The organism is Mesorhizobium sp. B2-3-6 (genome assembly GCF_006442305.1).
Lineage (GTDB): Bacteria > Pseudomonadota > Alphaproteobacteria > Rhizobiales > Rhizobiaceae > Mesorhizobium.
On record NZ_VFVW01000005.1, the window covers coordinates 172376 to 228438 of the forward strand.

Genomic DNA, 56063 nt, shown 5'->3' on the forward strand with positions numbered 1-56063 from the left:
CCATCAGCCGCTGCAGCTTCATCTCACCGGTGTTGGGGTTGATGTCGGCGCGGATGTTGGTCTCCTGGCCATAACGCGAGCGTGCCGCCTTCTGGATCGCATCAGCCATGGCGGCGATGACGATCGACTTGTCGATCGACTTTTCACGCGCGACCGCATCGGCAATCTGCAGCAGTTCAAGTCTGTTGGCGCTTACAACCATGTTTTTTCTCCCGAGCCTGTTGCCGGCCCCTGGGGCCTGGCAGCTCAATCAACTTTCCTGTTCGTGTTCTTCCGTAGCGCCCGGTTCCGTACCCTCCGGTACGTCGTCGTCCGGTTCGCCGCGGCGTTTCTTGGCTTCCTTGCGCGCCCTGTTGTCCTTCGACAACGCATCACGGATGAGGTCGTCGGTCAGGATCAGCCGGGCTTCGGCAATGGCGTCGTAGGGCACGCGCACTGTCGGCTCCTCACCGTAGGCCGCCTTGTCGCGCTCGATCAGCACATCGTTCTCACCGGCTTCGGCGATCTTGCCCTTGAAGCGCTTGCGATCCGCGACAACGACCGATGTTTCCATCTTCACCAGATGACCGGTCCAGGTCACGAAATCCGATTTGCGCACCAACGGCCGGTCGATGCCGGGCGATGAGACTTCGAGATGATACGCCTTCTCGATGGGATCGTCGACGTCGAGCGCCGGCGACACCGCACGGCTCACCTCTTCGCAATCCTCGACGGTCATGGTGCCGTCCTCGCGCTCAGCCATGATCTGCAGCGTCAGCCCGTTCTGGCCGGACAGATGCACGCGTACAAGGCGAAAGCCGATGCCGCGCAGCACCGGCTGGACGATCAGCGCGATGCGCGCATCGATGCCGCTTTCGCGGATGATGCGATCGTCGCTCTCGCTTGCCGTTGACGTCATTCGATTCCTGTCGATCATTCTCTAGCCGTCGGCAGGTAATAAAAAAGAGCGGGACCGGGTGGACCCACTCTTCGTCATACCGACCAAGAATTTGAGGCTGATATAAACGATCCGCCCCGGTGTTTCAAGCCCGCCGTCCCAACTGAGCGCATGTCCGGTGCATTGGGCTTGCGCCAGGTGCATGCCATCCATGCGGCAACGGCCCTTGTTGGTCCTCAAGCCGCGCTCCTATCTATGTTGCATTGCACAAAACGATAGCGATAGCGCGTCACCGCACGCGAAAGGACATGACAATGAACAGCCGCAAGGTTTTTTCCGCCATAGGCGATCTCTTCACCACATTCGGCAGCGCCGTAGCCGCGTCGCGGGCGGTGGAAGCCAGCCGCAAGCCGCACGCCCAGGATCTGCGCAGGCTCGGCATGGATCCGACGGCTTTCGACAAGATCGGCCGTTTCTGAACTCCGGCCAACGGGCGACATTCGATTTCTGTGTCCCCGCAACAATTGAAGATCGCCCCCCTCACGAAGGGCGCCTGGATCCTGATGCCCAATCCCGATGCCTGGGACCTGATGCCTAGGTCCTGATGAAGGTAAGATAGGCCGGCCGCCTGCCCTCGCGGACGGCTTTCGCCTCGTAGCGGGTGCCTGGCCAGCCATCGTAGGGGCGATGCCAGTCGACGGCCTCTGCAGCCTGCCAGGCGAAACCGCCATGCGCGCGGCAATGCAGCAGGGTCCAGTTCACATAGGTGTCGATGTCGGAAGCGAAACGGAATTCGCCGCCACGCTTCACAACGCGTGCGAAACGCTCGAGATTGACCGGGCTGACGAAACGGCGCTTCCAGTGCTTCTTCTTCGGCCACGGATCGGGATAGAGCAGGTCGATGCCATCGAGCGAGGCCTGCGGCAGCCAGTCGAGCAGCCGCGTGGCGTCGTCGTCGTAGACCCTGAGGTTGGCCAGCGGCTTTTCCCGCACCGCCATCATCATCTTGGCCATGCCGTTGACGAAGGGCTCGACACCGATAAAGCCGGTCATCGGCGCTTCGGTCGCGCGATGCAGGAGATGCTCGCCGCCGCCAAAGCCGATTTCGAGGCGAACGGCGGAAACATCGGCTTCGAACAGAGCCCGCAGATCCGACGGCGCCTCGGTCGTCAGATCGAGCCGATAGGCGTCGAGGCCGCTTTCCAGCGCCGCCGCCTGCTGCGGGCGAACCGGCTTGCCGCGCCGACGGCCGAAGAAGGCTTCTGTCGCGCGGCTTGGCCTGTCCCCGGAACTCATCGGCTGATCAAGGTCCTGTCGCCGCCCTCAGGCAGCGACAGCATCCTTGAGCGCCTTGGCGAGATCGGTCTTTTCCCAGGAAAAAGATCCGTCGCGGCCGGCCTTGCGGCCGAAATGACCGTAGGACGAGGTCTTGGCGTAGATCGGCTTGTTGAGGTCGAGGTGGCGGCGGATGCCGGACGGCGACAGGTCCATCACAGTGCGCAGCGCCTCCTCGAGCCTTGCCTCGTCGACCTTGCCGGTGCCGTGCAGGTCGACATAGACCGACAAGGGCTGGGCGACGCCGATGGCGTAGGAAAGCTGGATGGTGCAGCGGTCGGCAAGTTTCGCCGCCACAACGTTCTTGGCCAGGTAGCGCGCCGCATAAGCGGCCGAACGGTCGACCTTGGTGGTGTCCTTGCCCGAGAAAGCGCCGCCGCCATGGGGTGCGGCGCCGCCATAGGTGTCGACGATGATCTTGCGGCCGGTCAGCCCGGCGTCGCCATCAGGCCCGCCGATAACGAACTTGCCGGTCGGATTGATGTACCACATGCAATCGTCGGCGATCTTGAGGTCACCCAATGCCTCGCGGATATAGGGCTCGACGACCTTGCGCACCTTCTTGGAATCCCAGCTCGCATCGAGGTGCTGGGTCGACAGCACGATCTGCGTCGCTTCGGCGGCCTTGCCGTCGATATAGCGGACGGTGACCTGGCTCTTGGCGTCCGGCCCGAGCTTGCCGGCATCGCCGTTGTTCTGGTGGCGGGCGGCGGCCAGGAGTTCGAGGATCTTGTGGCTGTAGTAGATCGGTGCCGGCATCAGGTCCGGCGTCTCGCGGCAGGCATAGCCAAACATGATGCCCTGGTCGCCGGCACCCTCCTCGCCCTGGCGGTCGGAGGCATTGTCGACGCCTTGGCCGATGTCGGGCGACTGGCCATGCAACAGAACGTCGATCTTGGCCTTTTTCCAGTGGAAGCCGGCCTGCTCATAGCCGATCTCGCGGATCGCCTTGCGGGCGACCGACTTGAACTTCGCCGGGTTGACGACCGGATGGCCGGCGGCATCCCTCAGGATGTTGCCTTCCTTGTCCTTCTTCAGCAGCGTCTCGGGAACGCGCACCTCGCCGGCGATGACGACGCGGTTGGTGGTCGCCAGCGTCTCGCAGGCGACGCGGACTTTCCACGGGTCCATGCCCGTCTTCTTGGCCTCACGGTAGACCAGGTCGACGATCTCGTCGGATATCCGGTCACAAACTTTGTCGGGATGGCCCTCGGCAACGGATTCCGAGGTAAAGAAGTAGTTCTGCCGCGTCACGGGTGTCCCCTCTTGAAAAAACGATCGGCAGGCTGCCGATTTGGCGCGCCACGTGTTAGCGGGGCGAAGCGCCGCTCGTCAAGCGGTGCCGCCCTTCTGGCATGAATGTCGATGTCGATATTTTGTACCACCAGCGGCCGAAATGCCGCCGGTCGAGTCCTGTTGCGGATCAGTCGGAATCTTCGGACGCCAGCGACTTCACCAGGTCTATGATCCTGCGACGCACCTTGACGTCGGCGATCTTGACGAAGGCCCGGTTGAGTTGAAGGCCCTCCGGGCTGCCGCAGAATTCCACGGCGAAAGCCATCGAAGCATCCTCCGCGAAACCGCGGCCGGCCGGGCTCTCCTGGCCCGGCGCATCCTCGAAAAAGAAGGCGACAGGCACGCCGAGTATGGATGCTATCGCCTGCAGGCGGCTTGCGCCGACCCGGTTGGTGCCCTTTTCATATTTCTGTATCTGCTGAAATGTGATGCCGAGGTTCTCGCCTAGTTTTTCCTGGCTCATTCCCAACATATTGCGGCGAAGCCGGATGCGACTTCCAACATGGATGTCGATCGGATTCGGTTTCTTCTTGTTATCTTCTGTCATTTTTTCCTCGCCGAATTTTTTCGGCTTTGTGATTTTTTTCCTACCCAAACAAAGCCGGAGGCGACTGCCCCAACAGAACGATCCACCGGCTTCGAGAAATTTTCAGGCGTTACAGTATGAGTTTCTAATGTGTCGACTGTCAATTCACCCGTAGCCTTTGCCTTACATTGAACAGGACGGCAGCCAGGGCAAACAGCAACATGATCAGCATTCCGTTAATGCGCAGCTGGCCGGCGGACACGACAGCTTGCCGCGAGATTGGCACACGGACGTCGATGGCCCCGCGCGCGTCGATCGCCAGCGCATCGACGATGCGCCCCCGTGGGTCGACAACCGCCGAGATGCCGTTGTTGGCCGCACGCAACAAGGGCAACCCGTTCTCCACCGCGCGAATCTGAGCCTGCCTGAAATGCTGATAGGGACCCGGCGTATCGCCGAACCACGCATCGTTGGTAACGTTGACAATAAGCTGCGCTGACGTTGCGTCAACCGCCACCAGTTCGGGAAAGATCACTTCGTAACAGATGAAGGGCAAGGCGCGGACGCCATCCGGCAGCGTGATCGCATGCCGCTCATTGCCTGCCGTGAAGGTCACCGGGCCAGCGACCAGTTGTTCGATGCCGAAACGATCGAGCAGGTCGGCGAAAGGCAGGTATTCGCCGAACGGCACCAGATGGACCTTGTCGACGGCGTCAGCGATTTCGCCCTTGTCGTTGATCGCCACCACGGAGTTGTAGTAGCGGCTGCCGGCACCGGCCGCCGCACCGCCTTCCTCGCGCACGACGCCGGCGATCAGCATCTGGCCGGCGTCCAGCATGTCGCCCAGTGCGGTCAAAGCGTCCGGCCGCTCGGTGAGGAGGAATGGGACCGAGGTTTCGGGCCACAGGATCAGTTGCGGCTTTTCATGGCCGGGGTCCGGCGCCTTGGCCGACAGGCCTATCAAGGTGGCGAAGATACGGTCGCGCACCGAGGCGTCCCACTTTTCCGAAAGGTCGACGGCCGGCTGGACGATGCGCACATCGATCGTGCGGGCCTCAGGCGCGGCCGGAGCGTTGAGCCTGAGATAGCCGAAGCCGGCATGAGCGGCGACGAGCACGACAAGCAGCGCGACGCCAAGACGAAGATGCGTGCGCGCCGCCAGCAGCGCCGGCAGCGAGAAGACGAACACGGCGAGCACGTTCATGCCGACCATCCCGGTGACCGAGACGCTCTGCATCAGCAGGGGCACCGGCATCGCCGCGTAGCCGATCGCGTTCCAGGGAAAGCCGGTGAACAGGAAGCCGCGCAGCCACTCGGCCAGCCCGAAGGCGGCGGCCAGGGCCGCGATGCGGCCGATGTCGTTGCTCCACAGGAGCCGGGCGACCATGGCCGCAAAGCCGTAGAAGAAGGCCAATGCAAAGGGGATGCCGACCACCGCGAAGGGCAGCGCCCAGGCGAAACTGTCGGCCTCTACAAGCAGGGCCGAGCCGATCCACCACAGGCCGGCGAGGAAATAGCCGAAGCCGAACCACCAGCCGACGGCAAAGGCCGGCCGCAGCCGCGCAAACAGGCTGCCCGAGGCCTCACCGGTCGCCCCGTCGAGCAGCCAGACCAGCAGCGGAAACGAAATGAAACAAGCGGCAAAGAAATCGTACGGCGCCTGGCCGAGCACCGCCAGGGCGCCCGCGAGGAACGCCACGAGCGCACGCCGCCAACCCCAAAACAGAATTATCCGGCCGGCCAGGCGGTTCATGCATTGTTCCGAGTCGTGCGAATCACGGCAGCAGATTTATCAGGCCGCGGCCTGCGCTCCAAACTTCGGGTGGTCTGCCGTGAAACCCACTCACCACTGCTGGAGCGCATCGCGTTTGAACTGATCAGACGACGCGCCTTAGGTCTTTGTTTTTGTGCATGTCCTCCTCCCAAAACCGAAGTTACTTAGGGCGACATGGATCAGCGGTGCCACCCTTCTATGCGCACGTCGCCGAGCCGTTCGGCCTCTTCCAGCGGAACGGAGCGGATGGTCTGGGTGAAGGTCCAGACATGGCCCTCGGGATCGCGCGCCCGATACTGGCGCTCGCCGTAGAACTGGTCCGCCGGCTCCTGGATTATACCGGCACCCGCCGTCCGCGCCTGCTCGCAATGTGCATCAATGCCGTCTTTCAGCCTGACATAGACCGACTGCGTGTTCTTGCCCGAGACCGAGGCCGGGCTGGCGACGTAGTCGCTCCATTCGGAATCGACAATGATGTAGCAGTCGCCGAACCGCATCTCGGAATGGACGAGCTTGCCGTCGGCATCGCTGACCACCATGCTGCGCTCGAAGCCGAAAGCTGCCTCCAGCCAATCCAGCGCGGCCCGCGGATCCCTGTAGAACACGCCGGATCCCAAGGCGGCGTGCTTGAAGGGGTCTTCGGTCATCCGCAGGCGCTTAAGCCTGCTCGGTGCGCGCCGCGGCGCGGCGGCGACGTTCGCCCTTCTGGTTCTGCACGATGCGCACGCGCTTGACGCGGCGCGGATCGGCGTCGAGCACATGGAACTCGAAGCCAGGGATGGCCTGCACCACCTCGCCGCGCGCCGGCACCCGGCCAAGCGTGTTGAAGATCATGCCGCCGATGGTGTCGACATACTCGCCATGTTCGCCGGCGGCGAAATCCCCGCCGATCATCTTGGCAACCTCGTCGATCTCGGCCTTGCCGTCGACGACGAACACGCCTTCACCGGTCTGGGTGATCATCGGCTCGTCGTCGTCGTGCTCGTCCTCGATGTCGCCGACCACCATCTCGACGATGTCCTCGAGCGAGACAAGCCCGTCGGTGCCGCCATACTCGTCGATGACCAGCGCCATCTGCGTGCGGGTCGTCTGCATGCGGCCCATCAGATCGGAGGCCAGCATGGACGGGGGCACGAACAGCACCGGCCGGATCAGGTTCAGTTCGCCTATGGTGCGCGAGAGGTCGACCTGGGTGAGGTCGAGAACCGTGGCGGCGGGTGTCTTCCTGGTCGCCCGGCCTTTCCTGACGCGCGCAATCTTGGTGATATGGGCCAGCACGTCGCGGATATGGACCATGCCGCGCGGGTCGTCGAGCGTCTCGGCATAGACCGGCATGCGGGAATGGCCGGACTGCTCGAACATGCCAAGCAGATCGCCAAGCGTGGTCGTGATCTCGACCGCCTCGATGTCGGCGCGCGGCACCATGACGTCCTCGACGCGCACCTCGCGCAGCCGCAGGATGTTGTTGAGCATGGCGCGTTCGCCCGGCGAAAAGGATTCGACATCGCTCGTCGTCTCGGCGAGCGCGCCGGCGATCTCCTCGCGCAGGCTGGTTCCGTTGCGTTGCCTGAACAGGCCCAGAACACGGTTGAACAGGGAAGGCCCCGCAGGTGACGGCTCACTGGCGACGCTGCCGGTGCTGGCAACACCAGGGGTAACGGTACTCGGACTTGATCCCTCTTCCGACGTATCGGAAGCCTTGGTCGCACTGCCGGCGTCGGGGCGGACGGCAGTTTCAGGTTTGTCGTTCATCTTCGTCCGTCAATTGGTGTTTTGTAGTTACGCGTAGGGATCGGGAATGGCAAGTCTGGCGAGCGCGGCGCGCTCGACGGCCTCCATCTCCTCGGCCTCGGCATCGGTCTCGTGATCATGGCCCATGAGATGCAGCAGGCCGTGGATGACGAGATGGGAAATATGGTTCTCCAGCGGCTTGTCTTCCAGTCCCGCCTCGCGCGCCACCGTCTCCGCGGCCAGCACGATATCGCCGAGCATCGGCGGCAGGGGACCGCCCTTGGGGAAAGGAAAAGCCGGAAAAGACAAAACGTTGGTCGGCTTGTCCTTGCCGCGCCAGCCGGCATTGAGCGCCTGGACATGGGCATCGTCGGAAAAAACGACGCTGAGTTCGGAATGGCCCGTGGGGCCCGTCTCGGCGAATGCAGCGGCGGCGGCGGCGCCGACCAGCCGGACAAGCTCGGCTTCGTCCGGCCAATGCCCGGCCTCGACCGTCAGATCGATGTCGACGGGCAGCGGCGGAGCCGGCCCGTTCGGCGTTTCGGGCTCAACCATGAGGTCGCTCGATCAAATCAGCCTTCGGTCCCCAGACCGCGGGCGAGCTTGCCGTCACGGTCGTAGGCCTTGACGATCTCGGCGACCAGCGGATGCCTGACGACGTCGCCTTCATTGAAGCGGACCGTCACCATGCCGGTCACACCATCGAGGATCCGGAGCGCCTCGACAAGGCCGGACTTGGTGTTCTGCGGTAGGTCGATCTGCGTCGGGTCGCCGGTGACGATCATGCGCGAATTTTCACCCAGACGAGTGAGGAACATCTTCATCTGCATCGGCGTGGTGTTCTGCGCCTCGTCGAGGATGACGGCGGCGTGTGCCAGCGTGCGGCCGCGCATGAAGGCGAGCGGTGCGATCTCGATCACCTCGGCGGCGATGGCGCGTTCTACCTTGTCGGCCGGCATCATGTCGTAGAGCGCGTCGTAGAGCGGCCGCAGATAGGGATCGACCTTCTCCTTCATGTCGCCGGGCAGGAAGCCCAGCCGCTCGCCGGCCTCGACGGCAGGCCGCGACAGCACGATGCGCTCGACCATGCCGCGTTCGAGCAGCATCGCCGCATGCGCCACCGCCAGATAGGTCTTGCCGGTACCGGCCGGGCCGATGCCGAACACCAGTTCCGACCGCTCCAGCGCCCGCATATAGGCGTCCTGCGTGAGCGAACGGGCGTAGATCGTCTTCTTGCGCGTCGAGATCTGGGCGGCGGAAACCTTGCCCTTGCGCTCCAGCGTCGGCAGTGTGAGCTGGTCATCGGCGGCGACCGCCATGCGCACGGCGCCGTCGACATCGGACTGGCCGATATCCACCCCCTTCTGGAGGATGCCGTAGAGGTTGTCCAACGCGCGGCGGGCCTGCTCGGCGGCGGAAGCCGACCCCTTGATGGTCAGCTGGTTGCCGCGCGAGCGGATGTCGACGCCCAGTTTCTGCTCGAGCCGGGCGAGGTTCTCGTCGAACTGGCCGTAGAGGGCGCTGGCAAGCTTGTTGTTGTCGAAAGTCAGTACGATGTGCGCCATGTCAGAAGCCCCAGATGCCGGTACCGGGGGCAGGTTCTTCAGCTCCGCTGCGCTCAACCGTCTCTCCTCATCTGCCGAGGTCATCAGACCAATTCGGCGAACAGGCTATTGTAACCCGTCTTCGTGATTCGCACCTGGATAATGTCACCGATTTCGCCGGCCTTTTCATCAACAATAACGGGCTGAAGCCAAGGTGAGCGTCCGACCTTCTGGCCGGCCTGGCGACCTGGCTTCTCGATCAGCGTATCTATGGTGCGGCCGACGAGACTCAAGCCGAAATCCTGCTGCTGCTTCAAAAGCAGCGCCTGGAGCCGCTGCAAACGCTCGTCCTTGACCGCTTCCGGCACATGGCCGGCCATCTCGGCGCCCGGCGTGCCGGGGCGCGGCGAATATTTGAACGAAAAGGCCGAGGCGTAGTTCACCTGGCGCACCAGCTCCATCGTCGCCTCGAAATCCGTCTCGGTCTCGCCGGGGAAACCGACGATGAAATCGCCCGACAGCGCGATATCGGGCCGCACGGCGCGGATGCGGTCGAGCAGCGCCAGATAATCAACCGCCGTGTGCCTGCGGTTCATCGCCTTCAGGATGCGGTCGGACCCGGATTGCACCGGCAGATGCAGATACGGCATCAGTGCCGGCAGGTCGCGATGGGCCGCTATCAGCTCGTCGTCCATGTCGCGCGGGTGGCTCGTGGTGTAGCGCAGGCGCGCCAGCCCGGGAATTTCGGCCAGACTGAACAGAAGGCGGCCAAGGCCCCATTCCTCGCCGTTTTCGCCCTGCCCATGCCACGCATTGACGTTCTGGCCAAGCAGCGTCACCTCGCGCACCCCGGCTTCCGCCAGGCGCTCGGCTTCGGCGACGATCTGTGCCACCGGCCGCGACACTTCGGCCCCCCTGGTGTAGGGCACGACGCAGAAGGTACAGAACTTGTCGCAGCCCTCCTGGACGGTGAGAAAGGCGGTGACGCCGCGCTTGATCACCTCGGCGCGCTTCGGCTGCGGCAAGTGCTCGAACTTGTCCTCGATGGCGTAGTCGGTCTCGACGATCTTCTCGCCGCCGCGCACCCTGGCCAGTACGTCCGGCAGCCGGTGATAGGTCTGCGGGCCGATGACCAGGTCCACGGCGGGCGAGCGGCGGATGATCTCGGCCCCTTCGGCCTGCGCCACGCAACCGGCGACGCCGATTAGCAATTCGCGGCCGGCGGCGGCGCGTTCGGCCTTCATCTCGCGAATGCGACCGAGCTCGGAATACACCTTTTCAGCCGCTTTTTCCCTGATATGGCAGGTGTTTAGCAGCACCAGATCGGCTTCGCCGATGGTCTGCGTCGCCGTGTAGCCGTCGGCGGCCAGCGCATCTGTCATGCGCTGTGAATCATAGACGTTCATCTGGCAGCCATAAGTCTTGACGAAGACCTTTTTCGCCGCCGCGGAAATCACTGCCTGCTCTCCAGCCGCAGTCCCGATGTCGTCGCTTTCAACCGTGTTCAAGTCCATCCGGCGGCTTCTAACGCCTTTCCGCGACAAAAAACAGACGATTCTGCCTGGGGGCCTTCGGGATTCAGCGGCTCGGGCGCGGCGCGGCCAGTGCCGCCTGCATCATTTCGCGCACGCGGCTTTCCATCAGCTTGGCCGTTTCCTTCCGGTTCGACCCCTTGGCGAAGGCAATCGGTTCGCCGAAATGCACCTCGACATCGAGCGCGCCTTCCGCCATCAGCACTTTGAGATGCGGCATCAGGTCCTCGTCGCCGATCCACGCCGCGATCGGCCGGTGCCGGCGGCCGAGCGGCACGCCATGCAACCGGGTATAGGCGATCGCTACCGGCTGGATGAAGACCTGCTCCGCCGCGCCCTCCGAAATCGCCATCGAGGCGGCACCGAACAGCGTGCTCTTGAAGGGCAGGACGATGTTGCCGTCGCCCGTCGAGCCCTCGGCAAACAGCACCATGGCATCGCCCTTGGCCATGCGGTTGGCGATCTCGCTCGCCTGGTCGCCGGACGAGCGCTTGCGCTCACGCTCGATGAAGACGGTGCGCTGCAGCTTCGACAGCATGCCGATCAGCGGCCAGCCTTCCATGTCGGCCCTGGCGATGAACTTCACATCGGCAAAAGAACCCAGCACCATGATGTCGGTCCAGGAGATGTGATTTGAGGCAATCAACAAGGGGCGGCGGTCGGACATCGTGCCGTTTACATGGATGCGCATGCCGAGCGCCCTGACGATCAGCCTGTGCCAGATCTTGAGGATGAAGGTTTCCGGCCACCAGCCGGTCTTCATCGACAGGACCTGCAAAGGCACCAGGATCAGCGAACCGGCGACGACCAGCCCTATCGCCAGGAAAATCCTGATTTTTCCGATCATCGCTCCACCCCGAAACCCTGGCTAGCGAAGATCGCGGCGCATGACAAGCGCGCCGGTCGGGCCATGCTCGGGCGACCTGTAATAGTTGGGGCGCTTGCCGACCTCGCGGAACCCGAGACGCCTGTAGAGGGCGATCGCGGCGACATTGGTCTCGTCGACCTCAAGGAAGAGCGCTTCGGCGCGTTGCGCGTGCAGTTCGCGCAGCACCGCATCCATCAACTGCCAGCCGAGCCCCTGGCGGCGATGCGACCGCGCCACTGCAACGGTCAGGATCTCGCCCTCGCCGGCCGCCAGCCGGGCCAGCACGAAGCCGACCGGCGGCTTGGCGCCGTGCCCGGTTTCGCGCGCGGCATAGCCGAACACGGTGTCCTGTTCGAGCAAGGCCGCGAACTCGCCATCGGTCCAGGGGCGGACGAAGTCCTCGCGGTGCAGCAGCGAGACCGCCGGACTGTCGGTGGTCCTGAGCGGTTCGAGCGCGTAATCGCGGCGGCGCGGCTGGAGAAAAGGTATGCGCATTATTTCCCTTGCCTGGAAAGTATGAACCCGGCCTGCGGCTTGGCGTCGGCGCCGCGCAGATAAAGAGGTTTCGGCCTCTCGCCCTCGCCCTTGGCGGCCGCCAGGCGGGCGTAAGTGAGAATGTCCGCGGTCGCCGTCTCGGGTCCGATGTCGAAGGCGCGTCCGGCGGATGCCGCGATCCGCGTCGCGGCGGTTCCGGCGAGCACCGAAGACCGCTCGTTCGCCATGGCCACGGCATCCGCCAGCGTGACCACGGCCGGACCGTAAGTCAAAACCGACATTTCATCATAGAGAGCGGCATGGATCTCCTCGCGGCCGGCATCGAGCGCGGCCAGCACGGCGCGGCCGGGAAATGCCCCTGCCGTCTCGGCCGCCAGCGCCTCGAGCGTCGTCACGCCGATTGCAGGCACCTTGAGCGCCAGCGCCAGGCCACGCGCCGTGGAAACCCCGACGCGCAGGCCGGTGAAGGAACCGGGGCCGACGGAGACGGCGATGGCGCCAAGGCCGGCATAGGCGGTTGCGCCGGCCTTCAGCGCCTCGGCGATGACTGCCATCAGATGCTCGGCATGGCCCTTGCCTAGATCGAGCACCGCGCGGCCGAGTTCCTGCCTCGCCCCGGCATCATAGACGCAGGCGGCGCAGAGGTTGGCGGCACAGTCGATGGCGAGCACTTTCATGAAACGACCGGTTCGAAAAACAATTCCCTGTGCCTGCCACAGCGCGCCACCGCAAGGGGATAGCGCATAATTTGTTAAGCGGCTTCGTTCCGCCGCAGCGGGAACGGTGTCTATGCGGCAGGCGCTATGCGCAGCATGTGGTTGTCCCAGACATAGTCCGGTTCGGACCGTGTCGCGCCATTGCCCTCGACGATTTCGCCGGCTCCGGTGGTAGCCATGAAACCCGTCCCGTCGGGCGCCACGCCGCAGACCTCGACCAGTGCGCTTGACGAGACGAGCCGCCCGCTCGCCGCATCGATCACCACAAGCGAATTGCCTTCCGGCGAAGAGACGGCAATGGTGCCGGCAACCGGATTGGCGGCGACGGAACCGATATAGTTGCGGAAGCTGGACAGGACATCCCGCGGCATGTCGAGGAGCTGCAAATCCTTGCCACGCGCCGCGCGGCCGACCAGCAGCGGACGGTCGGTGCCGGGTCCCCGGTACTGGCAGCCGAACCAGACGGTGCCGGTCTGGTCGGTGTCCATGTGGCGGATCGACAACTGGTGCAGCGCCGCCGGCAATTCGTGCTTCTCGACCAGATCGCCGGTGACACGGTCGATGAGTACATAGGATGGCTTCATGGTGGCGATGTTGAGCTCGGCGCGGCCATAATCGGGATGAGTCTCGATGCCGCCATTGGCAACGGCGATCGTCCTGCCGTCGCCCAGGAGCAGAAGCTCGTGGGGTCCCATGCCATAGGTCGGGAATTCACCAAGGCGCTTGAATTTCGCCCGCGCGTCGTAGACGCCGACGACGCCGGCCGCGTTGTCGAAATCGTTCTCGGTGGCATAAAGCAAGGCGCCGTCCGGGGAGAACACGCCATGGCCGAAGAAATGCCGGCCGGTGATGCTGGCGATGGTCAGCGGTTCATCGCGCCCGGCGTGATCGAAGACCACGGCGAAGGTGCCGGGCTGGCGGGCGAACACCACTGAGCGCTTCGATATGGGATCGAAGGTGACGTCGTGGCCGCGGTCGGGCAAGTCGATCGCGTGCAGGAGCTTGCCGGCCTCGGACAGGATTGCGGCGCCATAGCTGCCGTCGCGCTTGACGAAGGCGGTGGCGAAGACGGCATCGGCGGCAAGCGTATTTGCCCAGGCCGGCGGCGCCATCGCGGCGGCAAAACCGATGCCCGCGGCTCTCAGGAAATCGCGACGGTCAATGAGGGAGGTTTTCACGCTCAGTCCCCATCCAGCGAGGAAAAACCGGCGGTCAGGCCGAATTCGGCGGTCAGCCTGGTGCCGAACAGGGTCGACAGGCTGGAGGTGATCAGCGCGAGATGCTCGAGCTTTGCGCGCAGCGCCGGGTCGGCGAGCGCCATGTCGATCGGCCCCTGGACCGACTTCGCGGTGGCGACGCCGTTGAGCAGCTGGATGTGGATCGATTCCGCCATCCAGCGCGCATCGGCCGGCAGCGCATCGCCGAGCTCCGAGGCCTCGAACAGCCCGTCGATGCCGGCAAGGTTTCCGGCCAGCGAATTGGTGGTGTTTTGCGAACGCCAGTAGATCGCCTGTTTCGGCTTGTCCGCCTCCTGCTTGCCGCCCAGGAAGCCTTTCAGGCGCACGTCGCGAACCATTTCCAGCTCGTTGATGAAGATGCCGACCAGTTCCGTCACCGCTTCGGTGCCGTCGCGATAGAGCGGATTCTGCGGCCCCGGATTGGCCCAGCGCGCCGCAAAGCCGTCCGGCTTGTTCCAGGCGTCGGCGACATCGCCGGCCATGGTTTCGATGTTGCCGGCAACCGCCGCACCATAGGCGCAGCGATAGGGATCGTTCTTGCCGGCAAGCGCATCGGCGCCGTCACCGTAGAGCACGAACTCCAAGGCGCCGAGCCCCTGCATGGCGACGCTCTTGCCGGAAAGCTGTGCCGGATCGGTGGCGCTCGGGTCTTGGGCGGCCAACGCCGCCTGCACCTGTTTCAGGCCGATGCTTTTGCGATCCGGCCAGAACAGCATTCGTTCCAGCCGATTGTTTTCCTTGACCGGGCCGAACCCGATGATCTCGGCCGACGACCAGGCATCCACCGTGCGCGAGAATTCGGCGCGTGCCGCATCGAGATCGCCCTTTGAGGGTTTTTCGCAAAGCGCGTGCATCGCCTTGTTCAAGCCCGCCGCGCGGTCGTGCAGACTGGCATAGGCCGGCCGGACAAAGCCGTCGATTGCCCGCTGGATGACGTCGGTGGCCTTCACCGCCGCCGATGCGGGGCTGACGCCCAGCAGGGCCAGAGGAAGAAGGATTACCAGCGCGGGACGCTTCAACATCACAGGGACTCCAGGAATTTGAGCAATGCCTCGCGGTCGGCGGCGCCGGCGGCGGCGAAGCGGTCGCGCGATTTCTGGCCCTCGCCGCCATGCCAAAGAATCGCCTCGACCAGGCTGCGGGCGCGGCCATCGTGCAGATAAAAATTGTTGCCGTTGACCGTTTCGGTGAGGCCTATGCCCCATAGCGGCGGCGTGCGCCATTCGTTGCCCGTCGCCTCGCCCACCGCCTGGCCGTCGGCAAGGCCGGGGCCCATGTCGTGCAGCAGGAAGTCGGAATAGGGCCAGATAAGCTGGAAGGCCTGCGCCTTGTTGGGCGCGTCGCGGCGGGTTACGAATTTCGGCGCGTGGCAGGAAACGCAGCCGATCTCGTAGAAGAGTTTCTTTCCGGCGAGCACATCCGGGGCGCCGAGGTCGCGGCGCGCCGGCACGGCCAGGTTCTGCGAATAGAAGGTGACGAGGTCCATGACCGGCGCCGGCGCCTCGGCCGGACCGAGCCGCTCCTGCACGCCGTCCGGCATGGCAAGGCAATCCTTCTCGGCGGCGGTACAGTCGCCCCAGTGTTTGGGCTCCTCCGGCGTCGAGATGCCGATGTCGCCGGCAAAGGCATCCGCGGCCTGCTGGCGGATCGACGCGGTCTGCGCCTTCCAGCCGAAACGACCAAGGGTGAGCGCGCCGCTCATGCCGTCGCGCACGATGTTCGGCCTGCCGGAAATGCCGTCGCCGTCCCGGTCGTCCGGATCGGCATGGGCGATTATATCAGCGGGCGCGATCTGCTCGATCAGGCCGAGCCCGATCATCGGCGGCGTCAGGCGCGGCGACAGCGTGGTGCGCGGATCGAGCAGGCCGTAGGCCAGATCATCGACCGCGTAAGCGGGCTTGCGCAGTGAAACCACGGTGCCGTCGCCGAGCCCGACTTTTTCCTCGCTGTAGTCGACGCGCATCCGGCCCTCGCCGCGCAGGCCGGGGACGGCAAGATCCTGCAGCTGCGAACCGTAGACCGGATCGGGGATGTTGAGCAGCCTGTGGTCGGCAAGCCCAGCCTTCTCCTCCTCGGTGCTCGCCTCGCGCGCCAGCCGCAGGAACATCGACGTGCTGCCGGTGCCTTGCGGCGGACGGCCGCGGCCGTCCTTCAGATGGCAGTTCTGGCAGGCGCGTTCGTTGAACAGCGGTCCGAGCCCGTCGGAGGCCTGCGTCGAGGACGGCGACGACACCCAATTCTTGCGGAACAGGGCGTTGCCCAGCTTGAAGGTGCCTTCTTCCTCGAAGGTGATGTTGGCCGACGATTGCGAGAAGGAATCGCGGTTGACGTCCTTCCTGGATGTGCCGGCGCCGCCTTGCATCAATTCGAACTGCTCGGGTTTCGAGAAGTCCTTGGTCGGCCTGGTAACGGCTGTGACGCGCGCCTGATCCTTCGGGCTGAGGTCGGTGCGCGTGGCGGCGAAATTGGCGGGCTGCTGCGAGCCGGACCCGCCCGTGGCGAAGGCCAAAAGAATGATGGCGGCCGAACCGGAAAGCACGACGCTTCCCGGTTTTCTGTTTGACGACAGGCCTTCGGCCCGCCGCCAGCGGCGCAGCAATGCTAGGGTGCGCCGCATTCCCGCATGCCCTTACTCCGCCTCGTCCGCCGATGCGGCATTGAGCTGGCCGTATTTTTCCTCGCCGATCGAGGCAAGCAGATCGAGCTGCGTCTCGAGGAAGTCGATGTGCCCCTCCTCGTCGGCCAAGAGTTCCTCGAACAGTTTCATGCTGACATAGTCGCCGGCTTCGTTGCAGACCTCGCGCGAGCGCTTGTAGGCGGTGCGAGCGTCATACTCGCCGGCAAGGTCGGATTCGAGCACTTCCTTCACGTTCTGTCCGATACGCAGCGGCGCCACGGACTGCAGATTGGGGTGCCCTTCCAGGAAGATGATCCGGGCCACGAGCTTGTCGGCATGGTGCATCTCCTCGATCGATTCGGCGCGTTCCTTCTTGGCGAGCTTGGCGTATCCCCAGTCCTCCAGCAGACGGAAATGGACCCAATACTGATTGACGGCACCAAGCTCCAGGAACAGAGCCTCGTTAAGCCGCTCGATGATCTGTGGTTCGCCTTTCATGGGTTCTGCTCCCGTATTGGACGCGCAGGCCTCTGACGCGATCCAGATGTGAAACGATGTCCACGCCGCTCGCCTGCGAGCGGGCGTGGTAGTTCTCGGTGACCCGAATGATCGTTTCGACCACATTTGGGAAGCAGCCGCAACAGCGACCGCGCTTGTGCATGGCGTGATAGACTTTTGCCGGCACGATGAGCTGCCAGGGATCCTGGTCCAGCAGCCCGACGATCGTCTGCTCAATCTCCTTCTCGGTGATGATGTTGCAATGGCAGATCAGCATAAACTTGCTCGGATGGCTGACGGCGCCTTCCGCGCCGTGTGGCTTGACTCTATCTTCCCCGCGCCGAAGCCCTTTATGACTTCGGCCCGGGCTTCCAGGCTTCGACGCTTACTGGAACACCTTGTCCGGCGCATCGAGGCTGTCTGAACCCTCAAAGGCGATGGCGTTGAGCTTCAGCGCGCCGACGGCGCGTTCGACCGATTTGGTCTGGTCGACCAGTGCGTCGATTGCCGCCTGCACCGTGGCGTTGCCCTCGGTGTTGCCTTCGGCGATCTGCTGGTCGTAAGCCTCGCCGCCTTCGGCGCGGGCCTTGATTGCCTCCATCTTGGCGACGGTGGCATCGAGCTTGTCAGACAGTTCCTTGTCGATGGCCGGATCAGCCGCCTTGACCATGTCCGCCACCGACGGCCCTGAAATAACGGTGCCGTCCAGCCTGGTGTAGCTGGCGTGATAGGCGGCGCGGATGCCGACGGCGTCATAGAGATGGGAATTGTAGGTGTTGTCGGAGAAGCAGTCATGCTCCTCTTCCGGATCGTGCAGCAGCAGGCCGAGTTTCATGCGCTCGCCGGCGAGTTCGCCGTAGGAGAGCGAGCCCATGCCGGTGAAGATGGCCGAAATGGCGGCGTTCGGCTCGCCGTCGACCAGGTTCTTGCGCGCAGCGCCGCCTTCCTTCCAGTCGCCGACCATCTCCTGGAGGTCGGACACCAAAAGCGTGCTGGCTGACTTCAGATATTCCGCGCGGCGGTCGCAATTGCCGCCGGTGCAGTTCTTGAGATCATAGTCGGTGTAGGGGCGCTCGCCGGCGCCCGGTCCGGTGCCGTGCAGGTCCTGGCCCCAGAGCAGGAACTCGATGGCATGGTAGCCGGTGGCGACATTGGCCTCCACGCCGCCCGCCTCCTGCAGCGTGCCGGCGAGGAATTCCGGCGAAAGCTTCGAGGCGTCGGCCTTCTTGCCGTTGATCTCGATCTCCTTGTTGGCGATCACATTGGCCGTGTAGAGCGAATTCGCGTCGGATTCTGTGCCGTAGCTCTTGGCGACATAATCGATCAGGCCTTCGTCCAGCGGCCAGGAATTCACCTTGCCTTCCCAGTCGTCGACGATCTTGTTGCCGAAGCGGTAGACCTCGGTCTGCTGGTAGGGAACGCGCGATGCCTTCCAGGCCTCGCGGGCGGCATTGAGCGTCTCGGCCGAAGGCTTGGCCAACAAGGTATCGACCGCCTTGTCGAGCGCCTGCGCGGTGGTCAGCGAATCCTCGTATTTGGCAAGCGCGATGTCGGCATAGGTCTTGATGACCGCCTTGGGATCGCTCTCGGCCTTGGCCGGCAGCACGAACACCGCCGCCGTCAGCAGGGCCGTGGCGCCGATCGCCGCAAGCCTGCCGCCATGTCGTGCCGTCATTATCGCTCTCCAGTTTTTCGGGAATTTTGTGAACGGCGCGCGCGACAACCGGCGCCAGGCCATGTGCAGGCCGTCATTCGCAGCGTATGCCGCGCTGTCGCGCGGTTCGAAGAAGAAAGACACCAAAATGCCTCCAATCGAAAGGGTTCAAGGCCCAGACATCAAAGGGATGCGCCGATGCGCGCGGCCCCATAAAGCTTCAGGACCGATGGAAGTCAACGAAAATCGACAGGAAAACTCAATCGAAACAACAGTTTAGAATTATTCTAAACTGAGATAGTCAACTTTAGCCACCTGCACCGTGTGCCGAGTTCGTCACCGAACTGTCCGATTGACAGCCGCCGTTCCGGGTGCGACCCGCAAATGCCCCCTTGCGGCGGCGGCAGACAATTGCCACGTGGCGAGACATCCTAAAATCAAGTTCGGGATCGGAATGCGATGAAGAACGGCGTGGTCATTGTCGGTGCGGGACATGCGGGCGTGCAGGCGGCGGCAAGCCTGCGCGAGGACGGTTATGACGGGCCGGTGATCCTCGTCGGCGATGAGAACGAGCTGCCCTATCACAAGCCGCCGCTGTCGAAGACCTTCATCAAGGATGCCGAGGCCAAGCCGCAACCCTTGCGTGGCGAGGTATTTTACACCGGCAGCGCCGTCGACTACCGGCCGGGCGTTCGGATCGACCGCATCGATGCCGGACGTCGCCGTTTGGAGATATCAGGCGGCGGCGAACTTGCCTTCGATCATCTGATCCTCGCCACCGGCTCGCGTCCGCGCCTGCTGCCGCTGCCCGGCGCGGATCTGTCCGGTGTAGTGTCGCTGCGCTCGCTTTCCGATGCGCGGCTGATCCGGGACTTGAGCGCACGGAGCGAAGACGTCGTCATTCTCGGCGGCGGCTTCATCGGGCTGGAGATCGCGGCGACGCTGCGCGCGGCCGGCCGCACCGTAACCGTCGTGGAAGCGGTCGACCGGCTGCTCGGCCGCGCTGTGGCGCCGATTGTGGCGAGCCATGTCCGCCAACGGCTGGAAGCGACCGGCGTGCACATTCTCACCGGCACCACGATCGCAAGGCTCGAAGGCGAAAACGGCCATGTCACGGCCGCGATCACCTCGTCAGGCGAAAGGCTGCCGGCGCGCATGGTCGTCGTCGGCATCGGCGCCGTGCCCAATGTCGAACTGGCCGCGGAAGCCGGCCTCACCATCGCCAACGGCATTCGCGTCGACAACCAGATGCGTAGCTCGGTGCCGGAAATCCTCGCCATCGGCGACGCCGCCTCCTATCGGCATTGGTTCACCGGCGGCGACGTGCGGCTGGAATCGGTACAGAACGCCACCGACCAGGCGCGGCTTGCCGCGCGCACCATAACGGGCCATGCCGACGCCTATTCGGCCGTGCCCTGGTTCTGGTCCGACATCGGCGACATGAAGCTGCAGATGGTTGGCCTGACATCCGGCGGCGACAGCCATGTCGTGCTGGGCGATCTCGCCGACAACAAGTTCTCGATCTACCACTATGCCGCAGACAGGCTGCTCGGCATCGAATCGGTCAACCGCCCCGGCGACCACATGCTCGGCCGCAAGATGCTCGGCGCCGGCTTCTCGCCGAGGCGGCAGACGGTGGCAGCGGGGCCGGACGGATTGAAAGCGGCGCTGGCCGCGTTCCAGAACAAAGAGTCAGCCGAGGCTAGTGCCTAAGATTGCCAATTTTTGCCATAGGCTATAAAATGCCTGAATGAGCACCATGAACATCTCCCTGCCGGAAAGCTTGAAGCATTTTGTCGATCAGCAAGTGACCGATCGCGGCTATGGCACGAGCAGCGAGTATGTGCGTGAATTGATCCGCCGCGATCAGGATCGTCAGCTTCTGCGCGGTTTGCTCCTTGAGGGCGCATCGTCCGCCCCGGGCGCTCCGGTTGACGACGACTATTTCGCCGCGCTGCGGAAACGGGCGCAGGGCCAATAGAGTAAGTGCCCATAAAGGCGATCATTCCTCGAAAACTAGCCCTGCGGGATGTCGAGGATGCTGTCGATTACTATACGCGAGAAGCTGGTTCGCGCGCGGCATTGGGCTACATCGAGGAGCTTCAAAACGCCTACAAACTGCTAGCCAGCCGTCCGGCATCGGGCTCTCTGAGATATGGCTACGAAATTGGATTGCCTGGTCTGCGTAGCGTGCAAGTCAGGCGGTATCCATACCTAATTTTTTATCTTGAACAGACCGGCCATATCGATGTTTGGCGGGTGCTGCACGCCAAGATGGACATTCCAGCCTGGTTACAGAATCCGAGCTCCTGACGGCACGTTCACCGGGCTCAGTGTAAGCCGTCAGGAGAAATGGGCGCCGGCCCCTCAGGCAGCGCGAACCTCGCGGATCGAGCTTTCCAGAATGTCGAGCGCCTCGGTCATGATGCCGTCCTGGATGGTGAGCGGCGCCAGGAAGCGGATGACGTTGCCGTGAACGCCGCAGGTGAGCAGGATCAGCCCCTTGTCGAGCGCCTTCAGCCTGACCGCATTGGCCATCTCCGCCGATGGCAAGCCCTTCCTGACGTCGTTGAACTCGACCGCGTTCATGAAACCGGGGCCACGGATGTCGACGATTTCGGGGACGTCGTCGCGGATCGAGCCCAGACGCTGCTTCAGCCTGGCGCCGAGCGAGTTGGCGCGGTCGCACAGCTTCTCTTCCTCGATCACGTCAAGCACCGCGTGCGCGGCGGCAACGCCGATCGGGCTGCCGCCATAAGTTCCGCCCAGCCCGCCGGGGCCAGGCGCATCCATGATCTCGGCGCGGCCGGTGACCGCCGCCAGCGGAAAGCCGCCGGCCAGGCCCTTGGCCATGGTGGTGATGTCGGCGGTCACCTCATGATGCTCCATGGCAAACATCTTGCCGGTGCGGGCAAAGCCGGTCTGCACCTCGTCGGCAATGAGCAGGATGCCGTGCTGATCGCAGATCTTGCGCAGCGCGGTCATGAAATCGCGCGGCGCTTCGTAGAAGCCGCCCTCGCCCTGCACCGGCTCGACGATGATGGCCGCGACCCTGGCCGGATCGACGTCGGCCTTGAACAGGCGATCGAGCGCTGCAAGCGAATCGGCCACCGACACGCCGTGCAGCGGCACCGGGAAAGGAGCGTGGAAAACGTCGGCCGGCATGGCGCCGAAGCCGACCTTGTAGGGCACGACCTTGCCGGTCAGCGCCATGCCCATGAAGGTGCGGCCATGGAAGCCGCCGGCAAAGGCGATGACGGCCTGGCGGCCGGTGGCATTGCGGGCGATCTTGATGACGTTCTCGACCGCCTCCGCGCCGGTGGTGACGAAGATCGTCTTCTTCTCGAACTTGCCCGGAAGCATGCCGTTCAGCCGCTCGGCCAGCCGTACATAGCTCTCATAGGGCACCACCTGGTGGCAGGTGTGGGTGAAGCGGTCGAGCTGCGCCTTGACCGCCTCGATGACCTTGGGGTGGCGATGGCCGGTGTTGACGACGGCGATGCCGGAGGAGAAATCGATGTAGCGGCGGCCCTCGACATCCCAGATCTCCGAGTTCTCGGCCCGGTCGGCGTAAATCTGCGTGGTCATACCGACACCGCGCGAGATCGACTGGCTCTTGCGTTCGGAAATGGCTGAGTTCTTCATGATGTCCCTCATAGGGCCGGCGCCCGTTCTGCTTGATCAGATGTCTTCTGGGCTTATTTCATGCTTTCCTCAAGTCGGCACCGCCGGCAGGCGATTGGGCCTGAGGTAGCGCGCCTGACCAGCCGGCGATATCCGTAACCAGGGCAACGGACTGCGTTAACGGGTTCGGAGCCTTCGCGGCGCGCTGTTGAGGATCATTGAACGGAAAAACCCGCCTGTGCGGCGGGTCCCTGGCGCAACTCAGCACCATATCCAAATATCTATCATAGTTGCCTTCACCTCGTCAAGGAAAAAATTCCTATCACGAAAAGCTGCCCGGCCGGGACTGGCCGTCGTCAGGCCTTTGCAAACCCGAGTCGGATGCCTGACACGGGTACGAGTCCGGTTTCCTTTTTCGGGAGATCGACTATCGTGCCGGGATCCGCGAGGCATCGCGATCGGCGAGCGGCCTGCGGCTGAGGGAGCCCATGAGCAGGAACGCGACATCGTCCGTCTCGCCGCCATCGGTCAAACCTTCCAATTTTTCGACTTTTTCCATCGGCGTAGCGCTTTTCACTTGCACGGCCGTCCTGCTTTTGGCCGGCTGCCAGAAACAGGAAGCGGCCGAGAAAAAGCTGCCGATCATGGTGCGCACCGAGACCGTGGCGATGGCCGACTATGCGCCGAGAACCGCGCTGACCGGGGTGATCGCGGCGCGTACGCTGAATAATCTGTCGTTCCGGGTCGGCGGCCGCGTCGCCGAACGGCTTGCCGATGTCGGCCAGCATGTCGACAAGGGCGCGGTGCTTGCCCGCATCGACCCGCAGGAGCAGGAATCCGATTTGCGCTCGGCGCAGGCCGATCTCGACGCGGCGCAAGCGCAGTTGACCCAGTCCGCCGCCGCCTTCGAGCGGCAAAAGACGCTGCTTGCCCAGGGTTACACCACCAGGCGCGACTATGACGCCGCCGATCAGGCATTGAAGGTGGCGCAAGGCAGCCTCGACGCGGCGCAGAGCGCGCTCGCCAATGCCAAGCAGAACCTGTCCTTCACCGAACTCAAGGCTGGCGCCGCGGGCGTCATCACCGCCCGCCAAGTCGAAACCGGCCAGGTGGTGCAGGCTGCGCAGACCGTCTTCACCGTCGCCGAGGACGGCGACCGCGACGCGGTGTTCAACGTCCAGGAGACGTTGGTCGCCAGGACGCCGACCTCGCCGGCGGTGACGATTACGCTTCTGTCCGACCCGCAGATCAGGGCAACGGGCAAGGTGCGCGAAATCTCCCCGGCGGTCGATCCGGCGTCGGGCTCGATCCGGGTCAAGGTCGGCATTGCCGATACGCCCGCCGGCATGCCGCTGGGCGCGGCCGTCATCGGCTCGGTCGGCGCCAAACCGGCCAAGGCGATCCTGCTGCCCTGGCAGGCATTGACGTCCAGCGCCGGCAAGCCGGCGGTCTGGATCGTCGATCCCTCGACCGGTACGGTGACGATGGCACCGGTCGAGGTGCTGGCTTTCAATTCCGGCACCGTCGTCATCGCCAGGGGATTGGAGGAGGGCCAAAGCGTCGTCACCGCGGGCGGACAGCTGCTCAGTGCGGGTCAGAAAATCGAGATATCGGGAGCGGGCCAATGAGCCGGCTGCCGCGCCTCCTGCTTGGCGTGATAGCGCTTGGCGCGCTCGCCGCCTGCTCGAAATCGGAGGAGAAGCCGCCGGAGATCATCCGGCCGGTGCTGTCGGTGGTGGTCGAGCCGCGCACCACGCAGGTCTTCGGCTTCGCCGGATCGGTCGAGCCGCAGGTCAGCGCCGATCTCGCCTTTCGCCTGCTCGGCCGGGTCGTGTCCCGCGACGTCAATGTCGGCGACATCGTCAGCAAGGGCACGACGATCGCGGCACTGGACCCGACCGCCTTGGAGCTGTCCGTCCAGGCGGCCAAGGCCGAGCTCTCCAATGCCGAGGCACAGTTTGCCAACGCCGCCGCCAGCGAGGAGCGCCAGCGCCAATTGCTTGCCACCGCCAACACCACGCAAGCCGTGTTCGATGCCGCGCAGCAGGCGAGGAAGGCGGCCGAGGCCAGTGTCGAGCGGGCCAAGGCCTCGCTGGCCAAATCGCAGGAGCAGCTCGGCTATGCCAGGCTGTTCTCGGATTTCGACGGCGTCGTCACGGCTGTCGGCGCCGAGGTCGGCCAGACGGTCTCCCCCGGCCAGACGGTCGTCACCGTGGCGCGCTCGGACCCGCGCGAAGCGGTGGTCGATATTCCAGACCAGTTGACCGGCGATCTCACGGCCGGCACGCCGTTCCAGGTCATCCTGCAATCGCTGCCGACGATCCGGACCGAGGCCAAGCTGCGCGAGATCGCGCCGCAGGCCGAGGGCTCGACGCGCACGCGGCGCGTGCGGCTGACGCTTACCGATCCGCCGCAGGCCTTCCGGCTCGGCTCGACCGTGACCGCAACGCGCATGACCACGGTGGAGCCGACGATCGAACTGCCGCTGTCGGCGCTCTTCCAGAGGAACGGCTCCGACAGGGTGTGGATCGTCGATGCGCAGACATCGAGCGTGAGCACGCGCGAGATCAAGGTTGCCTCCAGGAACGGCGGAACCTTCACGGTGGCTCAGGGGCTGGAAGCGGGAATGCGCGTCGTCACCGCCGGCGTCCACAGCCTGACCGAAGGCCAGAAGGTCAAACTGCCCGCGGGAGGGGCCTCATGAAGGGCTTCAACCTCTCCGACTGGGCGCTCAACCACCGCTCGATGGTCTGGTATTTCATGCTGGTCTTCGTTGCGGCCGGCATCTTCTCCTACCTCAACCTCGGCCGCGAGGAAGACCCCGCCTTCACCATCAAGACCATGATCATCCAGGCCAATTGGCCCGGCGCTTCGGTCAAGGAGACGGTGCAGCAGGTGACCGACCGCATCGAGAAGAAGCTCGAGGAACTCGACAGCCTCGACTACACCAAATCCGTCACCACAGCCGGCCAGACCGTCATCTTCGTCAACCTGAAGGACACCACCAAGGCGCGCGACGTCGTGCCGAACTGGATTCAGGTGCGCAACATGGTCAACGATATCAAGGCGCAGTTCCCGCAAGGCGTCCAGGGACCGTTCTTCAACGACCGTTTCGGCGACGTCTACGGCAACATCTACGCCTTTACGTCGGACGGGCTGACGCCGCGCCAGCTGCGCGACTATGTCGAGGATGTCAGGACAAAAATCCTGACCGTGCCGAATGCCGGCAAGGTGGACCTGGTCGGTGCCCAGGACGAGGCGATCTATCTCGAATTCTCGACCCGCCAGATCGCGGCCCTCGGCCTCAACCAACAGGCGATCGTGGCAAGCCTGCAGGCGCAGAACGCGATCACCCCGTCCGGCGTCATCCAGTCCGGCCCGGAACGCATCAGCGTGCGGGTCGGCGGCCAGTTCACCTCCGAAGAGAGCCTTCGCGCCATCAATCTTCGCGTCAACGACCGCTTCTTCCGGCTGAGCGACGTGGCGACGATCACGCGCGGCTATGCCGATCCGCCAACGGCACTGTTCCGCTTCAACGGCCAGGACGCGATCGGGCTCGCCATCGGCATGAAGCCCAACGCCAATCTGCTCAAATTCGGCGAGGCGCTGCATGAGGCGATGAACAAGGTGCTGGCAGACCTGCCGGTCGGCGTCGGCGTGCATCTGGTCGCCGACCAGCCGGTCATCGTCGAGGAAGCGGTCTCGGGCTTCACGCGCGCCTTGTTCGAGGCGGTGGCCATCGTGCTGGCCGTGTCCTTCATCAGTCTCGGCATGCGCGCCGGCTTCGTCGTGGCGCTGTCGATCCCGCTGGTGCTGGCCATCACCTTTACGGTCATGTCCTATCTCGGCATCTCGCTGCAGCGCATCTCGCTCGGTGCGCTGATCATCGCGCTCGGGCTTCTGGTCGACGACGCGATGATCGCGGTCGAGATGATGGTGGCGCGGCTGGAGGTCGGTGATAGCCTGCGCAAGGCGGCGACCTATGTCTACACATCGACCGCCTTTCCGATGCTGACCGGCACGCTGGTGACCGTCGCGGGCTTCATTCCGATCGGCCTCAACAACAGCGCCGCCGGCGAATACACCTTCACCCTGTTCGTGGTCATCGCCGTGTCGCTGCTGGTGTCGTGGATCGTGGCGGTGCTGTTCGCGCCGCTGCTCGGCGTCACCATCCTGCCGGCGGCGATGAAGACGAAGCATCACGACCAGCCGGGCCGCTTCACCTCGCTGTTCCGGCGTGCCCTTGTCGGCTCGGTGCGCCATCACTGGCTGACCATCATCGCCACGGTGCTGTTGTTTGCCGCCTCGATCGCCGGCTTCGGCCTGGTGCAGCAGCAGTTCTTCCCGCCATCGGACCGGCCGGAGCTGATCGTCGACTGGAACCTGCCGCAGAATTCCTCGATCGCCGACACGCGCGAGCAGATGGAGCGGTTCGAGCAGCGGGCGCTGGTCGGCAATCCCGACATCGACCATTTCTCGTCCTATATCGGCCAGGGCGCGGTGCGCTTCGTGCTCGCCTATGACGTGCAACCGGCCAATCCCTATTTCGGCCAGACGGTGATCGTCACCAAGAGCATCGAGGCGCGCAACCGGGTGAAGCCGGCGCTGGAAAAGCTGCTGCGCGAGGAATTCGTCGGTACCGACGCCTTCGTGAAGCTGCTCGAACTCGGACCGCCTGTCGGCCGCCCCGTGCAGTACCGCGTCGGCGGGCCCGACATCCAGACGGTGCGCTCGCTGGCGCAGCAATTCGCCGGCGTGATTTCAGCCAATCCCAAACTCGCCGCGCCGACCTTCGACTGGAACGAGCCGCAGCGCGTGCTCAGGGTCGACGTGCTGCAGGACAAGGCGCGGCAGCTCGGCATCACCTCCTCCGACATCGCCAGCGCGCTCAACAGCACCGTCGGCGGCGCCACCATCACGCAAGTGCGTGACGCCACCTACCTGATCAACGTGGTGGCGCGCTCGCGCGAGGCCGAACGCGGCTCGATCGAGACTTTGCAGAACATGCAGCTGCCGACCAGCACCGGCGAGGCCATCCCGCTCGCGGCGGTGGCCAACTTCCGCTACGAGCTCGAACAACCGACGGTATGGCGGCGCGACCGCATCCCGACCATCACCGTGCGGGCCGGCCTGGTCGGCGACGTTCTGCCGGCAACAGTGGTCAACGAACTGAAGCCATCGGTCGATGGCTTCATCGCCAAGCTGCCGCCGGGCTATTCCGTCGAGACCGCCGGCTCCGTCGAGGAAAGCGCCAAGAGCCAGGGGCCGATAGCGGCCGTCGTGCCGCTGATGCTGTTTGTGATGGCAACCATCCTGATGGTCCAACTGCAGAGCTTCCAGCGCCTGTTCCTGGTCGTTGCGGTGGCGCCGCTCGGGTTGATCGGCGTGGTGGCGGCCCTGGTGCCGAGCGGCGCGCCGCTCGGCTTCGTCGCCATCCTCGGCGTGCTTGCCCTGATCGGCATCCTGATCCGCAACTCGGTCATCCTGATCGTGCAGATCGAGGACCTTGTCGCGGAGGGCAAGGACCGTTGGGCCGCTGTCATCGAAGCGACGGAACACCGGATGCGGCCGATCGCGCTGACGGCCGCCGCCGCCAGCCTGGCGCTGATCCCGATCGCGCGCGAAGTGTTCTGGGGACCGATGGCCTACGCGATGATGGGCGGCATCATCGCGGGTACTGCGATCACGCTGCTGTTCCTGCCGGCGCTTTATGTGACGTGGTTCAGGATCAAGGAGCCGAAGCGTCGGGATGAGCCGCCCGCTCTGGAGAGCGGCGAACCGGTGCAAGCTCAGACCTGAGACATTGCCGAGTCATTCGTTGTCGTCGTTGGTGGGTGTGGGGCGCGATTTTGCCCGCTGCCAAGGTGACGATTTTGAGCTGCGCCAGGCATGCCAGCCTTCCGGCAAGTCGGCCAAGATTTGGATGCTTTCATCCCGCTGCAAAACGCTTTGCAGGCTCACGATCATTATGTCGCCTTCTTCAACAGGTCCGGTTTCGCTGTTGTGGAATTGCCAACTCCCGTCGTCATCGTCATGCGAGACATATGCGATCCAGTCGCCCGGGGTTACTATGCCCCTGTCCAAAAACACCGCGACGTTAGGAGGATCTGCAAACTGCCATTCCTTCATGAGGTCCCCTAAGACGATCGGTTCGCAAGACAAGCGAATTCAGATAGCTCTCACAAACCCGTCGCTGGCCCGCAAGAGATTGCGCGTGTAATCCTTCGTCACGCGCCGCTCGACCAAGTCACCCGCCGTCAAATTCTCCACCGCCTCGCCGCTTTGCATCACCATCAGGCGCTCGCACATATGGGTGATGATGGCGAGGTCGTGGCTGACCATCAGGAAGGTGAGCTTGCGCCGCCGGCGGACCTCCTCGAGCAGGTTGAGCACCTCGGCCTGCACGGAGGCATCCAGCGCCGAGGTCGGCTCGTCGAGCAGCAGGACCGACGGTTCGAGGATGAGCGCGCGCGCGATCGCCACGCGCTGGCGCTGGCCGCCCGACAATTGATGCGAGTAGCGGAAGCGGAAGCCGTTGCCGAGACCGACCTCGTCGAGCGCCCGCTGGATGCGCTTTTCCCCGTCGCCAAAACCATGGATGGCGAGCGGCTCCTGCAGCAGGCGGTCGATGGTCTGGCGCGGGTGCAGCGAACCGTACGGATCCTGGAACACCATCTGCACTTCGCGGTAAAAGGCCTTGTCGCGGCGCGCGCCGAGCTTCTTGCCGTTGACCACGATGCTGCCCGAAGCGACCGGCGCAAGGCCGGCGATCGCCCTGAGCAGCGTCGATTTGCCGGAGCCGGATTCACCGACCAGGCCGAAGGATTCGCCCGGCTGCACGTCCAGGCTGACACCCTTCAGTGCGCGAAAGCGGTCGAAGATGACCTCCAGCCCGTCGACGGCGATTGCTGATGTCATGCCGCCCACTCCGGCTTGCGGTCGAGCACCGGCAACGGGTGACGATCGGCGCCGATCTTGGGCATGCAGTTGAGCAGGCCGCGCGTGTAGGGATGCTGGGCGCGACCGAGTTCGGAGGCCTTGAGCTGCTCCACCACCTTGCCGGCATACATGACGATGACGCGGTCGCAAAAGGACGAGACCAGGCGCAGATCGTGCGAGATGAAGATCAGCCCCATGCCGCGCTCGCCGACCAGCCGGTCGAGAATGCCGAGCACGTCGAGTTGCACGGTGACGTCGAGCGCCGAGGTCGGCTCGTCGGCGATCATCATTTCCGGCCCGGCGATCAGCATCATGGCGATCATGGCGCGCTGGCCCATGCCGCCGGAGACCTCGTGCGGATGCAGGTCGAAGACACGCCGGGGGTCGCGGATCTGCACCGCCTCCAGCATGGCCAGCGCGCGCTCCCGCGCCTCGGCCTTGGAGACCTTCTCATGCGTGCGCAGCGTCTCGACGATCTGGCGGCCGATGCTCATCACCGGGTCGAGCGAATATTTCGGATCCTGCAGGATCATGGCGATGCGATTGCCCCGCAGCGCGCGGCGCTCGCGCGCCGAGACGCCGAGCAGGTCGATGCCGTCGAAGGCCAATTTATTGGCTGATATCCGCGCCTGGGGCGGCGTCAGCCCCATGATGGCACGGCCGGTCTGCGACTTGCCCGAGCCGCTCTCGCCGACAATGCCCAGCCTTTCGCGGTCGAGCGAGAAAGAGACGCCGCGCACGGCCTCGATCAGCCCGGTGCGCGTCGGGAAGGTGACGCGCAGATCGTCGACTTCGAGCAGCGTCTTGCTGTCAGCGTTCATTGGTCGCCGCTCCGGGGGTCGAGCGCGTCGCGCAGGCCGTCGCCAAGCAGGTTGAAGCCGAGGCTGACGATCAGGATGGCGAAGCCAGGCGCGCCGGCCACCCACCATTGGTCGAGCACGAAGCGGCGGCCCGAAGCGATCATCGTGCCCCATTCGGGCAGCGGCGGCTGCGCGCCGAGGCCGAGGAACCCGAGGCCGGCGGCGGTGAGGATGATGCCGGCCATGTCGAGCGTCACGCGGATGATCAGCGAGGAGATGCAGAGCGGCATGATGTGGCGCAGCACGATGCGGAAGGGCGAGGCGCCCATCAGCTCCACCGCCTTGATGTAATCGGAATTGCGCACAGTCAGCGTTTCGGCACGCGCGATGCGGGCATAGGGCGGCCAGGAGGTGATGGCGATGGCGAGCACCGCGTTCTCGATGCCGGGGCCGAGGGCCGCGACAAAGGCCAGCGCCAGGATCAGCTTGGGGAAAGCGAGGAAGATGTCGGTGATGCGCATCAGTATGGCATCGGTCCAGCCGCCGGCATAGCCGGCGACGGTGCCGACCACGAGGCCGATGGGGGCGGCGATGATGGCGACCAGGATGACGACGTACAGCGTCCAGCGCGAGCCGTAGAGAATGCGCGAGAGGATATCGCGGCCGAGATCGTCGGTGCCGAACCAGTGCTCGGCGCTTGGCGCCAGCAGGCGCGCATTCTTCAGATCGCCGAAAGTCGGCGAATAAGGCGCCAGCACCCCGGCAAGGGCGGCAATGACCAGCAGCGCGATGATGATGAGCAGGCCGAGAAAGGCCAGCCGATTGGCGGAGAAACGCCGCCACGCGACATAGGCGCGGCCGAGCCTCGCCTGCATGCGCGAGGCCGGCCGCTCGCTGAGCAGCCAGTCGCGGCGGGAGAGGGGGGCGGCGTCGGAGGCGGTCATGACGATGCCTCTTGGCGCTGTCGACCCCCACTCCGGTCTGCTTCGCAGACCAACTCTGCCCCGTTCGACGGGGGAGAGGAAAGGCGCCAGGCGTGCGACCGGCTCTTCCTCTCCCCCGGGCAAGAGGAGATGTGGCCCGAAGGGCCGGAATAGGGGCGATTGGCGGCAGCCGAGGCCGAAAGTGGGATTCCTCTGCTCATCTTACCTTCGTCCTCGGGTCGAGCACGCGGTAAAGCAGGTCGGACAGGAGATTGATGGCTATGAACACCGAGCCGATGACGATGGTGCCGCCGAGCACCGCGTTCATGTCGGCATTCTGCAGCGAATTGGTGATGTAGAGGCCGATGCCAGGCCAGGAGAAGACCGTCTCGGTCAACACCGAGCCTTCCAGCAGCCCGGCATAGGAGAGCGCGATCACTGTCACCATCGGCACGGCGGCATTGCGCAATGCATGAGCCCAGATGATGCGGGTTTCCGACAGGCCCTTGGCGCGCGCGGCGACGATGTATTCCTGGGTGAGTTCGTTGAGCATGAAGGAGCGCGTCATGCGGCTGATATAGGCGAGCGAGAAATAGCCGAGCAGCGAGGCCGGCAGGATGATGTGGCGGAACGCGTCCCAGAAGACATCCCACTGCCCCTGCATCGCCGAGTCGAGAAGGTAGAAGCCAGTGATCGGCGTGAAGGTGTATTCGTAGACGACGTCGAGCCGCGCCGGGAAAGCCACCCATTGCAGCTTGGCGTAGAACAGGACGAGCCCGAGCAGGCCAAGCCAGAAGATCGGCACGGAATAGCCGATCAGGCCGATGACACGGACGACCTGGTCGATGAGGCTGCCGCGCCTGACGGCAGCCAGCACACCCAGCGGCACGCCGAACAGCGCGCCGATCAGTGTCCCCAACGTCGCCAGTTCCGTCGTTGCCGGAAGGGCGCGGCGGATGTCGGTCATGACCGGATTGGTGGTCAGCACCGAGGTGCCGAAATCACCATTGAGGGCATTTTTGACATAAATATAGAACTGCTCGACCAGCGGCAGGTCGAGACCCATCTCGCGGCGCGTGCGTTCCACGACATTGGCCGGCGCCCGGTCGCCGAGCACGGCCAACACCGGGTCGATGGGGATGACGCGGCCAATGAAAAAGGTCACCGCGAGCAGACCGAGATAGGTCGTGATCGCGATCACCAGGAAGCGGCCGATCGATGAGAAAATGGCGACGGCACGGGCGCTGCCGCGCCCTGCCGCCGCCTGATTTTCAGCTACGCTCATCCGCCGGCGCTATTCCTTGGAAACCGGCCCAACGAAATTGGTGTCGAAGCTCGGGCCGAGCGCGAAACCCTTGAGGTTCTTGCGCAACCCGGCGACTTCCAGCTGCTGATGGATGATGACGAAGGGACTGGTATCGAGGATCTTCTGCTGCAGATCCTTGTACATGTCGGCGCGCTTGCCCGAATCCTTCTCCAGCAAAGCGGCTTCGGTTTGCTTGGTCAGGTCCGGAATATCCCAGGCGTTGCGCCAGGCCAGCGTCTTGGACTTGCCCTCATCCGAATTGTCCGGGTTCGAGGCAAAGGTCTGGGCATTGGAGTTCGGATCGAAATAGTCCTGGCCCCACTGACCGATATAGATGTCGTGGTTGCGGGCGCGGTACTTGGTCAACGTCTGCTTGCCGTCGCCGGGAATGATCTCCAGCTTGATACCGGCCTGGCCGAGCGTCTGCTGGATCGATTCCGCCATGCCGGTTGTCGGCTGGCCGGTGCGCACATCCATGGTCACGCTGAAGCCGTCGGGCAGGCCTGCCTTGGCCAGCAGTTCCTTGGCCTTGGCGACGTCGAGCTTGAACGGGTTCTTGTCCAGTTCTCCGAGCACGCCCTTGGGCAGGAAAGTCTGGTGGATTTCACCGATGCCCTTGAGGATGGTCGAGCTCAGCGCGTCATAGTCGACCAGATATTTGAAGGCCTGGCGGACTTCGGGCTTGGCGAGGTTCTGGTTCTTTTGGTTGAGGCTGATGTAGTAGACAGTGCCCTTCGGCGCACTGGTTGTGGTGAGGTCGGCGTTCTTGGCAATGGCGTCGAGGTCGTTTGGCTCAAGATTGCGGGCGACGTCGATGTCGCCGGCCTCAAGCGCCAGGCGCTGTGCCGAGCTTTCCTTCATGTTGCGGTAGATGACGCGAGCAAGCTTGGCCTTTTCGCCGTAGTAATTGTCGTTCCGTTCGAGCACGACGGCCTCGTTGGCGCGCCACTCACGCAGCTTGTAGACGCCCGAGCCGGCATAGCCGGTCTTCAGCCAGGCATTGCCGAAATCATTGTCCCATTTGTAGTCGGCGCTCGGCGTGACCGCCGCGACATGTTCCTTGACCAGCTTGGCGTCGACGACCGAGGCGACGGTGGCCGACAGGCAGTTCAACACGAAGCTCGGCGCATAGGCCTTGTCGACGATGAACTGGAAGGTGGTGTCATCGACCGCCTTGGCTTTTTCGGCGACATTGTCGCCGCTGATCCCGAACTGGTCGATGATGAAGGCCGGGCTCTTGTCCAGCTTGACGGCGCGTTCGAACGAATAAGCGACGTCGGCCGCGGTGATCGGGTTGCCCGAGGCGAATTTCAGGCCGGGCTTGAGCTTGAACGTGTAGGTCAGGCCATCGTCCGAGACGGTCCAGCTTTCGGCGAGGTCGCCCTTGACCTTGGAGGTGTCGCTGAGGTCGAGCCGGACCAGCAGGTCATAGGTGTTGCCGGTGACCTCGGCGGTCGACAGCTCGAATGCCTCGCCCGGATCCATGGAGATGATGTCATCGATGGCGAAGCCTTCGACCAGCGTGTCGGCTGGCGTGACCGCGCCAGCCGGCGCTCCCGCCAGAAGCAGCGCCGACATTGCGGCACCCGCAAGCAGAATGCGGGATCGTAGAGCAAGCTTTTCCATCATCATGGTGATTGTTCCCTGTTTTGTTGACCTGAGTTCCCGGCTCAGGGTTGCGGTGTTTTTCCAGGCCGACAAGGGCCCCCTTTGACCACTTACCGTCGTGGTTTTTGTCCAGTTGGTCAACAGCATATCCGGCGGCCTCGCGGCGAGCAACGAGCATTTATGCGTCGGCTCACTGGATCATAGTGGCAGGCGGACGAGCCGGAGCATGCGAAGGCCAACAGAGGCCAGCGTTCGAGAAAAAACCCTGACGTGGGAGTTACTTCAGAGCAGCGACCAGGCCGGCATCGGGGAAGCAGGTGGCGGGCTTGCCGTTCTTTTCCTGCCAGGCACCGATCGAGCGGCGGGTCTTGAAGCCGGGCAGCCCGTCGGCGCTGCCGACATCGTAGCCCTTGGCCTCCAGCGCCCGCTGCAGGGCGGCGATGTCGGAGCGGTGGAGGTCACCGACCGCACCCCAGCTGCCGGAAAAATTCGCATCGCCATGGGCGATGCGGTCGGCGCCATGGCCGATGAAGAGGGCATAGAGGTCGCTGGTGTTGTATTGCTTCAGCACGTAGAAATTGGGCGTGGCGATGAAGGCCGGGCCGCTGCGGCCGGCCGGCATCAGCAGGAAGCCCTCGGCCTTCAGCTCGCTCGCCGGGAATGCCTTGCCGCCGACACGCTTGATGCCCATTGCGGCCCATTGCGAGATTGTCTTGCCCTGGTCGGGGCCTTCGAGCGAGCAGGAGACGCTCTCGGGCACGGTCACCTCGAAGCCCCAGCCACGTCCCCTCACCCAGCCATAATGGACGAGATAGTTGGCGATCGAGGCGAGCACGTCAGGCGTCGAGCTCCAGATGTCGACACGCCCGTCGCCATCGAAATCCACCGCATGCTTGAGGAACGATGTCGGCATGAATTGCGGCTGGCCGAGCGCGCCGGCCCAGGACGATTTCATCGCATCCACCGGGGCCAATCCGCGCTGGACGATCTCGAGCGCCGCCAGCAGCTCGGTGCGGAAGAAGTCCTTCCTCGTCGACATGAACGCCTTGGTGCCGAGCACCTCGAAGGCGTCGTAAGGCATCTTCGCCGCGCCGAACCCTGTTTCGCGACCCCAGATCGCCAAAAGGACCTCGCCCGGCACGCCATAGCGCTTTTCGATCGCGGCGAGCGTCCTGGCGTTGGCCGCCGCGCGCGTCCGCCCGCCCGATGTGACCGCGCGGATGGTCTTCTCGGCGAAATAGGCGCCGGGCGAGCCGAACTCGGCCTGATGCTGCTTCTGCGGCGTCTTCGGCTTCTCGCCGGGCATGACAAGATCGGGCAGCTTGAGATTGGGTTTGACACCGTCGAAAGCGGCATCGAAGGTCTGCTTGGAAATGCGCTTGGCCTTGGCGTCAGGCCACAGATCGCTCCGGAGCCAGGCGCGGAACTGGTCGTCGATCTTGGCGGCCGAGGCGGAGGTGGAGAGGAACAGTGCAGCCAGTATCGCCAGGAAAAACGCAAAGCAGAACTTGCGGAGGCCGCGTTCCTTGGCGCCCCCCTCTGGCCTGCCGGCCATCTCCCCCACAAGGGGGGAGATCGACCGTTGTCTCTGCCTTCGCCAAACACCGCCGTTGAAAAGGAGATGCCGGCTGCGAAATTGCCAATCTCCCCCCTTGAGGGGGAGATGTCCGGCAGGACAGAGGGGGGCGCCACGGAACGCCAACTTTTGAGGATGCGGGATCACCGTGACAAGCATCCTTCCCCGCAATCGCGTCAAAACGCCGTCCTGGAGCGCAGCGCTGCCGCCAGCGTGCCTTCGTCGAGATAGTCGAGTTCGCCCCCGACCGGCACGCCATGCGCCAGCCGCGTTATCTTCACCTCGAAACCGTGCAATTGATCGGTCAGGTAGTGGGCCGTGGTCTGGCCCTCCACCGTGGCATTGACGGCCAGGATGATCTCCTTGACCTCGCCGCCGGCGACGCGGTCGACCAATGAGCGGATGTTGAGCTGATCGGGGCCGATGCCGTCGAGCGGCGACAGCGTGCCGCCCAGCACGTGGTAGCGCACGTTCATCGCCGCCGCCCGCTCCAGCGCCCACAGATCAGAGACGTCCTCGACGACGATCAGCGTGCCGGCGTCACGGCGCGGATCGGTGCAGATCATGCAGGGGTCGGACGTGTCGACATTGCCGCAGGTGGAGCAAATGCGCACCTTGTCGGCCGCCTCGCGCATGGCGGCGGCGAGCGGCGACAGCAGCTGTTCCTTCTTCTTGATCAAATGCAGCGCGGCGCGCCTGGCCGAACGAGGACCAAGCCCCGGCACTTTGGCCAGGAGTTGGATCAGGCGTTCGATCTCGGGACCCGCGATTCGCTTGGACATTGCCCTGATCTAGAGCAATTCCGCGAAAAGTGCGAAGCGGTTTTGCGTCCGGACCGCGTCTCCAACCAGCACCGGCAGGCCGTCAAGTGCGGCCCGCCTCAGTTGGTTTCGAGCGGACGGCTCTGGCTGACGATCATTGCGCCGATGGCATCCGTGTTCTCAGGCGTCGACTGGAACCCCATCGCCGCTTCCTGCGGCGCGCCCTGCACCGAGGAAATGACCTTCGTGTTCAAGGTCCCGCCAAAACGAGCGGCGTCCGGTTCCTCCATCGGCTCCTGCATCGCCACCATCGTCGGCTTCTCCTGGACGCGCGCGGATTTTGCGGCCGGCGCAGCCGATGCCGTCACGTAGGTCTGCTGGGCCGCCTTGCCGGAGCGCACCGGCTCCGCCGCGGCAGTCACGTACGCCGCAGCGGTGCGATCGGATGTCTTGGCCGTCGGCTCGGCGGAAGCGACACGAGTCGCGGCTACTCCGGGCAAGGCTGCTGGCTGCTCGGCCGAGGCGACCGCGACCGTCGGCTCGTCCGGCAGCGGCTGCCAGTTGCGGCCGCGCTTCTCGTAGAACGCATTGCCGCCGGCGACCATGGTGTAATGCATATTCTTGTAGGGGAAGCGCAGGCCCGCGGTGTGGAAATACATCGTGTTCTTGAGCTTGGCCTTGCGCTCGCCCTTGAGCACGGCGTCGGCGGCTTCCTCGACATCGGGCATGGCACGCGAATTCATCGGCCTGGTCATGACGCCGGGCGCGAACTGGCCGCGCTCGCCCACCACCGCGCAGATGGTGTCACCATGTTTGCCGGAGCGCAGCCGGTTCATCACGACAGTGCCGACGGCGATCATGCCATCGCGGCTCGACCGGTTGGATTCGAAGAACATCGCCCTTTCCAGGCATTCCCTGTCCTTCGGCGTGTGGTAGCCGCGAGAGCTCAGGAAACTCGGCGTGATGGCGTCGGTCAGGCTGGACATGCCGTGTGACGCGGTCTGGCTGCAAGCGGCCAGGAACAGGGGAGACGTGACGACGCCGAGCAACAGCGGCGTCTTCCATCGCGTGGCAATCAACAGGTAACCCTCTCACTTCGATGCCCGCCCCCAGGCTGCGGCAAGAATGAGACACTTTCGGGCAAAATGATGGCTAAAACGTTATTGGTGAGATGCTGTTGCCAAACTGGCACAGTTACGTGGCAAGATCCGGACTTCAAGCCTTTGTTTTATGCACGCCCTTGTCCAGGCCGAGACCGCTTTTGGACGACATGCATTATCGCTCGGCTGAAATCGCTGCCGGCCGTCCTGGCTCAATTTCTTCGAATTTCTCCGAGAACAGCCCGCGCTTCAGGAACAATGCTCGCGCATTGCGGGCGACCGGCGCGATCTTTCCCGGCCAGTCGCTGTCGATGAACTCGGACCTGGTGAAATCGGGGTTGGCCTCTCCGGCAGCCTCCAGGAAATCCGCGATCTCCAGCACGATGGCGCGTTCTTCCTTCGAGAGCGCCGAAGTGCCCGCTTCGATCGAGGGGCGATGCACGAAATCCTCGAACAGGTTGAAATAGCCCTTGATGCCGACGAGATCGACGCCGGCATCAGAATCGGCCAGGATTTCCAGGATCTCGTAGATCCTGTTGCGGATACGCTGCTCGATCAGCCTTTCGGACGGCTCTTCGGCCATGGCCAACTAGTCTTTGGCTTTATGCATGTCGTTATCCCCAAAACCGTCGCACACTCTTGGGCGACATGCATCTAGAACGGCAGTTTCATTCCCGGCGGAATCGGCAGGCCGGCGGTCAGCGCCTTGGTCTTTTCCTGCATGATCTGCTCGACCTTGGCCTTGGCGTCATTGTGAGCGGCCAGAAGCAGGTCTTCGAGGATCTCGACCTCATCCTCCTTGAACAGAGACGGGTCGATCTTCAGCGACTTCATCTCAAACTTGCCGGTCAACGTGACAATGACCAGGCCGCCGCCGGCCTGGCCGACGGCTTCGACCGTGGCGATCTCGTCCTGCATAGCCTGGAACTTGGCTTGCATTTCCTTCGCCTTGCCCATGAGGCCGAGAAGATCTTTCATGGTCCGATCCTTTGCAAAGTCGTGGTTTCGTCAGGGTTCGTCGTCGTCCGCCGGCGGCTCGACCGGCACTTCGGCTTCGACCGCGTCGGCTTCCGGCGCGTCGGGAATGCGCACGTCGATGATCCTGGCGCCGGGAAAACGCGCCAGGATGGCGGCGACCGTCGGATCGCTCTTGGCATCGAGCAAAGCGTTCTCGCGCCTGGTCGATTCCATTTCGGCCAGCGTCTGGCCGCCCTCTTCCTTCGACAGCGACACCAGCCAGTTGCGGCCGGTCCAGGCGCGCAGCTTGGTCGTCAAATCGTTGAGCAGCATTTTGGGCGCATCGTCGGTCAGGCTGACGTCGATGCGGCCGGGCTCGATGCGCACGAGGCGGATGCAGCGCTTGACCAGCACCTTGAAGGCGATGTCGCGCTGCGCGTCGGCAAGGGCGACAATATCGGCCAGCGATTTCAGCGGTATTGGCTGCGCCTCCGGCGCCGGCTGCACAGGCGCAATGAAGGCGGCCGGAGCGGCTTCCACCAGCCGCATGGTCTGCGCGCCGCCCGACCCGCCGGGCATGCGCGCCTGCGCCACTGCGCTGGCGCCGTTGCCACCAGGAGCGCCGCCATTACCGGGGCTCGCCGGCGCGCCGTTCGAACGCGGCGCCGCGCCCGGCGCCGGCAGGCCGTTCTCCAGCGATCTCAATGCTTCGTCCAGCGTCGGCAAGTCGGCCGCGTGCGCCAGCCGGATCAGCACCATCTCGGCAGCACTTACCGGGCGGTTGGAGGACTGCACCTCCGGGATGCCCTTGAGCAGCATCTGCCACGTCCGCGACAGCACCTTGATCGAGAGCGTCCGCGCGAAATCTGCGCCGCGCTCGCGCTCGTCCTGCGACAGCGCCGCGTCGTCGGCGGCGGCCGGCACGAAACGCAGCCGGGTGACGAGATGGTTGAATTCGGCAAGGTCGGTCAGCACGGCGGCCGGATCGGCGCCGGTGTCGTATTGCGCGCGCAATTCCGCCAGTGCCGCGGCAACGTCACCCTTCATGACATGTTCGAACAAATCGACGACGCGGGCGCGATCGGCGAGACCCAGCATCGCGCGCACGGCTTCGGCGCTGACCGCACCACCGCCATGCGCGATGGCCTGGTCGAAAATCGATTGAGCATCGCGCATCGACCCCTCGGCCGCGCGCGCGATCATCGCCAGCGCGTCGTCTTCCGCCTCGATGCCTTCCAGGCCCGCTATCCGGGCGAGATCAGCCTTCACCACAGCCGCATCGATGCGCCTCAGGTCAAAGCGCTGGCAGCGCGACAGCACGGTGATCGGCACCTTGCGGATTTCGGTGGTGGCGAAGATGAACTTGACGTGCGGCGGCGGCTCTTCCAGCGTCTTCAACAGGCCGTTGAAGGCCTGCGTCGACAGCATGTGCACTTCGTCGATGATGTAGACCTTGTAGCGGGCCGAGACCGGCGCGTAGCGCACCCGTTCGATGATGTCCCTGATGTCGTCGATGCCGGTGTGCGAGGCGGCATCCATCTCGATGACGTCGACATGGCGGCCTTCCATGATCGCCTGGCAGTGCTCGCCGAGCACGGCAAGGTCGACGGAAGGCTGGTCGATTGTTGCCGTTTTATAATTCAGGGCCCGCGCGAGAATGCGCGCGGTCGTGGTCTTGCCGACGCCGCGCACGCCGGTCAACATCCAGGCCTGGGCGATGCGGCCGGTGGCGAAAGCGTTGGTGAGCGTGCGCACCATCGGCTCCTGGCCGACCAGTTCGGAGAAATTCGCCGGACGGTACTTGCGCGCCAGCACGCGATAGGCGCCAGCCTTGCCTATCTCCAGGCTTTTTGGTCCCGAATTTCCGGCTTCGCTCATTCGCCCGCAAAACTCCAAATGGCCGCGCCAAAAGGCGGCCGATTCCTGCGCATAGTTTCGCCCGCGCTGCAATGCGTCGTCAACGTCGCGAGAAGGGCCGATGAGGTGGGAGGCTGGAACAATGACCCGTTCCGGGCTCGTTAGGGCTGCTTCCTTCCGGACCTGACCCGGTTGGCGAGTGGATCGTCCACCACCAACCTCCCTCCGTCCATATCGGCAATTCGGCGACGAAATGCAAGGGCGCAGGCAAATCGGCTGCACCAGCCACGAGATTCGCTTGCAGCCTCGATGCAGCCGCTCTAGCGTTCATGACTCTGAGGAAAACACCAAAAGCAAGGGAAACGCCGATGCTGCCGGGCCTGAAGGCCGGATTCACGCTGGATACCCGGCTGGAGGCGGACAGCGAGCAGTTGATGTGGCTTGGGCTGTGTGAACTGCGCGTGATGAACGACCGCCGCTGGCCATGGCTGCTTCTGGTGCCGCAGCGGCCGGGCGTGGAGGAAATCCACGACATGACGCCGCTCGACCAGACAATGCTGACCTTCGAGACCAATATGGTGGCGCAGGCGCTGAAGAAGGTGACCGGCTGCACCAAGATCAACACCGGCGCGCTCGGCAACATCGTGCGCCAGCTGCACATCCACGTCATCGCCCGTTCGGAAGGCGATCCCGGCTGGCCCGGCCCGGTGTGGGGACACGGCCTGCGCGAGCCCTATCAGCGCTCCGAGCTGCGCCGGTTTGCCGAAACGATAAGGGCGGCGCTATAAGCCTTCCCGTGTCCATCCCGAACATGTCCATCCCGAACGCCCAGAGTCCGCATGAGCTTTAGCCTGTTTGACGCGCCCTTGCGCGAGCCGAGCCAATTCGTCGGCTTCGCCGGCAACAGTATCGACCGACAATCCGAGAACCGCGCCGACGATTCGGTCGACAAAGCGCTCGCCGATCCCGGAACCAGGCTGCTTTTGATGCAGGGCGGCCGGCTCTACCTGAAGGTTCGTGACGGCAGCTTCGATCCCTGGTTCGGCGTCGCCGAAAGCCTGCCCTTCCAGACCTTGCCCGGCAGCGGTGTGCTGCTTGGATTCTCCGACCAGGGCCCGGTGCTGGCGGTGACCGCCGGTCTCGAGCCGGAACAGCTTCCCGAAACAGTCAAGGCCATCGACTACCGCTCGGTCTACATGCAAGGCCTGATCGACGAAGCGGCCGCCGGAGCGATGGCGCAGGGCGCCGCACTGCTCGCCTGGCACGCCAGCCATCGTTTCTGCAGCAAATGCGGGACCGAGTCACAAATGCGGGCCGGCGGCTACAAGCGCCATTGCCCGAATTGCGGCACCGAGCATTTTCCGCGCACGGATCCGGTGGCGATCATGCTGACGGCGACGCGCGAGAAATGCCTGCTCGGGCGCGGCCGGCATTTCGCGCCGGGCATGTACTCCGCCCTTGCCGGCTTCATCGAGCCGGGCGAGACGATCGAGGCGGCGGTGCGCCGCGAGACGCTGGAGGAGGCCGGCATCCGGCTCGGCCGCGTCGTCTACCACGCCAGCCAGCCCTGGCCATTCCCCTATTCGCTGATGATCGGCTGCTTCGGCGAGCCGCTCAATGAAGACATCCAGGCCGACCTCAACGAGCTGGAAGACTGCCGCTGGTTCTTGCGCGACGAGGTGCGCCTGATGCTGGCCAGGGAGCATCCGGGCAATCTGATCACGCCGCCGAAGGGAGCCATCGCGCATCACCTGATCCGCGCCTGGGTCGACAGCGAATAATGGAAATCAGGAGAGGGAAATGATCCGCCATACCGTCGTGTTCACGCTGAAGCATCCGCCGCACTCGCTGGAGGAAAAAAGGTTCCTGGTCGACGCCAAAAAATTCCTCTCGGCGATCAGGGGCGTCACCCATTTCGAACAATTGCGCCAGGTCAGTCCCAAGAACGACTACCAGTTCGGCTTCTCCATGGAATTCGCCGACCAGGCCGCCTATACCAGGTACAACGACCATCCCGACCACGTCGCCTTCGTGCGCGACCGCTGGATTCCTGAAGTCGAGACCTTCATGGAGATCGACTATGTGCCGCTTGGCTGGTAGCTCAATCCGCTACCTTCCACTGCTCGCGTGACTCACTCGCCGGATAGACGCCGAGGATCCGCACTTCGCGCGAGAAGAAGCGAAGCTCGTCCAGCGCCAGCTTGACCAGCGGATCGTCGGGGTGGCCCTCGATGTCGGCGTAGAACAGTGTCGCCGTGAAGGCGCCGAGTTGGTAGCTCTCGAGCTTGGTCATGTTGATGCCGTTGGTGGCGAAACCGCCCATCGCCTTGTAGAGCGCGGCCGGCACGTTGCGGACGCGGAAGATGAAGGTCGTCATCATCTTGGCGTCAGGCGACGGGCGTTCGGCCCACTGCTTGTTCTTGGTCAGGACGACGAAACGCGTGACGTTGGAATCGGTGTCCTCGACATTCTCCTCGATGATGTCGAGTTCATAGAGCGTTGCGGCCAATGCCGGGGACAGGGCGGCCATGGTGCGGTCCTTGACCTCGGAGACCATCTTGGCCGCGCCCGCCGTGTCGCCGGCGACAACCGCCTTCCAGCCATTTTTGCGGACGTATTTGCGGCACTGGCCGAGCGCATGGATGTGGCTGTGCACGGTTTTGATCTCGTCACGCTTCACACCTGGCAGCACCATCAGCTGGAAATGGATGGGCAGGAAATATTCGCCGACGATGTGCAGCCTCGATTCCGGCAGCAGATGGTGAATGTCGGCGACGCGCCCGGCGATGGTGTTCTCGATCGGGATCATGGCGAGATCGGCCTTGCCGGTTTCGACCGCGTTGAACGCATCCTCGAAGGTCGGGCACGGCAGCGGCTGCATCGAGGGATAGACGTTACGGCACGCGGTGTCGGAATTGGCGCCGGGCTCGCCCTGGAAGGATATTCTGTTGGTCTTTTCAGGCATGGCCAATTCTCGTTGAAGGGGTGTCGGTTCGGCGCTCAGTTTGAAAGGATCGTCCTGGCCCGTTCCAGGTCTTGCGGCGTGTCGACGCCGAGCGGCAGCGACCGCACGATCTCGGCGTCGATGCGCATGCCGGCTTCCAGCGCCCGCAACTGCTCCAGCCGCTCGCGGCGCTCCAGCGGCGACGGCTTGAGCGCCACGAAGCGCTCGAGCGCCGAGCGGCGATAGGCATAGAGGCCGATGTGATGATAGAGAGCGCCCTCGCCCCAGGGCGCGGTGGCGCGGGTGAAATAAAGCGCCCTCAGCCTGGTGGCCGACAATGGCGAGCCAACGATCTTGACGACGTTGGGATTGGTCTTTTCCTCGTCGCGCTCGATCTCGACGCCGAGCGTGGCGATGTCCACCGCCCTGTCCTCGAACGGCCTGAGCGAGGCCACGATGATCGCGGGATCGATGGTCGGCAGGTCACCCTGCACATTGACGATGGTTTCGACCTTGTTTGCCGGATCCAGCACCGTCAGGGCCTCGAATATCCGGTCCGAACCCGATTCGTGGTCCGAGCGCGTCATCACCGCCTCGAAACCATGCGCGCGCACCGCTTCCGCCACGCCTTGCGTGTCGGTCGCCACCACCACACGGCCAAGCCCGGCCTCGGCGGCGCGGCGCGCGACATGGACGATCATCGGGGCGCCGGCAATGTCGGCCAGCGGCTTGCCCGGGAGCCGGGTCGAGGCCATGCGGGCGGGGATCAGGATCAAGGTGGACATCGGTTTGGCGGGCGTTCGAAACGAGGAGGGGAAAGTGGCAAAAGGTCTCACTGGAAGCGCCCTTATAGGTGTTGCAACGCCGGAGCAAAAGACCTAGTTTCCGCGCGATTTGACCGGCTCTGGAGGGCAGGTCTCGATACCGACGGACGGAGTGGACGGATCGGTCCGCCGGAAAAGGGAGCAAGGGGCGTATGAATTCCAACGAAGTCAACAAGCTGCTCGCCGGATTGCTCGGAACCGTTTTCGTGGTGTTCTCGGTCGGCATCGTGTCGGACGCGCTGTTTGCCTCGCCCGCTCCGGAAAAGCCCGGCTTCGCCATCGAGGCCGCCGAGCCCGCCGAGGGCGGCCCCGCCGCTCCGGCAGCCGCCGAAAAGCCGATCGCGGATCTTCTGGCCAACGCAAGTGCCGAACAGGGCGCTGCCATCTTCAAGAAATGCCAGGCCTGCCACTCCGGCGAGAAGGGCGGCCCCAACAAGGTCGGCCCGGATTTGTGGGATCTCATCGACCGCCCGGTCGCCGAGCATGAGGGCTTCGCCTATTCGGCCGGCATGAAGGAGTTTTCCAAGGGCGGCACAGAGAAGTGGACCTACGACAACATCAACCACTTCATCACCTCGCCGAAAAAATTCGTGAAAGGCACGGCGATGGGCTTTGCCGGCCTGCCGAAGGAAGAAGACCGCGCCAACGTCATCGCCTATCTGCGCACGCTGTCGGACAATCCCAAGCCGCTGCCCGCGCCGGGCGCTGCCGCCGATGCATCCGCCCCCGCCAAGCCCGCCGAAGGGGCCGCACCGGCCAAGCCGGCCGAAGGCGCAGCTCCTGCCAAGCCAGCGGCGCCTGCGGCTCCCGCCGCACCAGCTCCGGCCGCCCCGGCACCGGCGCCTGCTCAATAAATCGGATATAGTCTCGACGACCTTGAAAAAGCCGGGTTCTGCCCGGCTTTTTCGTTAGGAAAACCGCCTCTACGGCGACAAAGCCGCGCATGGCGGTTTTCACGCGCGGCAAATCATCTAGATTGCCTTTCTGGATGATGGCACGCATCGCGAAGAGGACAGTGGATGACGCTTGGCCCAGTGCTTCTCAAATCGTTGCTGGCGGCGGCCCTGCTGGCCGCGGGGTTGCAGGCGGCCCTGGCCGATGAGTGGCGCACCACCTCATCGCTGATCGGCGAATCCAAATATGGCGACAATTTCCAGCACTACGACTACGTGAACCCCAACGCACCCAAAGGCGGCACGCTGAATTCGGTGGTACTGGGCACTTTCGACAGCTTCAATCCCTATATCGTGCAGGGTTCACCGGCCGCCGGCCTGGTCGGGTTCGGCGGCGGCCTGCTCTACGACACGCTGATGGAGCAGGCGACCGACGAAGGCAGTGTCAGCCATCCGCTGATCGCCGACGCCTACAAATACCCGGCCGACTTTTCCTCGGCGACTTACCGGCTCGACCCCCGCGCGAAATGGCATGACGGCCAGCCTATCACCGTCGACGACGTGATCTGGTCATTCCAGGTGCTGAAGGCGAACAGCCCGATGTACAGCCGCTATTTCGAGAATGTCACGGATGCCGTGGCCGTCTCGGATCGCGAAGTCGAGTTTCATTTCAGCCAGAAGGGCAACCGCGAGCTGCCTAAAATCCTGGGTGACCTCGCCGTGCTGCCGAAACATTGGTGGGAAGGCACGGATGCCAACGGCAAGAAGCGCGACGTCACCAGGCCGACGCTGGAGCCGCCGCTCGGCTCCGCCGCCTACAAGATCGCCAGCTTCAAGCCTGGCTCGGAAATCGTCTGGCAGCGCGTGCCGGACTATTGGGGTGCCAAGCTGCCGGTGAAGGTCGGCCGCGAGAATTTCGACAGGCAGCGTTTCACCTACATCCTTGATGACAATGCCGCCTGGCAGGCCTTCACCAAGGGCGGACTTGACGACATCAAACCGGAAAACAGTTCGAAGCGCTGGAAAACATTCTATGATTTCCCGGCGGTCAAGGCCGGCGATGTCATCAAGCAGGAATTCAAGACCACCTCGCCAGAGCCGATGCAGGCTTTCATGCTCAACCAGAGGCGCCCGCTGTTCCAGGACCGCCTGGTGCGGGCCGCGCTGACCTATCCTTTCGACTTCGAGACGATGAACCGTACGCTGTTCTACGGGTTCAACACTCGCACCAGCAGCTATTTCCAGGGAACTGAACTGGCCTCCAGCGGCTTGCCGCAAGGCAAGGAGCTGGAAATTCTTGAACAGTATCGCGACAAGCTGCCGCCCGAACTGTTCACCCAGGAATTCAAGCTGCCGGTCTACGATTCGCCGCAAGCCGAGCGCAAATACCTGAAGCAGGCTGTCGACCTCTTCGCCAAGGCTGGATGGGTGATCAAGGGCGGCAAGATGGTCAATGCCAAGACCGGCGAGCCGTTCAAGTTCGAGATACTCGGCTGGAACGACACCGACCAAGTCATCTCCAGCCCCTATATCGCCAATCTGCGCAAGATCGGCGTCGACGCCACGTTGCGCATCATCGACCAGACCCAGTACGTCAACCGCGTCAACAATTTCGACTACGATGTCATTATCGGGCAACTCGGCCAGTCGGAATCGCCTGGCAATGAGCAGCGCGACTTCTGGAGTTCCAAGGCCGCCGACAGGCCGGGATCGCGCAACTACGCCGGCATCAAGAACCCGGTCGTCGATGCCCTGGTCGATCGCATCATCTTCGCCACCGACCGCGCGGACCTGGTTGCCGCCACCCACGCGCTCGACCGCGTGCTGCTGTGGAACTACTACGTCGTGCCGCAGTACTATCGAGCCGTGGTCTGGCTGGCTTACTGGAACAAATTCGGCATTCCCGCCAAACAGCCGAGCTATATCGGCGCCGACCAGAATTCCTGGTGGATCGATCCGGAGAAGGAAAAGGCGCTGGCGGCCAAATACAAGGGCAACAATTGATGGCGGTGCTGCCCCGTCGCGATTTCCTGGGCCTGGGCAGTGCCGCCGCTGTCGCCGCCCTGTTGCCCGGAAAAGCCTTTGCCAATATTGCGACCGGCACCAAACTGCACGGCCTGTCCGCCTACGGCGACCTCAAATACAAACCGGATTTCACGCATTTCGACTACGTCAATCCGGATGCACCCAAGGGCGGCCAGATGAATTTCGCGCCGCCGAACGCCACGCTCAACCAAAGCTTCCTGACCTTCAACACGTTGAATTCCCTGGTATTGAAAGGAGATGCGCCGCCGCGCACCGAACTCTGTTTCGATTCCTTGATGGCAAGCGCGCTCGACGAGCCGGATGCGGTCTACGGCCTGCTTGCCGAGTCTGTCACCTTGTCGCAAGACCGCAACGGCTTCCGCTTCGCGCTGCGACCGCAAGCGCGTTTCCACGACGGCTCGCCGCTGACCGCCGAAGACGTCGTCTTCGCGTTGAAGCTTTACAAAGAGCAAGGGCATCCGAACCTTTCCCAGGCGTTGCGGTATATGACCGACGCGGTCGCCGAGGATCCGCTCACCCTCAACCTTACCTTCAACGGCGAACAGTCCGCGCAAAACATCCTCAGGATCGTGGCGATGCCGATCGTGTCCAAGGCCTTTTATGCGGCCAATGATTTCAATGCTTCGACGATGATGCCGCCGCTCGGCTCGGGACCATACAAAATGGGGCGAGTGGCCGCGGGACAGACAGTCGAATATGAGCGCGTGGCCGACTATTGGGGCCGCGACCTCCCGGTGAACCGCGGCCAGTATAATTTCGACCGTATCCGCATCGACTTCTATCTCGACCGGCAGGCGGCGTTCGAAGCCTTCAAGAAGGGTGACACGCATTTTCGCGAGGAGTTTACCGCGCGGGTCTGGGCGACCGGCTACGATTTTCCGGCGCTCAAGGACGGCAAGGTCGTCAAACGGGAATTTCCCGGCGAGAAGACGCCAGACATGCAGGGCGTCGCACTGAACCAGCGTCGTGCGCAATTCCGCGATGAGCGGGTGCGACGGGCGATCGCCCGGTGTTTCGATTTCGAATGGATGAAGCGGGCGTTGTTTTATGGCTCTTACGAGCGCTCTCAATCGAACTTCGAACGGTCGGATTACAAGGCCGAAGGCTTGCCCTCGCCTGAGGAACTGGTCCTGCTGGAGCCATTCCGGGCCGAGTTGCCACCGGAGGTTTTTGGCGAAGCCGTGACGCAGCCTCTGTCCGACGGGTCAGGCCATGATCGCAAGCTGCTGGGCGAGGCTTCGAGATTGCTCGCGCAAGCCGGCTGGAAGCGGGCGGGCAATTTCGTCGTCAACGACAAGGGCGAGCGGCTGCGGGTGGAAATGCTGACGGAGGATGACGGCATCGTTCGCATCTACACCCCATGGTCCGAGAATATGAAGGCGATCGGGATCGACGCTTCGATCCGGCAGGTCGATTCGGCGCAATATGAACAGCGGCAGAGCGATTTCGACTTCGATCTTACCGTGCTGCATTGGTCGATCGGGGCGACGCCGACTGATGACAGCCTGGAGATGCTCTATGATTCTCGAATGGCGAAAATCCCGGGGCAGCGCAACTACCCCGGAACAGAAAGCAAGGCCATCGACGCGTTGATCGTGGCAGCCGGCAAGGCGCGAAGCCGGTCCGAACTCGTCACCGCGCTCAGAGCGCTCGATCGGGTCTTGCGCGCGCGGCTGGACTGGATTCCAACATACTATCTGGCGAATCACCGCGTCGCCTATTGGGACATGTTCGGCTTCGTCGAGCAAAAGCCCGATTTCGGCTTTCCGGTCGAGACGCTGTGGTGGTTCGACAAGGGCAAGGCGGCAAAAATTGGCAAAGGCTGAATTTCTTGCGGGCGTAAGCACCGCCCCTCACCTGCCTGCCCGTCCTCCGCAGCAGCTGCGCCGCAGCTGCGGAGGGTGGACCGGCATCCTCTGCCCGTATAGTGACGGGGAAAGAGGCGCGTTCATCGACGGTTTCGTCAATCACATGCGTCGGGAGGGCACCATCTGATGGGCGCCTATATCCTGCGCCGCATCCTTTTGATGATCCCGACCCTGTTCGGCATCATGGCGATCTCGTTCGCCGTCATCCAGTTTGCCCCCGGCGGCCCGGTCGAGCAGGTCATCGCCAAGCTGACGAACCAGGGCGGCAGCGATCGTCTGGGCGGTGGCGGCGGCGATGCGGGCGGTGGTAATTTCGATGCCGCCGGCGACGTCGGTTCAAAATATCGCGGCGCGCAGGGGCTCGATCCGGAATTCATCAAGAAGCTGGAGAAGCAGTTCGGCTTCGATAAGCCGCCGCTCGAGCGCTTCGGCCTGATGCTGTGGAATTATATCCGGTTCGATTTCGGCGACAGTTATTTCCGCGACATTTCGGTGCTCAACCTGATCCTGGAAAAAATGCCGGTGTCGATCTCGATCGGGCTGTGGATCACGCTCCTGTCCTACCTGATCTCGATCCCGCTCGGCATCCGCAAGGCGGTGAAGGACGGCAGCCCCTTCGACATCTGGACCAGCGGCGTCGTCATCGTCGGCTATGCCATTCCGGGTTTCCTGTTCGGCATCATGCTGATGGTGCTGTTTGCCGGTGGTTCGTTCTGGGACTGGTTCCCGCTGCGCGGCATCGTCTCGGACAATTGGGACCAGTTGTCATGGCCGGCCAAGATCGGGGACTATCTCTGGCACATGACCTTGCCGCTGACGGCGCTGGTGCTGTCGGCCTTCGCCACGACGACGTTGCTGACCAAGAATTCCTTCCTGGAGGAAATCCGCAAGCAGTATGTGGTGACCGCCCGCGCCAAGGGCCTCTCGGAACGGCAGGTGCTCTATGGCCATGTCTTCCGCAACGCCATGCTGATTGTCATCGCCGGTTTTCCCGGCGCCTTCATCTCGGCCTTCTTCACCGGTTCGCTGCTGATCGAAAACATCTTCTCGCTCGATGGGCTCGGCCTGCTCGGCTTCCGGTCGGTGGTCGAACGCGACTATCCCGTGGTGTTCGCCAACCTCTACATCTTCTCGCTTCTCGGCCTGTTCGTCGGATTGCTGTCCGACCTCATCTACACCTGGGTCGATCCGCGCATCGATTTCGAGCGGAGAGACGTTTGATGTCGGAGGCAAGTGTTACCGCCGGGGTCGTGCCGGAGCGGATGCCGCGGCCGTTTCTGTCGCCGCTCAACAAGCGCCGCCTGGAGAACTTCAAGGCCAACCGGCGCGGCTACTGGTCGCTGTGGATCTTCCTTGTCCTGTTCGTGCTGTCGCTGTTCGCCGAATTCATCGCCAACGACAAGCCGATCATCGCCTCCTACAAGGGCGAGATCCTGTTTCCGGTGCTGGTCGCCTATCCCGAAGAGAAGTTCGGCGGCTTCTATGCCGTCACCGACTATCGCGACCCGGTGATCCAGGACGAGATCAACGCCAATGGCTGGATGATCTGGCCGCCGATCCGTTATTCCTACCAGACCGTCAACAACGCCATTCCCGAAGCAGCCCCGGCCAAGCCGTCCTGGCAGTATGACGCCAAGACGCGCTGCAACCAGTACCCGAAAGGGGCTGATGATCCGGCTTGCACCATCGGTAACTGGAACTGGCTGGGCACCGACGACCAGGCGCGCGATGTGCTGGCGCGGGTCATCTACGGTTTCCGCATCTCGGTGCTGTTCGGACTGATCCTGACCGCCGGCTCGGCTCTGATCGGCGTCGCGGCCGGCGCCCTACAGGGCTATTTCGGCGGCTGGACGGACCTGCTGTTCCAGCGCTTCATCGAGATATGGTCGGCGATTCCCGTGCTCTACCTCCTGCTCATCGTCGCCGCCATACTGCCGCCGGGCTTCTTCATCCTGCTCGGGCTGATGCTGCTGTTTTCCTGGGTGGCGTTGGTCGGCGTGGTGCGGGCCGAATTCCTGCGCGCGCGCAATTTCGAGTACGTCAACGCGGCGCGCGCGCTCGGCGTGCGCAACCGCACCATCATGTTCCGGCACCTGTTGCCCAACGCCATGGTGGCGACACTGACCTTCCTGCCGTTCCTGCTCTCAGGCTCGATCTCGACGCTGACCTCGCTAGACTATCTCGGTTTCGGCCTGCCGCCGGGCTCGGCCTCGCTTGGGGAATTGCTCAAGCAGGCGCAGCGCAATCTCAACGCGCCGTGGCTCGGCATTTCCGGCTTCGTCGTCATCTCGCTGATGCTGTCGCTGCTGGTCTTCGTCGGCGAAGCGACACGCGACGCCTTCGATCCGCGCAAGACGTTCCGATGAGCGAGCCCCCCCTGCTCTCGGTCCGGGACCTCAGCGTCGCCTTTGCGCAAGGCGGACAGCAGTCGCTGGCCGTCGATCACATCTCCTTCGACATCGCCAAGGGCGAGACGGTGGCGCTGGTCGGCGAATCCGGCTCCGGCAAATCGGTCTCGGCGCTGTCGGTGCTGAAGCTCTTGCCCTATCCCAGCGCAAGCCACCCCTCGGGCAGGATCCTGTTCCAGGGCGCCGACCTGCTCGCCATGAACGAGAAGCAGCTGCGGCAGGTGCGCGGCAATAAGATCACCATGATCTTCCAGGAGCCGATGACCTCGCTCAATCCGCTGCACACGATCGAGCAGCAGATCGTCGAGATCCTGAAGCTGCACCAGGGCATGGCGGACCGCGCGGCCAAGGCGCGCACGCTGGCCCTGCTCAACGAGGTCGGCATCCGCGAGCCGCAGAAGCGCCTCGACGCCTATCCGCACCAGCTGTCCGGCGGTCAGCGCCAGCGCGTCATGATCGCCATGGCGCTGGCCAACGAGCCGGAACTCCTGATCGCCGACGAGCCGACGACGGCGCTCGACGTCACCGTGCAGGCGCAGATCCTCGAACTGCTGGCCGGCTTGAAAAGCCGCAAGGGCATGTCGATGCTGTTCATCACCCATGATCTCGGCATCGTGCGCAAGATCGCCGACCGGGTGTGCGTGATGACCAAGGGCAAGATCGTCGAGATGGGGCCTGCCAAGGACATCTTCGCCAATCCGCAGCACGCCTATACGCGCCATCTTCTGGCGGCCGAGCCCAAGGGCAAGCCACCCGCGGCCAACAGCGCCGCGGCACCCGTGATGACCGGCAAGGACATCAAAGTCTGGTTTCCGATCAAGCAGGGCTTCTTCCGACGCACCGTCGACCATGTGAAGGCGGTCGACGGCATCGATGTCACCGTGCGGGCCGGCCAGACGCTGGGCGTGGTTGGAGAGTCCGGGTCGGGCAAGACCACGCTCGGCCTGGCGCTGGCGCGGATGATCTCGTCGAGCGGAACCATCCAGTTCAACGGGCGCGACATCAACCAGCTCTCGTTCAACGCCATGCGCCCGCTCAGGCGCGAATTGCAGATCGTCTTCCAGGATCCTTTCGGCTCGCTGAGCCCCCGCATGTCCATCGCCGAGATCATCGAAGAAGGCTTGAAGATCCACGAGCCGAAGCTGTCGCTCGACGAGCGCGACGACAAGGTGGTCGACGTGCTGAAGGAAGTCGGGCTCGACCCGGCGACGCGCAACCGCTATCCGCACGAATTCTCCGGCGGCCAGCGCCAGCGCGTCGCCATTGCTCGCGCCATGGTGCTCAACCCGCGTTTCGTCATGCTGGACGAGCCGACCTCGGCGCTCGACATGAGCGTGCAGGCGCAGGTGGTCGACCTCCTGCGCAGCCTGCAGGCCAAGCATGACCTCGCCTATCTCTTCATCAGCCACGACCTCAAGGTCATCCGGGCCCTGGCCAACGATGTCATCGTCATGCGCAATGGCCAGATCGTCGAAGCCGGTCCTTCCGAACAGATTTTTGAAAAGCCGCAAACCGACTATACTCGGGCGCTGATCTCGGCCGCCTTCAAGATAGAAACCGCCCCGACGGGGGTCGTCAGCGAGTGACTCCTTCCTTCGCAATTCCGGTCGGAAAGCCGCCTTGCGCCTTTCCCGCAATTGCTCCAAACCGAACAACAGGACAAAATCCATAAATGGAAAAAGGCAAAATCCTGCTTGCCGTCACCGGCTTTCACCCGCAGCGCTGGCGCGAACTGCTGTCCGCAGAGCGCGAGGTGGTGCTCGAGCCGGACGGCGCCAGCGATCCTTCGATCACCTATGCGGTGGTGTGGAAACAGCGGCCGAACCTGTTGGGGTCGCTGCCCAATCTGCGCGCCATCTTCTCGATCGGCGCCGGTGTCGACCACATCTTCTCCGATCCCAGCCTGCCGGACGTGCCGATCGTCAAGGTCGTCGCCGGCAACCTGGCCCAGCACATGACCGAATATGTCGTCTGGCGGGTGCTCGATCATCACCGCCAGGGCCTGCTGTACCGGTCGCAGCAGCCGAAGAAGATATGGCGCGAGCCGGCGCAGCGCACCGCTGAAGATATCTCTGTCGGCATCATGGGGCTCGGCAGTCTCGGCCGCGCGGCGGCGTCGGCGCTGCTGTCGCTCGGCTTCGCGGTTAATGGCTGGTCGCGCACCGACCGGCCGATGGAAGGTGTCGCGACCTATTGCGGCGAGGCCGGGCTGATCCCGTTCCTCAATGCCACAGACATACTGGTCGTGCTGCTGCCGCTGACGCCGGATACCAAGGGTATCATCAATTACGGCGTGCTGAAGGAATTGCGCAAGCGCAACGGTCTTGGCGGCTCGGTGCTGATCAATGCCGGTCGCGGCCGCCTGCAGAAGGATGCCGACATCGTGCGCGCGCTGGACGACGGCACGCTGAAGGAAGCGAGCCTCGACGTGTTCGAGGTCGAACCGCTGCCGAAGACCAGCCCGCTATGGGCCCATCCGAAAGTATTCGTGACGCCGCATGCCGCGGCCACGTCCGATCCCGTCCACCTGGCGCCGATCATGCTGCGCCAGATGGATGCCTTCGAGCGGGGCGAAAAGCTGGAGAACCTGGTGGACCGCAAAGCGGGATATTAGGCCGCTGGCATGTGGTCATCGGGACCGCCTTCAGGCGACATGTGTTAGCCGGGCAGAGCGAACTTCTTCTGCTTGTCCGGCTTGCCGCAATCGCGGCGCTCGATGGACCGGTTCATGGCGTCGATCTCGCCGCTTGCCTTGTCGGCATCGCGCTTGGTCTTGGAGCGGATATCCGGAATAAACGGGCCGAAGCCCATCGCGGGGTTGGAGAATGTCGGCTTGGCCTGCTGGGACAGATTGTATTGCCGAGCCAGGGCGTTGCGTTGCGCCAGCAACTGGCCGCAAGGCACGCTGTCATATTGCAGTGAGGACTGGACGTTTTCGTCCTGGCGCTCGGACATGGAGTTGCCGACACAGCCCGCCATAGCGAGGCAAGATGCCAACGCCATCATGTTCCAGCGCATGGAAAAACCCTCCGTACGACACGCCCCGACATAATCCGGCATGCGATTGGGGCTTTTTCGCAGCAGAGGCACCCGCAGGCCTCTGAGTGCGTTGCCTGACTGCTACCCGGCGGTTGGCTGTAGGACGAGTCAGCAGTCTCTTGCAACAGGCTTCCCGCGCCCGAATTAGCCACTATCTTGGAACGATGCGCGCCAGCGACCTGCTCCATCCCCGGCCCGAGGGCCTTTACTGCCCGCCGGGCGACTTCTTCATCGACCCGGTGCGGCCGGTCAACCGGGCGCTGATCACGCACGGCCATTCCGACCACGCACGCTCCGGCCACGGCTCGGTGCTGGCGACGCAGCAGACGCTGGACATCATGAGGCTTCGCTATGGCGAGGGTTTTGCAGGCACGACACAGACGGCAGGACTGGGCGAGCGAATTGCCTTCAACGGCGTCGACATCAGCTTTCATCCGGCCGGCCATGTGCTGGGCTCGGCGCAGATCGCGGTCGTGCGTCAGGGCATGCGCATCGTCGCCTCCGGCGACTACAAGCGGCAGCAGGACGCGACATGCCTGCCGTTCGAGCCAATCGCGTGCGATGTGTTCATCACCGAGGCAACCTTCGGCCTGCCGGTGTTTCGCCACCCGCCGGACGAGGAGGAGATCGCGCGGCTCCTGAAATCGGCGGCGCAGTTCCCCGAACGCTCGCATCTCATCGGAGCCTACGCGCTGGGCAAGGCGCAACGGGTGATGCGTCTGTTGCGCGACGCCGGCTACGACAGGCCGATCTATATCCACGGGGCGCTGGCCAAGCTCAGCGACTATTATCAGAGCCAGGGCATCGATCTCGGCACGCTGGAGCCGGCGACGGTGGAGAGCGCCAGCAAGGATGATTTCACCGGCGCCATCGTCGTCGGCCCGCCGGCCGCGTTCGCCGATCGCTGGGCGAGGCGCTTTCCCGATCCGATCTCCTGCTTCGCCTCGGGCTGGATGCGCATCCGCCAGCGCGCCAAGCAGGGTGGCGTCGAGCTGCCGCTGATCATTTCGGATCATGCCGACTGGGACGAACTGACCGCCACGATCAAGGAAACCGGGGCAGAGGAAATCTGGGTGACACACGGCCGCGAGGAGGCGCTGGTGCGCTGGTGCGAACTCGAAGGGATCGCTGCGCGGCCACTGCATCTGGTGGGGTATGAGGACGAGGGCGATTGATGGCATGAATCGCTTCGCCGAACTGCTCGACCGCCTTGTGCTGACGCCGTCGCGCAACGGCAAGCTGACGCTGCTGACCGACTATTTCCGCAGCGTCGAGGATCCTGATCGCGGGCTGGCGCTGGCTGCCATCACCGGCGACCTCAACATCGCCGCGATCAAACCGGCGATGCTGCGCATGCTGGTGACCGAACGCATGGATCCGGTGCTGTTCGGCTATTCCTACGACTATGTCGGCGATCTCGCCGAGACCGTGTCGCTGGTCTGGCCGCAGACGCCCGGAACCATACCGAACCGTGAGCCGACGCTCGGTGAGGTGGTCGCGAAGCTGCAGGCGGCGAGCCGCTCCGACGGGCCGAAAGTGCTGGCAAACCTGCTCGACAGTGCCGGCATCTCGGCCCGCTTCGCCATCATCAAGCTGGTCACCGGCGGGTTGCGCATCGGCGTGTCGGCGCGGCTGGCCAAGCAGGCGCTGGCGGATTTCGGCAAGGTCGACGTCGCCGAGATCGAGGAACTCTGGCACGGGCTGTCGCCGCCCTACACAGCCTTGTTCGCATGGCTGGAAGGCAAGGCCGCAAAGCCCGAGAGGGCCGCGCGGGCACTGTTCCGGCCGGTGATGCTGTCCAACCCGGTCGGCGACGGCGATCTCGACAGGCTCGACCCCGCCGATTACGCGGCCGAGTGGAAGTGGGACGGCATCCGCGTCCAGGCGGT

54 protein-coding genes, 1 other RNA gene and 1 pseudogene (2 of these 56 running past the window's edge) are annotated in these 56063 nt (G+C 63.9%); 19 read left to right on the top strand and 37 right to left on the bottom strand.

Annotation, left to right across the window (positions count from 1 at the left end; genetic code table 11):
* Together nusA and rimP are read right to left on the bottom strand one after the other, a co-directional pair.
* Window positions 1–202, bottom strand: the beginning of a protein-coding gene (nusA, locus tag FJ953_RS16810; protein ID WP_140496790.1) for a transcription termination factor NusA. 1394 nt of this gene lie to the left of the window's left edge; the window shows 202 of its 1596 coding nt (coding positions 1–202); its start codon is at window positions 200–202; its stop codon lies off the left edge, out of view.
* 48 nt (window positions 203–250) lie between these two features.
* Window positions 251–898: a ribosome maturation factor RimP gene (gene rimP, locus FJ953_RS16815; protein ID WP_140496792.1), complete on the bottom strand. Its 648-nt coding sequence runs from the start codon at window positions 896–898 to the stop codon at window positions 251–253.
* Between the two features lie 293 nt (window positions 899–1191).
* On the opposite strand from rimP, the gene FJ953_RS30515 reads away from it, so the two are divergent.
* A complete protein-coding gene (locus tag FJ953_RS30515) occupies window positions 1192–1356 on the top strand; it encodes a hypothetical protein (RefSeq protein WP_181165285.1) in 165 nt (54 codons plus the stop codon).
* Between the two features lie 115 nt (window positions 1357–1471).
* Here the strand turns inward: FJ953_RS30515 and FJ953_RS16820 are convergent, their stop codons facing one another.
* From FJ953_RS16820 to FJ953_RS16905, 18 genes are all read right to left on the bottom strand, one after another.
* Entirely contained in the window at window positions 1472–2173 is a 702-nt protein-coding gene (locus FJ953_RS16820; protein ID WP_140624826.1) for a tRNA (guanosine(46)-N(7))-methyltransferase TrmB, read from the bottom strand.
* Window positions 2174–2200: 27 nt separating this feature from the next.
* The gene (gene metK / locus FJ953_RS16825) at window positions 2201–3466 is read right to left on the bottom strand and encodes a methionine adenosyltransferase (RefSeq protein ID WP_140496798.1); all 1266 of its coding nucleotides are present in this window, start codon (window positions 3464–3466) and stop codon (window positions 2201–2203) included.
* A 169-nt stretch (window positions 3467–3635) separates the two neighbouring features.
* Window positions 3636–4055: a helix-turn-helix transcriptional regulator gene (locus tag FJ953_RS16830; protein WP_140496800.1), complete on the bottom strand. Its 420-nt coding sequence runs from the start codon at window positions 4053–4055 to the stop codon at window positions 3636–3638.
* A gap of 139 nt (window positions 4056–4194) precedes the next feature.
* The gene (gene lnt, locus FJ953_RS16835) at window positions 4195–5787 is read right to left on the bottom strand and encodes an apolipoprotein N-acyltransferase (protein ID WP_140496802.1); all 1593 of its coding nucleotides are present in this window, start codon (window positions 5785–5787) and stop codon (window positions 4195–4197) included.
* A 200-nt stretch (window positions 5788–5987) separates the two neighbouring features.
* Window positions 5988–6455: a VOC family protein gene (locus tag FJ953_RS16840; protein WP_140496804.1), complete on the bottom strand. Its 468-nt coding sequence runs from the start codon at window positions 6453–6455 to the stop codon at window positions 5988–5990.
* Window positions 6456–6465: 10 nt separating this feature from the next.
* Complete coding sequence (locus tag FJ953_RS16845) at window positions 6466–7560, bottom strand: hemolysin family protein (RefSeq protein WP_140624827.1); 1095 nt, start codon at window positions 7558–7560, stop codon at window positions 6466–6468.
* 27 nt (window positions 7561–7587) lie between these two features.
* Window positions 7588–8094: an rRNA maturation RNase YbeY gene (gene ybeY / locus FJ953_RS16850; protein WP_140624828.1), complete on the bottom strand. Its 507-nt coding sequence runs from the start codon at window positions 8092–8094 to the stop codon at window positions 7588–7590.
* 17 nt (window positions 8095–8111) lie between these two features.
* Window positions 8112–9104: a PhoH family protein gene (locus FJ953_RS16855; RefSeq protein ID WP_224518987.1), complete on the bottom strand. Its 993-nt coding sequence runs from the start codon at window positions 9102–9104 to the stop codon at window positions 8112–8114.
* Between the two features lie 83 nt (window positions 9105–9187).
* Complete coding sequence (gene miaB / locus FJ953_RS16860; protein WP_140624829.1) at window positions 9188–10597, bottom strand: tRNA (N6-isopentenyl adenosine(37)-C2)-methylthiotransferase MiaB; 1410 nt, start codon at window positions 10595–10597, stop codon at window positions 9188–9190.
* 64 nt (window positions 10598–10661) lie between these two features.
* The gene (locus tag FJ953_RS16865) at window positions 10662–11462 is read right to left on the bottom strand and encodes a lysophospholipid acyltransferase family protein (protein ID WP_140513156.1); all 801 of its coding nucleotides are present in this window, start codon (window positions 11460–11462) and stop codon (window positions 10662–10664) included.
* A gap of 21 nt (window positions 11463–11483) precedes the next feature.
* Window positions 11484–11978: a ribosomal protein S18-alanine N-acetyltransferase gene (gene rimI / locus FJ953_RS16870; RefSeq protein WP_140550098.1), complete on the bottom strand. Its 495-nt coding sequence runs from the start codon at window positions 11976–11978 to the stop codon at window positions 11484–11486.
* Window positions 11978–12655: a tRNA (adenosine(37)-N6)-threonylcarbamoyltransferase complex dimerization subunit type 1 TsaB gene (gene tsaB / locus FJ953_RS16875; RefSeq protein ID WP_140547203.1), complete on the bottom strand. Its 678-nt coding sequence runs from the start codon at window positions 12653–12655 to the stop codon at window positions 11978–11980. Before tsaB ends, rimI begins: the two co-directional genes overlap by 1 nt.
* Before the next feature lie 110 nt (window positions 12656–12765).
* Entirely contained in the window at window positions 12766–13872 is a 1107-nt protein-coding gene (locus tag FJ953_RS16880) for a DUF1513 domain-containing protein (protein ID WP_140624830.1), read from the bottom strand.
* Window positions 13873–13874: 2 nt separating this feature from the next.
* Entirely contained in the window at window positions 13875–14954 is a 1080-nt protein-coding gene (locus tag FJ953_RS16885; protein WP_140624831.1) for an imelysin family protein, read from the bottom strand.
* Window positions 14954–16549, bottom strand: coding sequence for a di-heme oxidoredictase family protein (locus FJ953_RS16890; RefSeq protein ID WP_140580442.1), 1596 nt, complete (start codon window positions 16547–16549; stop codon window positions 14954–14956). Before FJ953_RS16890 ends, FJ953_RS16885 begins: the two co-directional genes overlap by 1 nt.
* A gap of 12 nt (window positions 16550–16561) precedes the next feature.
* Window positions 16562–17047 carry a bacterioferritin gene (bfr, locus tag FJ953_RS16895; RefSeq protein ID WP_140496826.1) on the bottom strand — a complete coding sequence of 162 codons (486 nt, stop codon included), beginning with the start codon at window positions 17045–17047 and terminating at the stop codon, window positions 16562–16564.
* Window positions 17013–17324, bottom strand: a complete 312-nt coding sequence (locus FJ953_RS16900) for a (2Fe-2S)-binding protein (RefSeq protein WP_140523850.1) — start codon at window positions 17322–17324, stop codon at window positions 17013–17015. Before FJ953_RS16900 ends, bfr begins: the two co-directional genes overlap by 35 nt.
* A gap of 108 nt (window positions 17325–17432) precedes the next feature.
* Window positions 17433–18722 (bottom strand): imelysin family protein, encoded by a 1290-nt coding sequence (locus tag FJ953_RS16905; protein ID WP_140624832.1) that lies wholly within the window; start codon window positions 18720–18722, stop codon window positions 17433–17435.
* A gap of 438 nt (window positions 18723–19160) precedes the next feature.
* Here FJ953_RS16905 and FJ953_RS16910 point away from each other — a divergent pair, with 438 nt between their 5' ends.
* The 3 genes from FJ953_RS16910 to FJ953_RS16920 are packed head-to-tail and all read left to right on the top strand — an operon-like array spanning window position 19161 to window position 21014.
* A complete protein-coding gene (locus FJ953_RS16910) occupies window positions 19161–20414 on the top strand; it encodes an FAD-dependent oxidoreductase (RefSeq protein WP_140624833.1) in 1254 nt (417 codons plus the stop codon).
* Between the two features lie 37 nt (window positions 20415–20451).
* Window positions 20452–20682 carry a type II toxin-antitoxin system ParD family antitoxin gene (locus FJ953_RS16915; protein WP_140496834.1) on the top strand — a complete coding sequence of 77 codons (231 nt, stop codon included), beginning with the start codon at window positions 20452–20454 and terminating at the stop codon, window positions 20680–20682.
* A gap of 11 nt (window positions 20683–20693) precedes the next feature.
* On the top strand, window positions 20694–21014 hold the full coding sequence (locus FJ953_RS16920) for a type II toxin-antitoxin system RelE/ParE family toxin (RefSeq protein WP_181171605.1): 321 nt from the start codon (window positions 20694–20696) through the stop codon (window positions 21012–21014).
* Window positions 21015–21068: 54 nt separating this feature from the next.
* On the opposite strand, the gene FJ953_RS16925 is transcribed toward FJ953_RS16920, so the two are convergent.
* On the bottom strand, window positions 21069–22346 hold the full coding sequence (locus tag FJ953_RS16925) for a 4-aminobutyrate--2-oxoglutarate transaminase (protein ID WP_140624835.1): 1278 nt from the start codon (window positions 22344–22346) through the stop codon (window positions 21069–21071).
* A 467-nt stretch (window positions 22347–22813) separates the two neighbouring features.
* Here FJ953_RS16925 and FJ953_RS16930 point away from each other — a divergent pair, with 467 nt between their 5' ends.
* From FJ953_RS16930 to FJ953_RS16940, 3 genes are read left to right on the top strand one after another with little or no spacing between them, the layout of a single operon-like run.
* Entirely contained in the window at window positions 22814–23953 is a 1140-nt protein-coding gene (locus FJ953_RS16930; RefSeq protein ID WP_140523840.1) for an efflux RND transporter periplasmic adaptor subunit, read from the top strand.
* Window positions 23950–25029, top strand: coding sequence for an efflux RND transporter periplasmic adaptor subunit (locus FJ953_RS16935; protein ID WP_140523837.1), 1080 nt, complete (start codon window positions 23950–23952; stop codon window positions 25027–25029). Before FJ953_RS16930 ends, FJ953_RS16935 begins: the two co-directional genes overlap by 4 nt.
* Window positions 25026–28124 (top strand): efflux RND transporter permease subunit, encoded by a 3099-nt coding sequence (locus FJ953_RS16940; protein ID WP_140624836.1) that lies wholly within the window; start codon window positions 25026–25028, stop codon window positions 28122–28124. The genes FJ953_RS16935 and FJ953_RS16940 overlap by 4 nt, the downstream gene beginning before the upstream one ends.
* A gap of 12 nt (window positions 28125–28136) precedes the next feature.
* Here the strand turns inward: FJ953_RS16940 and FJ953_RS16945 are convergent, their stop codons facing one another.
* From FJ953_RS16945 to ffs, 13 genes and pseudogenes are all read right to left on the bottom strand, one after another.
* Complete coding sequence (locus tag FJ953_RS16945; RefSeq protein WP_140624837.1) at window positions 28137–28454, bottom strand: hypothetical protein; 318 nt, start codon at window positions 28452–28454, stop codon at window positions 28137–28139.
* A 39-nt stretch (window positions 28455–28493) separates the two neighbouring features.
* The gene (locus tag FJ953_RS16950; RefSeq protein WP_140624838.1) at window positions 28494–29243 is read right to left on the bottom strand and encodes an ABC transporter ATP-binding protein; all 750 of its coding nucleotides are present in this window, start codon (window positions 29241–29243) and stop codon (window positions 28494–28496) included.
* Entirely contained in the window at window positions 29240–30085 is an 846-nt protein-coding gene (locus FJ953_RS16955; RefSeq protein ID WP_140624839.1) for an ABC transporter ATP-binding protein, read from the bottom strand. The genes FJ953_RS16950 and FJ953_RS16955 overlap by 4 nt, the downstream gene beginning before the upstream one ends.
* A complete protein-coding gene (gene nikC, locus FJ953_RS16960) occupies window positions 30082–31008 on the bottom strand; it encodes a nickel transporter permease (RefSeq protein ID WP_140496850.1) in 927 nt (308 codons plus the stop codon). Before nikC ends, FJ953_RS16955 begins: the two co-directional genes overlap by 4 nt.
* 196 nt (window positions 31009–31204) lie before the next feature.
* Entirely contained in the window at window positions 31205–32272 is a 1068-nt protein-coding gene (locus tag FJ953_RS16965; protein WP_140496853.1) for an ABC transporter permease, read from the bottom strand.
* Between the two features lie 9 nt (window positions 32273–32281).
* Window positions 32282–33925, bottom strand: a complete 1644-nt coding sequence (locus tag FJ953_RS16970; protein WP_140496855.1) for an ABC transporter substrate-binding protein — start codon at window positions 33923–33925, stop codon at window positions 32282–32284.
* A 253-nt stretch (window positions 33926–34178) separates the two neighbouring features.
* Window positions 34179–35456, bottom strand: coding sequence for a lytic murein transglycosylase (locus FJ953_RS16975; RefSeq protein WP_140496857.1), 1278 nt, complete (start codon window positions 35454–35456; stop codon window positions 34179–34181).
* Between the two features lie 197 nt (window positions 35457–35653).
* The gene (recR, locus tag FJ953_RS16985) at window positions 35654–36259 is read right to left on the bottom strand and encodes a recombination mediator RecR (protein WP_140624840.1); all 606 of its coding nucleotides are present in this window, start codon (window positions 36257–36259) and stop codon (window positions 35654–35656) included.
* A gap of 98 nt (window positions 36260–36357) precedes the next feature.
* Complete coding sequence (locus tag FJ953_RS16990; protein WP_140496861.1) at window positions 36358–37317, bottom strand: cell wall hydrolase; 960 nt, start codon at window positions 37315–37317, stop codon at window positions 36358–36360.
* 196 nt (window positions 37318–37513) lie between these two features.
* A complete protein-coding gene (locus tag FJ953_RS16995) occupies window positions 37514–37921 on the bottom strand; it encodes a hypothetical protein (RefSeq protein ID WP_140556746.1) in 408 nt (135 codons plus the stop codon).
* 71 nt (window positions 37922–37992) lie between these two features.
* Window positions 37993–38322, bottom strand: a pseudogene (locus tag FJ953_RS17000) (YbaB/EbfC family nucleoid-associated protein); the annotation flags it as partial.
* Window positions 38323–38346: 24 nt separating this feature from the next.
* Window positions 38347–40173 carry a DNA polymerase III subunit gamma/tau gene (locus tag FJ953_RS17005; protein WP_140556747.1) on the bottom strand — a complete coding sequence of 609 codons (1827 nt, stop codon included), beginning with the start codon at window positions 40171–40173 and terminating at the stop codon, window positions 38347–38349.
* A 105-nt stretch (window positions 40174–40278) separates the two neighbouring features.
* Window positions 40279–40375: signal recognition particle sRNA small type (gene ffs / locus FJ953_RS17010), an RNA gene on the bottom strand.
* Window positions 40376–40520: 145 nt separating this feature from the next.
* Between ffs and FJ953_RS17015 the strand changes: the two genes are divergently transcribed.
* From FJ953_RS17015 to FJ953_RS17025, 3 genes are read left to right on the top strand one after another with little or no spacing between them, the layout of a single operon-like run.
* A complete protein-coding gene (locus FJ953_RS17015) occupies window positions 40521–40940 on the top strand; it encodes an HIT family protein (RefSeq protein ID WP_140556749.1) in 420 nt (139 codons plus the stop codon).
* 51 nt (window positions 40941–40991) lie between these two features.
* Window positions 40992–41933, top strand: coding sequence for an NAD(+) diphosphatase (gene nudC / locus FJ953_RS17020; protein ID WP_140496871.1), 942 nt, complete (start codon window positions 40992–40994; stop codon window positions 41931–41933).
* A 19-nt stretch (window positions 41934–41952) separates the two neighbouring features.
* On the top strand, window positions 41953–42252 hold the full coding sequence (locus tag FJ953_RS17025; protein ID WP_140523808.1) for a Dabb family protein: 300 nt from the start codon (window positions 41953–41955) through the stop codon (window positions 42250–42252).
* Between the two features lies 1 nt (window position 42253).
* Here FJ953_RS17025 and FJ953_RS17030 read toward each other — a convergent pair whose 3' ends face one another.
* Together FJ953_RS17030 and FJ953_RS17035 are read right to left on the bottom strand one after the other, a co-directional pair.
* The gene (locus FJ953_RS17030; RefSeq protein WP_140624841.1) at window positions 42254–43117 is read right to left on the bottom strand and encodes a prephenate dehydratase; all 864 of its coding nucleotides are present in this window, start codon (window positions 43115–43117) and stop codon (window positions 42254–42256) included.
* Window positions 43118–43152: 35 nt separating this feature from the next.
* The gene (locus FJ953_RS17035; RefSeq protein WP_140523806.1) at window positions 43153–43881 is read right to left on the bottom strand and encodes a 3-deoxy-manno-octulosonate cytidylyltransferase; all 729 of its coding nucleotides are present in this window, start codon (window positions 43879–43881) and stop codon (window positions 43153–43155) included.
* A 191-nt stretch (window positions 43882–44072) separates the two neighbouring features.
* Here FJ953_RS17035 and FJ953_RS17040 point away from each other — a divergent pair, with 191 nt between their 5' ends.
* The 7 genes from FJ953_RS17040 to FJ953_RS17070 all read left to right on the top strand — a co-directional run bounded on the left by FJ953_RS17040 (window position 44073) and on the right by FJ953_RS17070 (window position 53749).
* A complete protein-coding gene (locus tag FJ953_RS17040) occupies window positions 44073–44774 on the top strand; it encodes a cytochrome c family protein (protein ID WP_140624842.1) in 702 nt (233 codons plus the stop codon).
* A gap of 165 nt (window positions 44775–44939) precedes the next feature.
* The gene (locus FJ953_RS17045) at window positions 44940–46817 is read left to right on the top strand and encodes an extracellular solute-binding protein (protein WP_140624843.1); all 1878 of its coding nucleotides are present in this window, start codon (window positions 44940–44942) and stop codon (window positions 46815–46817) included.
* Window positions 46817–48685: an extracellular solute-binding protein gene (locus FJ953_RS17050; protein WP_140624844.1), complete on the top strand. Its 1869-nt coding sequence runs from the start codon at window positions 46817–46819 to the stop codon at window positions 48683–48685. Before FJ953_RS17045 ends, FJ953_RS17050 begins: the two co-directional genes overlap by 1 nt.
* A 168-nt stretch (window positions 48686–48853) precedes the next feature.
* A complete protein-coding gene (locus tag FJ953_RS17055; RefSeq protein ID WP_140496886.1) occupies window positions 48854–49948 on the top strand; it encodes a microcin C ABC transporter permease YejB in 1095 nt (364 codons plus the stop codon).
* Window positions 49948–51093 carry an ABC transporter permease gene (locus FJ953_RS17060; protein ID WP_140624845.1) on the top strand — a complete coding sequence of 382 codons (1146 nt, stop codon included), beginning with the start codon at window positions 49948–49950 and terminating at the stop codon, window positions 51091–51093. The genes FJ953_RS17055 and FJ953_RS17060 overlap by 1 nt, the downstream gene beginning before the upstream one ends.
* Window positions 51090–52721: an ABC transporter ATP-binding protein gene (locus FJ953_RS17065; RefSeq protein ID WP_140624846.1), complete on the top strand. Its 1632-nt coding sequence runs from the start codon at window positions 51090–51092 to the stop codon at window positions 52719–52721. The genes FJ953_RS17060 and FJ953_RS17065 overlap by 4 nt, the downstream gene beginning before the upstream one ends.
* Window positions 52722–52807: 86 nt before the next feature.
* Window positions 52808–53749, top strand: a complete 942-nt coding sequence (locus tag FJ953_RS17070) for a glyoxylate/hydroxypyruvate reductase A (protein WP_140496893.1) — start codon at window positions 52808–52810, stop codon at window positions 53747–53749.
* A gap of 44 nt (window positions 53750–53793) precedes the next feature.
* Here the strand turns inward: FJ953_RS17070 and FJ953_RS17075 are convergent, their stop codons facing one another.
* A complete protein-coding gene (locus FJ953_RS17075; protein ID WP_140624847.1) occupies window positions 53794–54153 on the bottom strand; it encodes a hypothetical protein in 360 nt (119 codons plus the stop codon).
* A gap of 185 nt (window positions 54154–54338) precedes the next feature.
* Here FJ953_RS17075 and FJ953_RS17080 point away from each other — a divergent pair, with 185 nt between their 5' ends.
* Both FJ953_RS17080 and FJ953_RS17085 read left to right on the top strand, forming a co-directional pair.
* The gene (locus tag FJ953_RS17080; protein ID WP_140624848.1) at window positions 54339–55349 is read left to right on the top strand and encodes a ligase-associated DNA damage response exonuclease; all 1011 of its coding nucleotides are present in this window, start codon (window positions 54339–54341) and stop codon (window positions 55347–55349) included.
* 4 nt (window positions 55350–55353) lie between these two features.
* On the top strand, window positions 55354–56063 hold the start of the coding sequence (locus FJ953_RS17085; RefSeq protein WP_140624849.1) for a cisplatin damage response ATP-dependent DNA ligase. It continues 892 nt past the right edge of the window; only the first 710 of its 1602 coding nucleotides appear in the window; it begins with the start codon at window positions 55354–55356; its stop codon lies beyond the right edge, outside the window.

Excerpts from the sequence above, each read along its gene's own strand:
- FJ953_RS16820 (WP_140624826.1), bottom strand. The coding sequence starts at position 2,173 with ATGAGTTCCGGGGACAGGCCAAGCCGCGCGACAGAAGCCTTCTTCGGC.
- FJ953_RS16935 (WP_140523837.1), top strand. The coding sequence starts at position 23,950 with ATGAGCCGGCTGCCGCGCCTCCTGCTTGGCGTGATAGCGCTTGGCGCG.
- FJ953_RS16965 (WP_140496853.1), bottom strand. The coding sequence starts at position 32,272 with ATGAGCGTAGCTGAAAATCAGGCGGCGGCAGGGCGCGGCAGCGCCCGT.
- FJ953_RS16945 (WP_140624837.1), bottom strand. The coding sequence starts at position 28,454 with ATGAAGGAATGGCAGTTTGCAGATCCTCCTAACGTCGCGGTGTTTTTG.
- FJ953_RS16995 (WP_140556746.1), bottom strand. The coding sequence starts at position 37,921 with ATGGCCGAAGAGCCGTCCGAAAGGCTGATCGAGCAGCGTATCCGCAAC.
- ybeY (WP_140624828.1), bottom strand. The coding sequence starts at position 8,094 with ATGGTTGAGCCCGAAACGCCGAACGGGCCGGCTCCGCCGCTGCCCGTC.
- FJ953_RS17055 (WP_140496886.1), top strand. The coding sequence starts at position 48,854 with ATGGGCGCCTATATCCTGCGCCGCATCCTTTTGATGATCCCGACCCTG.
- FJ953_RS17040 (WP_140624842.1), top strand. The coding sequence starts at position 44,073 with ATGAATTCCAACGAAGTCAACAAGCTGCTCGCCGGATTGCTCGGAACC.
- tsaB (WP_140547203.1), bottom strand. The coding sequence starts at position 12,655 with ATGAAAGTGCTCGCCATCGACTGTGCCGCCAACCTCTGCGCCGCCTGC.
- recR (WP_140624840.1), bottom strand. The coding sequence starts at position 36,259 with ATGTCCAAGCGAATCGCGGGTCCCGAGATCGAACGCCTGATCCAACTC.
- FJ953_RS16855 (WP_224518987.1), bottom strand. The coding sequence starts at position 9,104 with ATGGCGCACATCGTACTGACTTTCGACAACAACAAGCTTGCCAGCGCC.
- FJ953_RS16940 (WP_140624836.1), top strand. The coding sequence starts at position 25,026 with ATGAAGGGCTTCAACCTCTCCGACTGGGCGCTCAACCACCGCTCGATG.
- FJ953_RS16970 (WP_140496855.1), bottom strand. The coding sequence starts at position 33,925 with ATGATGATGGAAAAGCTTGCTCTACGATCCCGCATTCTGCTTGCGGGT.
- FJ953_RS17065 (WP_140624846.1), top strand. The coding sequence starts at position 51,090 with ATGAGCGAGCCCCCCCTGCTCTCGGTCCGGGACCTCAGCGTCGCCTTT.
- FJ953_RS16930 (WP_140523840.1), top strand. The coding sequence starts at position 22,814 with ATGAGCAGGAACGCGACATCGTCCGTCTCGCCGCCATCGGTCAAACCT.
- FJ953_RS17080 (WP_140624848.1), top strand. The coding sequence starts at position 54,339 with ATGCGCGCCAGCGACCTGCTCCATCCCCGGCCCGAGGGCCTTTACTGC.
- FJ953_RS17075 (WP_140624847.1), bottom strand. The coding sequence starts at position 54,153 with ATGCGCTGGAACATGATGGCGTTGGCATCTTGCCTCGCTATGGCGGGC.
- FJ953_RS17045 (WP_140624843.1), top strand. The coding sequence starts at position 44,940 with ATGACGCTTGGCCCAGTGCTTCTCAAATCGTTGCTGGCGGCGGCCCTG.
- FJ953_RS16830 (WP_140496800.1), bottom strand. The coding sequence starts at position 4,055 with ATGACAGAAGATAACAAGAAGAAACCGAATCCGATCGACATCCATGTT.
- rimP (WP_140496792.1), bottom strand. The coding sequence starts at position 898 with ATGACGTCAACGGCAAGCGAGAGCGACGATCGCATCATCCGCGAAAGC.
- FJ953_RS16890 (WP_140580442.1), bottom strand. The coding sequence starts at position 16,549 with ATGCGGCGCACCCTAGCATTGCTGCGCCGCTGGCGGCGGGCCGAAGGC.
- FJ953_RS16865 (WP_140513156.1), bottom strand. The coding sequence starts at position 11,462 with ATGATCGGAAAAATCAGGATTTTCCTGGCGATAGGGCTGGTCGTCGCC.
- rimI (WP_140550098.1), bottom strand. The coding sequence starts at position 11,978 with ATGCGCATACCTTTTCTCCAGCCGCGCCGCCGCGATTACGCGCTCGAA.
- FJ953_RS16845 (WP_140624827.1), bottom strand. The coding sequence starts at position 7,560 with ATGAACGACAAACCTGAAACTGCCGTCCGCCCCGACGCCGGCAGTGCG.
- FJ953_RS17060 (WP_140624845.1), top strand. The coding sequence starts at position 49,948 with ATGTCGGAGGCAAGTGTTACCGCCGGGGTCGTGCCGGAGCGGATGCCG.
- nudC (WP_140496871.1), top strand. The coding sequence starts at position 40,992 with ATGAGCTTTAGCCTGTTTGACGCGCCCTTGCGCGAGCCGAGCCAATTC.
- FJ953_RS16910 (WP_140624833.1), top strand. The coding sequence starts at position 19,161 with ATGAAGAACGGCGTGGTCATTGTCGGTGCGGGACATGCGGGCGTGCAG.
- FJ953_RS16950 (WP_140624838.1), bottom strand. The coding sequence starts at position 29,243 with ATGACATCAGCAATCGCCGTCGACGGGCTGGAGGTCATCTTCGACCGC.
- lnt (WP_140496802.1), bottom strand. The coding sequence starts at position 5,787 with ATGAACCGCCTGGCCGGCCGGATAATTCTGTTTTGGGGTTGGCGGCGT.
- bfr (WP_140496826.1), bottom strand. The coding sequence starts at position 17,047 with ATGAAAGGCGAACCACAGATCATCGAGCGGCTTAACGAGGCTCTGTTC.
- FJ953_RS16915 (WP_140496834.1), top strand. The coding sequence starts at position 20,452 with ATGAGCACCATGAACATCTCCCTGCCGGAAAGCTTGAAGCATTTTGTC.
- FJ953_RS17015 (WP_140556749.1), top strand. The coding sequence starts at position 40,521 with ATGCTGCCGGGCCTGAAGGCCGGATTCACGCTGGATACCCGGCTGGAG.
- FJ953_RS17005 (WP_140556747.1), bottom strand. The coding sequence starts at position 40,173 with ATGAGCGAAGCCGGAAATTCGGGACCAAAAAGCCTGGAGATAGGCAAG.
- nikC (WP_140496850.1), bottom strand. The coding sequence starts at position 31,008 with ATGACCGCCTCCGACGCCGCCCCCCTCTCCCGCCGCGACTGGCTGCTC.
- FJ953_RS16900 (WP_140523850.1), bottom strand. The coding sequence starts at position 17,324 with ATGCTGATCTGCCATTGCAACATCATCACCGAGAAGGAGATTGAGCAG.
- FJ953_RS17025 (WP_140523808.1), top strand. The coding sequence starts at position 41,953 with ATGATCCGCCATACCGTCGTGTTCACGCTGAAGCATCCGCCGCACTCG.
- FJ953_RS16885 (WP_140624831.1), bottom strand. The coding sequence starts at position 14,954 with ATGTTGAAGCGTCCCGCGCTGGTAATCCTTCTTCCTCTGGCCCTGCTG.
- FJ953_RS17030 (WP_140624841.1), bottom strand. The coding sequence starts at position 43,117 with ATGCCTGAAAAGACCAACAGAATATCCTTCCAGGGCGAGCCCGGCGCC.
- FJ953_RS17035 (WP_140523806.1), bottom strand. The coding sequence starts at position 43,881 with ATGTCCACCTTGATCCTGATCCCCGCCCGCATGGCCTCGACCCGGCTC.
- FJ953_RS16925 (WP_140624835.1), bottom strand. The coding sequence starts at position 22,346 with ATGAAGAACTCAGCCATTTCCGAACGCAAGAGCCAGTCGATCTCGCGC.
- FJ953_RS17050 (WP_140624844.1), top strand. The coding sequence starts at position 46,817 with ATGGCGGTGCTGCCCCGTCGCGATTTCCTGGGCCTGGGCAGTGCCGCC.
- FJ953_RS16975 (WP_140496857.1), bottom strand. The coding sequence starts at position 35,456 with ATGGCCGGCAGGCCAGAGGGGGGCGCCAAGGAACGCGGCCTCCGCAAG.
- FJ953_RS16840 (WP_140496804.1), bottom strand. The coding sequence starts at position 6,455 with ATGACCGAAGACCCCTTCAAGCACGCCGCCTTGGGATCCGGCGTGTTC.
- miaB (WP_140624829.1), bottom strand. The coding sequence starts at position 10,597 with ATGGACTTGAACACGGTTGAAAGCGACGACATCGGGACTGCGGCTGGA.
- FJ953_RS17070 (WP_140496893.1), top strand. The coding sequence starts at position 52,808 with ATGGAAAAAGGCAAAATCCTGCTTGCCGTCACCGGCTTTCACCCGCAG.
- FJ953_RS16905 (WP_140624832.1), bottom strand. The coding sequence starts at position 18,722 with ATGACGGCACGACATGGCGGCAGGCTTGCGGCGATCGGCGCCACGGCC.
- FJ953_RS16955 (WP_140624839.1), bottom strand. The coding sequence starts at position 30,085 with ATGAACGCTGACAGCAAGACGCTGCTCGAAGTCGACGATCTGCGCGTC.
- FJ953_RS30515 (WP_181165285.1), top strand. The coding sequence starts at position 1,192 with ATGAACAGCCGCAAGGTTTTTTCCGCCATAGGCGATCTCTTCACCACA.